Source organism: Catenuloplanes japonicus (assembly GCF_000717135.1).
GTDB classification, from domain to species: domain Bacteria; phylum Actinomycetota; class Actinomycetes; order Mycobacteriales; family Micromonosporaceae; genus Catenuloplanes; species Catenuloplanes japonicus.
Window position 1 is genome coordinate 1 of record NZ_JNXY01000035.1, and the last position, 56,740, is coordinate 56,740.

Consider the following 56,740-nt stretch of genomic DNA (forward strand, 5'->3'; position numbering starts at 1 on the left):
CGGCGTCGACTGCGCCGGCGTCTCCCCGCCCAGCCACGCCAGCGCGGGCACGACCGGCTCGCACTCCCCCAGCGCACCGGCCAGACTGATCAACGGCGCGGTCCGGTCCACCTCCATCGCGGCCCGGTACGCCACCGTCAGCCCGCCCCGCGCCCCGGCCCGCGCCGCCGCCCGCGCCAGATGCGACTTGCCGATGCCGGCCGGCCCGGTCAGCACCAGGCAGCCCCCCGTGCCGGCGGCCGTGGCCGTGACCGCGCGCCCCAGCACGGTCCACTCAGGCCCCCGGCCGATCAGGTCGTCGTCAGCATTCATCGTGCTCCGTCCCGGACCCCCAGCGCTCTCGGACCCCCAGCGCTTTCGCCAGCCGATTGTGGGTGATGGCCGCCACGGTGGAGAACACCCATTCGGGTGGCCCCGGTGGCACGACTATCGACCGCTCTCCCGCCGTCCGGAAGAAAAGCGCGGCGAACGGTTCCGCCACATTACACAATCGCGGTTGTCGCGTTTATCAGTCTGCGGAGGATTTGCGGCCCGTTCTCGGTGAGCAGTGACTCCACGTGGAACTGCACGGTGCGCAGACCGGGCTTGGCCAGCCCGTGGACGACGCCGCTGACCGGGTCACGGAGCACCCGGACCCGGTCGCCGGTGAGCGGGCAGCCGACGGTGTCCACACCGGACAGCGCGGCGAACGTGTGGTAGAAGCCGACCCGCTCCGGCCGTCCGAAGATCCGCACGACGCGCTGCACGCCCTGCGCGGGCCGGGGCAGCGCGCGGATCGGCAGGCCGAGCGTGGCCGCGACGGCCTGGTGGCCGAGGCAGACCGCGAGCGTGGGGGTACGGGACGCGATCAGCTCGCCGGCGAGCGCGCGCAGCCGGGCGATGCGCGGGTCGGTGAGGTCGCGCGGGTCGCCGGGCCCGGGGCCGAGCACGACGAGGTCCGCGCCGCCGGGGCGGTACGCGGCCGGCGGCACCACCCGGACCTGCACGCCGAGCGCGCGGGCCAGCACCGCGAGCATGGCGGTGAAGTCGTCCTCCGCGTCCACGATCACGGCGCGGCGACCGGCCAGCTCCGGCGCGGGCGGGACGGTCGCGCCGCGCCAGAACCGGGACAGCCCGGCGTTCCGGGCCGCCAGCAGCCCGGCGGGGACGTCCGGAAGACTGCTCACCACAGCCGGATCCGCCGTGGTGAACGCCGTGAGCAGGGCGGACGCCTTGACGCGCGTCTCCGCCGCCTCGGCCGCCGGGTCGCTGTGCCGGACCAGCGTGGCACCGGCGGAGACCTCGACCCGGCCGTCCTCGCGTACGTCCGCGGTGCGGATGAGCAGCGCCGAGTCGAGCGTGCGCCGCCCACGGTCGCGTCCGGCCAGCGCGATCACGCCGGCGTAGTAGCCGCGCCCGTCCGGCTCGTGCGCCGCGATCACCCGGCACGCGCTGGGCACCGGGCTGCCGGTCACCGTGGGCGCGGGCAACGTCTCCCGCAGCAGGTCACGGGCGCCGAGCCGGGACGGGCCGGCCACCACGTACTCGGTGTGGGCCAGCCGGGACATCGGGCGCAGGCGCGGCCCGGTCAGCCGCCCGCCGCCGGTGCAGGCGCGCGCCATGATCTTCAGCTCCTCGTCCGCGACCATCAGCAGCTCCTCCGACTCCTTGCGGTCGGTGAGGAACGCGCGCAGCCCGGCCGCGGTCGGCCCGCCCGGCGGGTAGCGGTAGGTGCCGCTGATCGGGTGCATGGCGGCCTGCCCGTCCCGCAGCCGCACGTGGCACTCCGGGGACGCGCCGATGAGCGTGCGGCCGCCGCCGTGGAACAGGAACGTCCAGTACGCGCCGGTCTCGGCGCGCAGCAGCCGGCCGAGGACCGCGAGCGCGGCCCGCGCCGACCAGTCCGGCGCCTGCGCCCGGTAGCAGCGGCGGAGCACCACGTTGGAGCCGGCGCCGCGGCCGATCGCGCCGGTGATCACACGCCGGACCCGGTCGGCGTAGGCGTCGTCGTCCAGGTCGAAGTGCCCGCCGGTCAGCGCGGTGGCGTCGTCCGGCAGCGCGTCCCGCGCATCGTCCCAGGTCAGGGCGCCATGGGCCCGGACCGGCATGGCCAGCAGCGGCGCGCCGTCGTCCGCGCAGGCCAGACCACGCTCGGTGATCTGCCGGTACGGCAGCACCGCCACCAGGTCCGGTCCGGCGCCGGGCGCGTCCGTCGGCGGCAGCGGCAGGTCCGCGATCAGCGCGTGCTCGCTCACGTCCCCGAGGAGCACCTCCACCGGCCCGTCGCCGCGTCGGAGCACCGCGAAGGACGGCGCTCCGTCGCGCAGCACGGCGCGGACCCGGGCCTCGGTGAGCAGCTCCGGGCCGGTACGCAATGGTGCGGTCACGATCTCTCCCTCAATTTTGTGTTTACTGCTGTCGATTGCGGGCCGCCCGGGAAAACGGTGTCACCGTGCCATTCCGGCGGACAACTACTCGTCCGCGCCACGGGCTGCTCGGAGAGGTAGTGGGAACCGCACAGGCAGACACCTAGCGTCACCGTCGAAAGGCTGAACGGACGCTTTGGAGACGCAATGTGGATGTGCAATTCCCGGGCCGGTGCAACATGCCGGTAAATGAGACCTTCGCGCGGCGGATGCGCCGGGAACGGCTGCACCGGCACGGCGACCAGGGCCTGCTGGTGGTGGCGCTGGACCACCCGATCGGGGCCGGTCCGATCGTGGCGGACGGCCGACTGGACCCGCTGCTGCGTGCCGCCGCGGACAACGGCGCGGACGCGGTGGTGCTCCACAAGGGCGCGCTGCCGCACGTGCGTACCCACTGGTTCAAAGGTCTGTCCTTGATCGTGCACTTGAGCGCCAGCACGGTCTCCGCGCCGGACCCGGACGCGAAGGTGCTGGTCACCCACGTCGAGGAGGCGCTGCGCCGGGGCGCGGACGGCGTGAGCGTGCACGTCAACACCGGGTCGCTGACCGAGGCCCGGCAGCTCGCGGACCTGGCCTCGGTCGCGGACGCCTGCGACCGGTGGGGACTGCCGCTGCTGGCGATGATCTACCCGCGCGGGCCGGGCGTGCGCGAGCGCGACCCGGACGCCGTCGCCCGCGCGGTCACGCTGGCGGCCGAGATCGGCGCGGACCTGGTCAAGACCGCGCTGCCGGCCGATCCCGCGCGGATCGCCCCGATCGTCGCGGCCTGCCCGATCCCGGTGCTGGCCGCGGGCGGCGCGACCGGCGGCGGCGCCCACGCGGTACTGGAGCACCTGGGCGCCGCACTGCGGTCCGGTGCCGCGGGCGCCGCCGTCGGCCGGCTGATCTTCGAGGCGGCGGACCCGGCCGCGATGACCCGCGCCGTCGCCACGCTCGTCCACCACCCCGCCCGGCAGCCGATGCCGGCGCTGCGATGAAGGAGATGACCATGACCCAGTGCTGGCTCGATGTGCGCCGGACCGGTGACCTGACCAAGGAGATCTGCGAGGAGGCGCTGCACCAGGGCCTGGACGCGATCCTCTCCGACGACCCGGACGTGCTGGCGGCGCTGCCGCCGACCGTGCTGCGGGTCCTGCTCCGCCCGGAGCCCGCCGCCGGCACGGACGCCGACGCCCCGCACACCGCCGGCTCCCCGCACGCCGGTCACCCGCATGCCGCCGACGAGACCGGTGCCGATGTCGTGCTCACCACCGGCGAGCCGCCGCGGATCGGCCCGCGCCACGGCCGCTACATCGAGGTCACCGGCCCGGAGACGCTGGCGATCGCGTGCGAGAGCGCGGCCCGGGACGCCTACACCGTGCTGTGCTTCGCCGACCCGACCTACATCCCGCTGGAGATCGTGCTGGCCTCCGCCGCGGGCGCCACCGGCACGATCGTGACCGTCGCGGCCGACCCGCAGGACGCGGCCGTGCAGGACGCGGTGCTGGAGCACGGCCCGCACGGCGTGCTGATGGCCCCGGCCCGGGTCGGCGACGCGACCGGGCTGCGGGCCGCGCTGCGGGCGGTCACGCCGGACCTGAGCCTGGTCCCGCTGCGGGTCACGGCCGTGCGGCACGCCGGGACCGGCGAGCGGGCGTGTGTGGACACCTGCACGATGCTGCTGCCGGACGAGGGGATCCTGATCGGCTCGCGGTCGCGCGGCCTGGTGCTGTGTGCCAGCGAGACGCACCCGTTGCCGTACATGCCGACCCGGCCGTTCCGGGTGAACGCGGGCGCGATCATGTCGTACACGCTGGTCTCCGGCGAGCGGACCGCCTACCTGAGCGAGCTGCGGGCCGGTGACCGGGTGCTCGCGGTCGGCGCGGACGGGCGGACCCGCTCGGTCACGGTCGGCCGCATCAAGATCGAGACGCGGCCGCTGCTCGCGATCGACGCGGTCGCGCCCGGCGGTGAGACCGTCAACCTGATCGTGCAGGACGACTGGCACGTGCGCGTGCTCGGCCCCGGCGGCACCGTGCTCAACTCGACCGCGCTGCGCCCCGGCGACGAGATCCTGGGCTGCCTGCCGGACGCGGACCGGCACGTGGGCTACCCGATCGACGAGACGTGTGTCGAGCAATGATCGTCGACTTCCACGCGCGCCTGTCCCCCGGCCCCGGCGAGCCGGCCGCGCTGCTGGCGGCCATGGACCGGGCCGGGATCACCGCGGCCGCGGTCAGCGCCGGGGGTGTGCTCGGCATCGACCGGCTGGCCCGCCAGCTCAGTGTGGGCGGCCGCAGCGCGGCCAGAGCGGACAACGAGGGGGTACGCCGTGCCTGCCTCGCCTCCGGCGGACGCCTGATCCCGTTCTTCTTCGCGGACCCGCGCCGCGGCCCGGAGGAGTACCGCAGCGCCGCCGCCGGGTTCCACGGCCTGGAGATCTCCCCGGCCGTGCACGGCTTCACGCTCGGCGAGCCGGGCGTCGCCGCGCTGGCCCGGATCGCCGCCGACCTCGGCCACCCGGTCTACGTGGTCTGCCTCGGCCGGCCCGGCGCCCGCGCGGAGGACCTGGCCGCGCTGGCCGCGTCCCGCCCGGCGACCACGTTCGTCTTCGGGCACTGCGGCGGCAACGGGCTGGACACGGACGGGCTGCACCGGCTCGCGCCGCTGCCGAACGTGCTGGCCGAGACGTCCGGCGCGTACACGCTGGCGGCCCGGCTCGCGGTCCGCCGGCTCGGCGCGTCCCGCGTGCTGTTCGGCACGGAGTATCCGCTGCAGGACCCGCGGGTCGAGATCGCGAAGCTGGACGCGCTCGGGCTCACCGCGGCCGAGCGCCGCGCGGTGTCCGGCGGGAACGCGCGCCGGGTGCTCGGACTGGCGGCGATGAGCCATGTCTGACCGCCCGGAGCTCGGCGACTGGACCGGCGCGGCCGGCCTGGCCGCGGTGCAGGACGCACGACTGCCGCAGACGCTGGCCGCGGCCGCGCGCTCGCCGTTCTACCGCGCGCGGGGCGGCGTGCCGTCGGACCGGGCCGGGCTCGCCGCGATGCCGCTGACCACCAAGGCGGACCTGCGGGACGCGTACCCGTTCGGGATGCTGGCCGTGGACCGCCGCCGGCTGGCCACCTACCACGAGTCGAGCGGCACGACCGGCACGCCGTCGTCGTCCTACTACACCGACGAGGACTGGCTGGACCTGGCGGAACGGTACGCGCGCAAGTGGGTCGGCATCCGGGACACGGACACGTTCCTGGTCCGCACGCCGTACGCGCTGATGATCACCGGGCACCTGGCGCAGGCCGCGGCCCGGATGTGCGGCGCGACCGTGGTCCCGGCCGACAACCGCTCGACCGCGATGCCGTACGCCCGCGTGGTCCGGCTCCTGCGCGACCTGCGCGTCACGCTCACCTGGTCGATGCCGACGGACACGCTGCTCTGGGCCGCGGCCGCGCGCGAGGCCGGGCTCGACCCCGGGCGTGACTTCCCGGCGCTGCGCGCGCTCTTCGTCGGCGGCGAGCCGCTCGGGCCGGCCAAGCGGGCCCGGATCGCCCGGATCTGGAACACCACGGTCGTCGAGGAGTACGGCGCGACCGAGTGCGGCAGCCTGGCCGGCGAGTGCCCGGCCGGACGGCTGCACCTGTGGGCGGACCGGGCGATCTTCGAGGTCCGCGACCCGGCGACCGGGGCGGTGACGCCCTGCGGGCGGGGACAGCTGGTGGTCACGCCGCTGTACCGGGAGGCGATGCCGCTGCTGCGCTACAACACCGAGGACGAGGCCGAGGTCTCGGACGCGCCGTGCCGGTGCGGCTGGGAGCTGCCGACCGTACGCGTGCTGGGCCGCAGCGCCGCCGGGCACCGGGTCGCGGGCGCGGACGTCACCCAGGGCGACCTGGAGGAGCTGGTCCTCGGCCTCCCCGGCGTCCTGTTCTGGCGGGCCCGCGCGCTGCCGGACCGGCTGGTCGTGGAGCTGGAGGGCGACCGGGGTGCCGCGGACGCGCTGATCACGGCGGTCCGCGCGCGCTACGACGTGCCGGCCGAGGTGACCGCGCTGCCGCCCGGCGGCCTGGTGCCGCGCCGGCTGCTGACCGAGGCGCCGGACGTGGTCAAGCCGCGCGGGCTGTTCGGCCCGGACGAGGACTGGGCGAAAGCGCTGTCGTACTACTAGGGGGGATCATGCAGAATCCACGCATCGCCGTGGTCGGTGCCGGGATCGGCGGGCTGGCCACGGCCGCCGCGCTGGCCCGCGCCGGACTGCGCTGCGACGTCTTCGACCGCCGGGACCGCCCGGGACGCCTGTCCGGGATGGGCCTCGGCATCCAGCTGTCACCGAACGGTGTCCGTGCGCTCCGCGACCTCGGCGCCGTGCCGCGCCGGGGCGCCGTGGTCCGGCCGGACGCGGTCGAGCTGCGCCGCTGGCGGGACAACGCGCTGCTCGGCCGCGCGCCGCTGGACGACGCCGAGACCCGCTACGGCGCTCCCTACTGGACGCTCACCCGCGCGGACCTGTCCGGCGCGCTGCTGGCCGCGGTCGACGGCGCCGGGCTGCACCTCGGCCGCCGCTGCATCGGCGCGTCGGTCGGGCGCGGCGGCGTCCGGCTGCGCTTCGCCGACGGCGGCGAGCACGTGGCGGACCTGGTCATCGGCGCGGACGGCGTGCACTCCGCGCTGCGCGCCGCGCTCGGCGAGGACGGCGGTCTGGGGCCGCGCTATTCCGGGCATGTCGCCTACCGCGCCGTGGTCCCGGCCGCGGAACTGCCGTCGCACCTGGTCCACCCGCACCGGGTCCGCGTCTGGCTCGGACCGGGCCGGCACTGCGTCAGCTACCCGGTCCGCGGCGGCGAGCAGGTCAACATCGTCGCCACCGCGCCCTCACCGTCTCCCGCACTCCACCCCGAAAACCTGATCATGGGGTACGCCGAGTGGTGCGGATCGGTCCGCGCGGTGCTCTCCGCGGCCGCCGGCCGGGGCCGGGTGTGGCCGCTCTGGTCCGGCGCGCCGGTGCCCCGCCGTCACCGGGGCGGGCTGGTGCTGCTCGGTGACGCCGCGCACCCGGCGCTGCCGTGGATGGCGCAGGGCGCGTCGCAGGCGCTGGAGGACGCGGTCACGCTGGGCCGGTGCCTGAGCGGCGACGACCGGGCACCGCTGGAACGCTACGAGACGCTGCGCGGCGCGCGGGCGGCCCGGCTGGCGGCGGCGATCCGTACCGCCACGGACGAGCACCACCTGCCGGACGGCCTGCGCCAGCGCCGCCGCGACCGCCGCCTGTCCACGCCACCGGACCGCGACTGGCTCTACGGCTACGACGCGACGGCCGGGGTGACGTCGTGACCGGGGCGCTGACCGGCGTTCCGGCCGAGCCACCGGCAGGACCTCCCGCCAGCCCCTCCGCCGGGCCTCTGTCCGGCCGGATCGCGCTGGTGACCGGCGCGGCCGGCGGTATCGGCGCGGCCGTGGTGACGGCGCTGGCCGCGGACGGTGCCACCGTGATCGGCACCGACCTGCACACGGCCCGGATCCTGGACGTGCGCGACCCGGACGCGGTGGAAGCCCTGGTCGCGGACGTGGAGGCGCAGCACGGGCCGATCGCGATCCTGGTCAACGTGGCCGGCGTGCTGCGCACCGGGCCGGTCCTGGACACCACGGACGCGGACTGGCACGCGGTCCTCTCGGTCAACGCGACCGGCGTGTTCACGGTCAGCCGCGCGGTCGCCCGGCGGATGGCGGCGCGGGGCCACGGCGTGATCGTCACGGTCGGCTCGAACGCGGCCGGGGTGCCCCGCGCGCGGATGGCCGCCTACGCGGCCGCGAAGGCCGCGGCCGCGCACTTCACCCGCTGCCTCGGCCTGGAGCTGGCCGGTCGCGGCGTGCGCTGCAACGTGGTCGCGCCCGGCACCACGGACACGGAGATGCTGCGCGGGATGCCGCCCGGCGACGCCGTGGCCGGGAACCCGGCGGTGTTCAAGGCCGGGATCCCGCTGGGCCGGATCGCGGCGCCGTCCGATGTGGCGGACGCGGTGGCGTTCCTGGTCTCGGACCGGGCCCGGCACGTGACCATGCACGACCTCTACGTGGACGGCGGCGCGACGCTGCGCGCCTGAGAGTCAGGAGTTCGCATGCCCATTCCGGCGATCCTTCCGTACCCGATGCCGCGTGATCTTGATCTTTGTCCGGACGGGCCGCGGTGGCGGCCGGATCCGCGCCGCGCGGCGCTGCTCATCCACGACATGCAGCGATTCTTCGTGCGGTCCTTCCCCGCGGGCGACTCACCGGCCGAGGATCTGCTGACCAACATCGCGCGGGTACGGGACGCGGCCGCCGCGTCCGGTGTGCCGGTGTTCTACAGCGCGCAGCCCGGCGGCGCGACGCGGGCGGAACGCGGGCTGCTGCACGACCTGTGGGGCACCGGCATGCGCGCGGCACCGGAGGACCGGGACATCGTGCCGGCGCTGGCGCCGCGGGCCGGGGACGTGGTGGTGCACAAGACCCGGTACAGCGCGTTCCACGGGACCGGCCTGGCGTCCCGGCTGGCCGCGGCCGGGCGGGACCAGCTGATCGTGTGCGGCGTGTACGCGCACCTGGGCTGCCTGTTCACGGCCGCGGACGCGTTCGCGCACGACATCGCGCCGTTCCTGGTGGCGGACGCGGTCGCGGACTTCACGCCGGAGGAGCATCGGGCCGCGCTGGCGTTCGCCGGCCGCCGCTTCGCCACCGTCACGACGACGGAGGAGCTGCTCAGGGCGTTGTAGGCGGGCTCGCCCGTCGACGCTCGCGCAAGCGGGAGGGAGCCCGGCGCGGCCTCGCGTGGAAGCGGAAGGGCGCCGCGACCCGGGGGCGGGGTCGCGGCGTCGTGCGCAGCCTCAGTGCGGGCCGTCGTCGCCGGAGATCAGCGTGGCCAGCTCGACGCGGGAGGCGATGCCGAGCTTCCGGAAGATCTGTCGCAGGTGGTAGTTGACGGTGTGCGGGGACAGGCCGATCTTCGTGGCGATCGCCTGGTTGGTCAGGCCGCACGCGACCAGCGCCGCGACCTCACGCTCCCGGTCGCTCAGCCGGGACCACGGTGTGCCGGACGGCCGGGCCGGCACGGTGTCCAGCGCGGCCCGGGTCCGCCCCGGGAGAGGGCGCGCGCGCCCGGGACGTGCGGTGTCGCGGTGCAGGTCCGCGAGCGCGGTGCGGGGCCCGCCGGCCGGGCGGTGCACGCGGAACCCGCCTGGCACGCCCCGGTCCGTGCACGCGTGGCCGTCGTGCAGCGCCACGCGTACCGGCTGCGGGATCGTGCGGGCCACCTCGCGCCGCACCAGCTCGTGCGGGAACGCGAGCAGGTCGCCGCGCGCGGCCAGCAGGCCGGCGGTGAGCGCCTCGTCGACGGCCGGCAGCAGCGCCGCGGCCGGCCCGCCGAGCAGCTCGGCCAGGTCGATCAGCTGGAACTCCGGGTCGAGCGTGGTGGCGACCTGCACCAGGTGCCGCGCGCCCGGCGAGAGCAGCCCGGCGCACCGGCGGATCCGGTCGCGGACCGCAGCCGGGAGCCTCGGGTCGCGCAGCGTCGCGCGTCCGTCCGCCACCACGGCCAGCTGTTCGTCGCGCAGGCCGCGGGCCAGCGTGATCAGCGCGCCGGGCAGGCCGCCCGCCACGTGCGCGAGCTCGCGCAGCGCCGGGTCGGGCTCCGCACCGAACAGCGCGGCCAGCACCGCGCCGGTCGCGGCCGGGTCCAGCGGCGCCAGCGGCACGTGCAGGATCCGGCCCAGGTCGAGCGGGTCCAGGCCGGGCAGGCGGGTGCCGGTCCGGCGGGCCAGGATCGGCACCACGCGCGCGGCCCGGGAGGCGGCCGCGAGCGTGCCGGCCACGGCCGGGTCGGTCCAGAACGGATCGTCGATCAGCAGCGGTGCCGGCCCGTCGCCGGCCGGACGGGCGGCCGCGGAGGTCAGCAGCCGGGCGAGCCCGGACACCTCGACCGGGCCGGGCGGCAGGCTGAGCACGGTACGGCCCGCGGCGCGCGCGCCGGCCCCGATCTCCTCCAGCAGCCTGCTCCGGCCACCGCCGGGCGGGCTCTCGACCACCACCTGCGCCGGGCCCTCCCCGCCCCGGCGCAGCAGTGCCGAGATCGCGCGGTACTCGCGTTCTCGGCCGAACATCCCTGTCTTCATCTCTGCGTCTCCCCCCTTGCTACCGGTCACACGTGAGGTTCGTGTGACTCGATCGTGAGGGCGGACGCGTGAGTGAACCGTGTATTAGTAGGGGTTCCGGCCAGAATGATGCTCAGGTGTCGCAGAGCTTGCGGAGCGCCGGCAGGTCACAGACGACCAGGCGGCGGTACCCGGTCTCGATCAGGCCGTGCGCGCGCAGCTCCTGCATGGCCTTCTGCACGGTGGCCTGCGCGATGCCGATCATGGTGGCCAGCTCCGGCTGGCTGAGCGTGACGCCGAGCTCGACGCCGCCGTCCGGCCGGGGCCGCCCGCAGCCCTCCGCGATCTCGACCAGCACACGGGCCAGCCGGATGTGCGCCGGGAACGCGCCGAAGTCGGTGCGCCGCCGGTTCGCGAACTGCAGCTGACTCACGACGGACGCGGTGACCAGCCGATTCGCCTCCGGCCGGCGGCGGAGGAAGCCCTCGAACGCGGGCCGGGCCAGCACCACCGAGATCACCCGCCCGCACGCGGTGACGGTCGCGTTGCGGGGCGCGCCGGTCAGCACCGCGGTCTCGCCGAGCAGCTCGCCCGGCATCCGGATGGCCAGCAGCGTGTCGATCGTGGTCACCTTGACGAACCCGATCAGCAGCAGCTCGACGTGGGTGCCGCGATCGCCCTCCCGCATCAGCACCTGGCCGGCCTCGAACCGGCGTCGGGCCCCCATGTCGATCATCTCGGCGACGAGGCCGGGCGGGAGCTGGGCCAGGAAAGTGCCGGGGCCCCATTCAGGGTACGGATAGTCGTGCTGCACGGGGATCCTCCGGCGGACGCGGGGGCTTCCTAGAGGAGCGTCACGGCCACGGCGCCGATGCTCATCGCCGACACTGTCAGACTTAGCGAGATCTGCAACAGTCGATGCTTGCGCCAGTTGATCCGGCTCAGTGTAACCAACTGGCGACTGACCATGGCGAGCTCGTCGTCCTCGCTCAGCTCCCCGAGCCGCTCCGCCAGCGACTGTGCCTGCCATTCCCGCAGGTGACCGAAGTAGATGAGGTCGCCGATCGCCACCATCCGCCCCTTCGGACGCAGCACCGGTGCCACGACCGCGATCGACGTGCCCATAGCGGCCACCACCAGCAGCATCGCCAGCACGACGGCCGGAGAGCCGCCCATCTGCCACGCGCTGATCCCGAGGACGAACGCGCCGCCCTGGTGTGCCAGCAGGATGCCGGCCTTCGCGTCCGCCCGAGCCGCCATGGCCTCGAGCCCGGCGTGCACCTGCCAGGTGAACGCCACCTCTCGTGGCTGATCCATCGTCCGTGTCATGCCCCGATCGTGTGCCGGGGCCGCGCCCCGGACCTGCTAAAAATCCGTGGTCCACACGATAAGTGACCGATTGGTGACGCATATCGCTCACGGTGGCACCACCGCCCCGCCGTCCTCGCGACATGAGTGACGCCACGATCACCGAGGGGCGGGACACCCGGCCGGTGGCGCTCTAGAGTGGACGCCGTGACCTCACTGGTCCTGCATGCCTTCGCGCCGCTCGACGGCCCCGCGGCGCCGCTCGCGCTGCACCAGCTCCGGGCGCTCTGGGCCGCGTGCGGCGAGGTGCTCGAGATGCACACGCCGCTCGCCGCCGGGCTGCCGGTCGAGCCGCGGGACTGGCGCGGGGAACGGCGCGTCGGCGCGCTCGCGGCCCGGCGGCGCGACGAGTTCCGGGCGGTCCTGCGGCGGGACCGGGACGTGCTGATCCTCTCCGCCGCGCTGCCCGGTGTGGGCGACGCCGGCTGGGTCGAGCTGGACCGATGGCTGGACACGGTCGCGGCCGGCGGCGTCGACGCGCTCATCGGCCTGTGCCGCATCTACCGGATGCCCGCGGCGGACCCGTCCTTCCCGCCTGACCGCGCCGCCCTGCCGGACTTCCTCACCCACGCCGGCTGGCAGGACGATCGGGTCCGGCTCGGCCGGCAGGCCTGCGCCTGGGAGATGTCGCCGCGCCAGGACACCCGCCGGGAACGCCGCCTGGTCGTGGCCGGCGCGGATCTGGACGCGCTCACCTGGGGCCCGACCGGCGACGACGCGCTGCCGCCGCTGGGCCGGTACCTGATGCACGCGGCCGTGCTCCGCTACCAGTACCGGCTCTGGACCGGCGATCAACGGCGGATCGGCGCATTACGCGCCGACCGGCCGGGGCGTGATCTGCTCCGCGCCGACCTCGCGCGGCTGCACTCCATGCACGCGACGTCGGACACGTCCACGCGGGCCCTGGCCGACGCCGCGCGTGCGGCCGGGATGCGTGGTGACGGCGGCCCCGACCCGGTGACGGACGACCGTGAGTTCGGCCGCTGGCTGACCCGGCAGCTGGAGGACGCGCGTTCCGGCGTGGAGAACCTGCTGCGCGCGGACGGCAAGCCCGACGACGACCTGTTCGGCCCGCTCCCGGACGCCGCCGTCCCGCCACGGGCCGGCGACCCGCCGTCCCGTGTCCCGCCGCGCTCCACCGCGCCCCGCTCCGCACCGGCGCGGGCTTCCCGGCCGCCCGGCGCCTCCGGACGGCCGCCCGGCAATGACCCGCCGCCGGGACGACCGTCCCCCGGAGACTCGCAGCCCGGACGGCGGCCGCACGAGTCCGCGCGGGAAGGCGCACGGCCGCACTCCTGGTGGCAGGCCGAAGGCACCGAGCCGGATACGCGCCCGCGCGCCACCCGGCATGCGCTGCGGATGAGCTTCACCGTCGACGCGGTCGGATACAGCGGCAACGACCTGGCCGGTCGCGACCTCGTCCAGCGCCGCATCTCCGACGTGGTCGTCCAGGCCCTGGACGATCTGCATCTGGACCTGACCGACACCGACCACCAGGGCACCGGCGACGGCATCAACGTGGTCCTGCCCGCGGACCTGGATCTGCCCCGCGCGCTCGCGGACCTGCTGCACGGCACCGCGGGCGCGCTCCGCGAGGACAGCCGCCGCTACACGGCCCCGCTGCGGCTGCGAATGGGCGCGTCGATCGGCAGATTCCGGATCGCGGCGCTGGGCTGGTCCGACTCCACCGTGATCGAGACGAACCGGCTGTGCGACAGCGCCCCGGTGCGGACCGCGATGAAGGACGACCCGGCACTGCTCCTCGCCGCGATGATCTCCGACCGGCTCTACCCCTTCACGGTCGAGGAGGGGCATCCGAAGCTTCCGCCCGCGGACTTCACACAGACCGACGTGACGGTCAAGGCTTACCAGGGGCGCGCCTGGCTCTGGTCCCCGCGCGTCTGACTCGGCGCGGGCCGGGGGCGCGCCGGCCGTACCATGTGATGGTCCTGATCTTGTGTTTTAGCAGTTCAACGGGCGGTAAGGTCGGTCCCGACCCCGGTTTGGACCGAAATGTCTGCACGGATGAACAGGGGATGACCATGTCCAAGAAGCTGCTGGGCGGCGCCTTCGTGTGCGCGATGCTGGCGACGGGAGCGCTCCACGCCACGCCGGCCTCGGCGGCGCCGGCCGATCGCGGCTGCGGCGCCGACCAGTCCGACTGGGTGGTCCAGAAGTACGGCTACACCGGCGATGTCGACGTCACGACCGCCTACGGCGAGGAGCCGGCCGGCTCGCACCAGCGGTTCCTCGATCTGCTGCCGCAGTGGGAGGTGGCGGTGCGGACCGCGGAGAACGACGCGTTCGAGGGTGACGCCACGTTCGCCGGCGACGAGGCCAAGATCTGGAAGCGCGGCTACACGTGGACCGTGCCGGCCACGACGTGGTCGCCGGGCGGCACCGCCAGTTTCCTGGGCCCGGAGTGCAAGGCCGGCACCACGATCGTGGAGTCCGCGATCTACCTCTTCGAGGCCTGGGACAGCTATGACGACGGCGCGAAGACCGCGTGGGGCGTTCTGACCCGCGACATCTGATCCGGGTTTCGTGAGCGGCCGCGGGCCTTTCCGGCCTGCGGCCGCTACGGTCGTGCACGTGGATCCGCGCGTGCGCCCGCTCGGCGAGGGCACCGACCACGTCGCCTACGAGATCAACGGCGACGTGGTGGTACGGGTGAGCCGGCGCCCCGCCCCGGCCGGCCCCGAGGCCCGGCTGCTGTCCCTGGTCGCGGACGTGTCACCGCTGCCGACGCCCCGGGTGATCTTCGCGGACGACCACCTCCTCGCCTACCGCCGTCTCCCCGGCGTCCCGCTGCTGGACCTCCCGCGCGGCGACGAACTCCCGGTCGCCCGCCGGCTCGGCACGCTGCTGCGCGCCCTCCACGCGATTCCCGCCGCACGCGTCTCCGCGCTGGTCCCGGCCGACGAGGACCCGCCGTCCACCTGGCTCGCCGGGCTGACCCCGGTCCCGGCCGCCGCCGCGTTCCTGGCCGCGCCGCCGCCCCCGCCGGCCGCGAACCTGGTGTTCTCGCACAACGATCTCGGCATCGAGCACGTGCTGGTGGACCCGGACAGCCACGAGATCACCGGCATCATCGACTGGTCCGACGCCGCACTGGTGGACCCGGCCTGCGATTTCGGCCGCATCCTCCGCGACCTGGGCCCGGCCGCACTGGACGCGGCCGCGGAGTCCTACGGCGGCGAGGTGTCCCGCCCGCGCGCGCTCTTCTACGCCCGCTGCGGCGCGCTGGAGGACCTGGCCTACGGCCTGGAGACCGGCAAGGCCACCTATGCGGACAAGGCGACCGCGTCGCTGGGCTGGCTGTTCCCGGGCTGATCCGGCGCCGCGGTATCGCACCGGATCGGTTACGGCCCCAATGGACATTTTCCTGAGCGGACGTCCGTCCGGCATCGGCCCGGAAAGCGTCCAGAAGGCCACTAACAGCCGCTGCATTCCGGAGCGCACCCGGCGAAGAATGGCGACAGGAACGGCGGGACGGAACACTGCGGACGTTCGTCCCGGAATCGCCGTAAGGATGCGAATCCTTCTCCTGAAGCCCAGGTGAGCAGGTGCGTACCTCATGACACACGAGCCTTTCGGCGCATTGATCCTCGCATTCGAGATCGAGCGTTTCGGACAGCTTTCCCACGACATCTCGCCGGATCAGCACGGATCCATGGTGGCGGTGATCACGACAGCGCTGCGCAATTCCGGAATCGATCCCGAGAGCACCCGGCGGCAGGATCACCACGCCGGAACGGTGCTCATCGCGCCGGGTGCGGGGCCGGTGACCGTGCTCGGCGCTCTCATGCGGGAGCTCGGCGGGCTGGTCCGGCAACGGGCGATGCGGCTGCGCGTGGCGGTCCACCACGGACTCGTCTCGCACGACGGGCGCGGGTGGGCCGGGACCGCGCTCACCACGGCGACGGAGCTGGCCGGCGCGGAGGCCGCGCGGAACACGCTGGCGGGCGATCCGGGCGCGTCCCTGGCCGTGATCGTCAGCGACGACCTCTACCGGAACGTGGTCGCCCACCACCTGGACGCCACGGCCTATCAGGAGGTCAGGGTGCAGGCCGGCGCCCCGGCGTGGGTGACCGTGCCGGAGGCCGCGCCCACGGTGGCCACGCCGGCTCCGGCGGAGGCCACGCCCGCCGGGGCGGACGTCAGGATCGGCACCCAGTTCACCGCGCCGGCGTCGTTCAGCAGTACCTACATCAGCCAGATCAACAACTGAGGCGACCGCGATGAGTACGCCTCCCCCTCAGCAGGGCGCGCCCGCGCCGGTGCGGCCGTCGGTGATCCCGCCGGTGGTGCCGCCGGTGAGCAAGCCGGACGCCGCGCAGAACTCGTTCCCGCCGCCGCAGCCGAACCGCATCCCGCCGCCGCCCGGTCCCGGAAGCCCGCCGCCGCCCGGCAGTCCCCCACCGGCCGAGCCCGCCGACCGGACGCCGGACGGGACGCCGGCCGCGGCCAACCCGTCGCTGGCCGGGTCCGGTGGCTCGGCCGAGGTCCGGAAGGCGCTGCACGACCACGGCAACGTCTCCGACCGGCAGAAGCTGACCAGCGCCGCGAACGAGGCGCTGCGGATCGGCACGCTGACCCAGGGGAACACCGACGTCGGGCGCGACTACGTCAGCCAGCTGAACAACATCTTCCTGCACGGCGCCGACACCGCGATCCGTCCGGGCGAGCTGCCGCGCAGTTTCGCCGAGGCCGCGGCGCACGCCTACGCGGGTGAGGAGGCGCTGCTGGCCGCGCTCGCGCCGTACGCGGAGCAACGCATCCTGATCATGCGCGCCGCGCCGGGGCACGGGCGGGTCGCCGCGGCGGTGCGCCTGCTCCAGCACCGCCGGGCCGCGCGGATCCTCATGCTGGCCTCCGACCAGAACCTCGAGCTGCTGAACACGGTCGAGGACGGCACCGGGTACATCATGGCCGCGTCGCACTCCTCCGGCGGCCTGACCTCGCACGCGGTCAACACGCTCACGCCGCTGCTGGAGAAGCACGGCTGCCACCTCGTGGTGACCATGTCCGACGAGATCCTCCTCGGTGACGAGGATCTGCTCGAACTGACCGTGACGCTGCCGTCCCGGCCGTCGCACCGGGCCGCGCTGCACCGGCACCTGCAGTGGCGGCTCCCGCAGCACGCGGCCCGGCTCGCGGCCGACACCGAGCTGGGCGCGCTGCTGAGCGCCCTGTTCCACGAGGACACGCCGCTGCGCCAGGTCGGCGAGCTGGCCCGGGTGATGGCCGAGGTGCACCGGGCCCGGGACGTGGTGGATCTCGCGGAGGTGCGCCACCGCCTCGGCCGGCACTCCGAACAGGCGTTCGCGATCTGGTTCGACCGGCTCGGCAGCGACGACCGGCTGCACGCCATCGCGCTCGCGGTCCTCAACGGGCTGCCCAGCGAGTTCGTCATGGAGGGCGCGCGGGCGCTGCGCCGCCGGCTGGAGCCACCGGCGCCGCTGGTGGCCGCGAACGGCGACCGCGCCGCGCTGCAGATCCAGCCGCCGGTCGACCACTTCCGGCTGCCTCGCCGGGAGCTGCTCGGCGTGCTGCGGGCCACGGTGGAGCGCACGACGGTCCGCGGCGAGCACGGTGTCTCGCGGGCGGAGGCGCTCCGGTACCGGGACAACCGGTACGCCACGCAGGTGATCCGGCGCGCCTGGTCCGAGTACACCGCCCAGCGCGTGATGCTCGACTGGCTCGGTGAGCTGGTCGTGCACGCGGCCGAGCCGGTACGCGTCTGGGCCGCCACCGCCATCGGCGTGCTCGCGACCGAGTCGTTCGAGTACGTCAGCGCCACCGTCCTCAACCGGTGGGCGTGCAGCGACTCGCCCCGGCGCCGCGCGGCGGCCGCCCACGCGCTGCACGTGCCGGCGGAGGATCCGGAGCTGGGCCCGGTCGTACGCCGGATGGTGCGCTCCTGGACGGAGGGCCCGACGTCCGTCGACGACGGCGACTTCGCGCTGGCCGACGCGGCACCGGACGCGCAGGCGCAGGCCGCCGCCGCCCGCGCCTACGGCTACAGCCTGGGCCGCCTGGAGCCGGACAACTCGCTGAAGGCGCTGCACGAGCTGGCCCGGGTGGACGACATCCGGGTCGCCGTGGCGATCGGGGAGAGCCTGGCCGAGCTGCTCCTGCACGACAGCGCGCTGCTCGCGGAGCCGATTCTGGCGACGGTCCTGCAGTGGCTGCAGGACACGGACCGGGAGGGCACCGCGCACCTGGCCTTCCTGGTCATGTCCACCAGCCTGCTCAGCGATCTGCCGCCCGTCGTGCCGGACGGCCCGATCCGCGTACGGCCGATGCTGCTGGTCCTCGCGGACGAGCGTCCCGGGCTGCGGTACGGGCTCGCGGCGATCTGGCACCACCTGCTCTCCCAGAGCAACTACTTCCCACGGCAGGCCGAGGAGGTGCTCGGTCTCTGGGCCCGCCTCGTGGAGTCCGACCCGGACGGCTGCACGACGCTGGCCGGCATGCTCGCCACCACGAGCGAGAACGACACGCTGCTGCGCGACCACCTGCTGCTGGAGGTCTCCGACCGCTGGTCCGGCGCGGACACGCTCACCCCGACACCCCTTGCCGCCGCCGCGGTCACGGCGGCCCTCACCGTTCAGGAGCCGAAGCGATGAACAGTCAGACGGTTCCGCTGATCCTCGCCAGCCAGGCCGTGCCGCGCTCGGGGCTGTCCGGCGGCGACCTGCCGCCGCACGTCGCGGTCGTCTACCAGGACAAGGACAACCGGTACGAACAGATCGGGCAGGGCCGCACCATGCGCCTTCCCGAGGCGCTGTGGACGCGCTACCGGCACCGCTTCGACGTGGACACGTCCGACCACGAGGCGGAGATCGTCATCCCGGAGCGGCAGCTGCCCTCGATCGAGCCGGCGTTCTCGTTCGTGGCCACGGTCGAGGTCGGCTTCCGCGTCTGCGACCCGGTGGTGGTCGCCCAGCGTGCGATCCAGGACGGCCTGGCGGTGGTACGCACCAGGCTGATCGAGATCATCCGCCCGATCTGCCGGCGCTTCACGATCGACCGGGTGCCCGAGGCGGAGGTGGCCGTGAACAGCAGGTTCGCGCAGCCGGTGCCGCTGCCGGAGGGGATCGAGATCTACCGGTGCCACACGCTGCTGTCGCTCGACCGGCCCTCCGAGGCGCACCAGCGGAAGCTGCGGGACCTGGCGAACAGCGGGGCTATCGGCCAGATCCAGCAGACGCAGACGCTGGCCAGGGTGCGGGGCGCGAACGACGCCAAGGCCGTCGAGGAGCAGGGCGAGCTGGCCCGCCAGCGGACCAGGCTGGCCGAGATCTCCGCGATGAACATCGACGAGAAGGGTCTGATCGAGCTGTACCTGGCGCAGAACCCGAACAACGCGGCAGAGGCGATCAACCTGCTCAACCAGAAGGAGGCGGCGCGCTTCGAACGCGAGGATCTGCAGAACGCCGCGCGGCTGAAGCTGTTCGAGTTCCTGGTGGCGAACAACCTGGTCCGCGGCCCGCAGGTCAGCGCGTTGGCCAATGTGCTCACCGACCGGGTCATTCCGCACCAGGGCGCGAGCGCGGTGGCCGCGACGCCGTACGCCGAGTGGGGCGGCGGGCAGGCCGCGCTCCCGGCGGGGACCGGCCCGTCCGCGGTGCCGCCCACGCCCCCGCCCCCGCCTCCCCCTCCACCGCCGCCTCCGGCTCAGCCCGCGCCGGGGCGACCGGCGATCCCCGTGTCGCTCCCGCCGGAGCAGGCCACGCAGGTCATCCAGCCTGTGCAGCCCGCACCTGCCGTCCCGCCGCCGCCCGTGCCCCGTCCGCCCGCCGCCCGGCCTCCCGCGGCGGCGCCGTCCACCCAGTCGCGGCTGCCGCAGTCGCCGACCTGGACCGCCACGCCCGCCCAGCCCCAGCCCCCGGCCCCGGCGACGCCCGTGCCCGGCGCCACCGTGCAGCCGATCTACCTGGTCGTGGACGAGTCCGCCGCCGCCGGCCGCTGGGCGGCCTCGCTGCGCACCGGCCTGACCCGGCTCGTCGATGATCTCGGCGCGCAGCCGGAGGTCACCGCCGGCCTGCGCATGGCCGTGCTGGGCCTGGGCGCGACGGTCCGCGAGGCGGCCGCGATGGGGACGATCCAGGCGGGCTGCGCCGCGGCGTCGCCGGCCTTCGACGGCACGATCGACTTCGCGGCCGCGTTCACCGACCTGCTGCAACGCATCCCCGCCGACGTGGCGCGCCTCAAGGGCGCGGGGCACCGCGTCAACCGGCCGGTGGTGTTCTTCCTCTGCACGTCGCAGCCGGACAGCACCGACTCGTGGGCCGCGCTGCGCACCGGCCTGACCGACCGGGCCACGCTGCCGGCCGCGCCGAACATCGTCGCGTTCGGGGTGGCCGCGGCGACGACCTGGGCTGTGCGCGCGATCGCCACCCGCCAGGAGTTCGGGTTCGTGGCCCCGCCGGGCACGGACACCGACGCCGCGATCACCGCGTTCTGGTGCTCCGTCACGAACAGCCTGATCTCGTCGGGAATGGCGTTGACCCGCGGGGAACCGGCGCTCGCGATCCAGCGTCCCGACGGATTCCAGGTCGCGAACGAGGAAGTGTGAGCCCGCACTGCGCGGTCTGCCGCTTCCCGCTGCCGGCCGCCACCGGATGCCTGGTGTGCACGTGGGACCGCGATCCGGCCTCCGTGCCCGCGGACGGGCGGGCGTGGGATCTGCGCGCCGCCCACCTGGCCGCGGGCGGGGACGAACAGTCCGTCGCGCGCCTGCGGGACGCCCTCCGCGGCACGCGGGCCTCGGACGACGAGGTCACCGCCGCGGGTCTGCGCGCCAGGCCGGCCGCGGACCCGGGGAACGCGCACGCGCTCGCCGTCACCGCGGACCTGCTCCGGGCGCTGCTCACCGGCGAACTGCGCACCGTGGCGTTCCTCTGCCTGCTGCCGGACGGTCTGGAGCTGCACCTGGCGGATGTCAACCGGTTCGGCATCGCCCGGCTCGGTCCGGCGGGCCGGCAGTGGCCGTGGCACGACCTCGACCCGGCGCTGCCGGCCGACCCGCTGTCCCGGCGGTTCCTGCTCGCGGGCGGCATCGGCACGGTGGACGGGCAGGACGATCCCGCGCGTACGGCCCGCACGATCACCGCGGCGCTGCCCGGCCTGGCACTGCCGCGCGGGTGCGCGCTGGTCCTGGTCGACGGCGTGCCCGGGTGGGCGGTGCTGCGCGGCGTCGTGGCCGAGGCGCACCGCCGGTACCGGGCCTCGGCGACGCTGGTGTACCCGCTGGCCGGGCCCGCGCGGGCGGTGGTGGAGGCGCTGGTCCGGCAGTCGCCGGTCGGGCGCGCGCACGAGCTCGTGCTGCTGGAGCCGGCGACCGACGGAACCGTGTTCCTGCATCCCGTGCCGGTGTTCCCGGAGGGCCATCGGGTCTGTGATCCGATCGAGTTCCAGATCTATCCACCGGTCGGCGCGGCCGTGCCGACCTCGCTGGCGCTCGTCGTGCGCGACGCGGGCAGCCGGCCCTCGGCGTGGGAACCGGTGGACATCGTCACCGCGGACCTGTCCCCCGGCCGTCCCGCCCGGATCGGCGTGACGCTGGGTGCGGACGCCAGGCCGGTCTACAACGGCGTCACCACCGCGCCCGCGGCACTGAGCTGGCCGGAGCTGATCCGGTCGGTGCCGCGGACGCTTCCGGCCAGGCCGGTCGACGTGCTGCTGGCGGTCGAGCTGTGCGACGGGCAGGAGGCCGGCCTGCGGCTCGCCCTGGTCCGGGACGCGATCACCGCGATCGCCAACGAAACCCGGGACACCGAGTGGGTACGCGTCGGCCTGCTCGCGTACGGCCAGCACAGCGATCTGCCGGACGGCGAGGTGCTGCAGGTCGTGGGCCCGGACCGGCCCGGTGCCGTGCGTGCTGCGGCGGACGGCCTGACGCTGCGTGCCAACCGGCACGACTATGCGGCCGCGGTGGAGGACGCGCTGGCCGCGGCGACCGGTGCGACCTGGCGTCCGGGCGCCGGACGGGTGCTGATCACGTTCGGCAGCCGCCCGCCCTATCCGAGGGTCGCCGGGCCGGAGCGGACCCGGCCGTGCCCGGCCGGGCGTGACTGGAGCACGGAGGCCGCCCGGCTCGGCCGTGCCGGGGTGCGCCGCATCGCCGTCTGGTCCGATCCGCTCTGGGGACCGCTGCACGGCGCCGACCGGCCCGCCGGTGAGCGGGTCGCGTTCGCCTGGAATCTGATCGGCGCCGACGGCCGGGTCCCGCTGGCGGACGCGACCGTCCCGTTGCTGCTCGGCCTCGCGGGCGTGACCTTCGTACCGCCGAACGCCCCCTTTCCCTATGCCGCGGCCGGTCCTGCCGTGCCGTCAACGACCTCGACCCTGCCGTCATCGACCTTCCGGAGGTCCGCGTGACCATTCCGCACCCGCTCAACGGGACTGCCACCCGCCCGTCCGTACCGGATGACGCGGCCTCGCCGCCGTCGCCGTTCGTGCCGCCGCAGCCGGCACCGCCGGTCGCGGCGCCGCCCTGGTCCGGGCCGCCGCCGATCACGTTCGGCCTGTGCGGTGCGGCGGGCGGTGGCAAGACCACGTTCCTCGCATCGCTGAGCATCGCGGTGGGCGCGGCCGACGGCCCGATGGGGCGGTGGCGGATCACCCCGGCGGACGAGGCCTCGCTGCAGTTCCTGGTGGACCGGGAGCAGGAGCTGGTCGCCGGCCGGCGGTTCCCCGGCGCCACCCAGGCCAACACGTCGTACCGCTGGCAGATCGACGGCGATCCACCGGCGGAACGCCGCCGCGGCCTGTTCCCGCGCGCCAGGGCGCGGGAGGGAACCAGCTTCACGGTCGACGTCGAGGACCGGCCGGGCGGCGACTTCCTTTTGGACGCGGCGAACGCGATCCCGATCAGCGAGGAGGGCCTGAACCGGCTGGCCGACGCGGATGCGCTCGTCTTCCTGTTCGACCCGCTGCGGGAGATCGGCCGGACCGAGGACACCAACTCGAACTGGCTCTACCTCAGCAAGCTCATCCAGACGTTGAAGATGCGACGGCTGCGGTCGTCGAGCCTGCCGGGCGGCCGGCTGCCGCACCACGTCGCGGTCTGCGTCACGAAATTCGACGACCCGGCCGTGTTCCTGCCCGCGTGGGACGCCCGGCTGATCGACATCGGCGAGGACGGCGTGCCGCGGGTGCCACCGGGCCGGGCGCAGGAGTACTTCACCTGGATCTGCGCGTGGATCTCCCGCCAGTCCGTCGACTTCAGCACCGAGCAGTTCCGCAACCTGCTGCGCGGCTCGTTCGCGGACGACCGCGTGCACTACTTCGGCACCTCGTCCGTCGGGTTCTGGACCGGGCCGGACGGCCGGTTCCGCCTCGACGACTTCCAGAACTTCGAACGGGTCAACAACGAGTGGCGGCTGCGCGGGCAGGTCCGGCCGGTCAACGTGCTGGAGCCGCTGGTCGGGATCGAGCGCGCGATCCGGCTCGGGGGACGGCGATGACCGGCGAGGCCGTGCGCTGGGCCGTCATCGGCAAGCGGCAGGGCCAGGCGGACGAGTACACGGTGCTCTCCGACGACAGCGGCGGGCCGCGCCGGGCCGAGTATGCCCGCACGGTCCGGTCCATGGTCCGCAGCAATCCGAGCGAGGCCGGGGCCGGGCGGCCCGACGCGTTGCCCTGGCTCCTGCTGGGCCCGGAGACGTCGCCCGGCGCCGGGCCGCGGATGGCGCTCGCCTGCGTGGAGTGGCCGGACGAGGACGTCCGTGACGCGACCGGCCGCCGCGCCTCCCGGACCCGGTACTTCGACGTGGGCCTGGAGACGGTGGTCCGGGACGGGCTCGGCTACGCCTCCCTGCACGAGGCGCTGGCCGGCCTGTACCCGGCCGACGGCATCGTGCCCGGCCTGGTGGCCACCGCGCCGGACCTGGCCGCGCTCGCCCGCTTCATCGACGGCTACGGCGCCGACTCACTGATCGCCACCGCGGCGCTGATGATCGACGGCCCGGTGACGATCCTGGCGGACCCGGAGTTCAACGACCCGCTGCATCGGCTGTGGATCCTCGACGCCGTTCTCGCGCTGCTGCCGTACGGCCTGCGCCGCTGCGCCCAGGTGGGCACCTGGACCCCGAACGACACCGCGCACGAGCTGCGCCTGGCGTTCAGCAACCGCGTCGCCGCCGGGCAGATCGGCGTGCGTCGTGGGGCGCCGGTGACGTTCCGCAGCCGCGCCGCCGCCGACTACGCGGACCGGATCACCCGGATCGTCCGGCACGGCGGCGTCGAACGGCTGGTGCGCGCTCTCTGGACCGACCACGGCCCGCACACGTTCGAGGCACCCGAGGCCATCCTCGCCGGGCTCGCGGGCCTGGACCGGTTGTACGCGCTCTACCAGGACCTGGAACGCGGCGTGGCGGGAGTGCAGCACGTCCTCGCCGTGCTCCGCGACCCCGCGGCCGACCTCGGGCACACGGATCCGCCGACCGCCGCACGGCTGATCCGGGAGGTGCTGTCCCACGCGGACGACCATGACCTGACCGTGCTGGCCCGGCACTGGCACGCGGGCCCGGTGCTCCGGCTCGCCGTGGAGATCGGCGCGGCCGCGGCCGGTGGCCGTCTCCTGGCCTTCCACCGGGTCGCGCACGACGCGGGGGACGCGGAGGCGTTCCTCGTCGCGCTGATCGAGAGCGCGGACTCCGATGACCAGCGGGCACAGGCCGCCCGGATGCTCGCGTCGGTCGTCCCACCGGTGTCCGCGCGGATGCGGCAGGCGCTGCTGGCGAACGAGCAGCTCACGAGCCGGCTGCTGACCGACCTGTTCATCACGCGCGACCGTCGCGCCCTGACGGTGTGGGCGGATCTGCTGTTCGCCGATCGCAGCCTGCCGCGCTGGGCCGTACCGCTCCAGACCGCCTGGTCAGGACGTCTCGACCTCACCAGAGAGCACCTCAACGAGCCCCCGTGGCAGGGCAGATACCCGGTGCTGGCCCTGTACGCGCTGGTCACCACCGCCACCGGCGGGCCCGGCGCGTTCCTGGAGCACGCCAACGCCTGGGCCACGCTGCACAACACAATCTCCCTCGGGTCCGCGGAGCCGGTCGAGCTGTTCCGGCGGGTGACCGAGGTCGTCGCGGCGGACGACAGCCGTGACCGGGCCATGCTCGATCTGCTCCGGGTCGCGGCCGGCGTGCCGATCGCCCCTCCCCCGACGCACGACGTGCGCGCCGTCGGGGCATACAGCGCCGCGCTGCGGGACCGGTGCGAGGTGCTCGGCGCGGAGCTTCGTGAGGACTATCTGACCGTCATCGCCCGGCAGGCGATCGCGGACGCGTCCGGCCCGAACGAGGTGCTGCTGTGCCGGCACCTGGCCGACATCGCGGTCTCGGAGCCGGCCCAGGAGAACATCTTCCGCCTGATCGCGGACCGGGCCGCCACCCACCCCCGGCTGCTACGAGGCCAGACCGAGGAGCTGGTGACATACCTCATCGCGCTGTCACCGGGGCTCGGCATCCGGCTGGCGCGGAACCGGCTCGCCGACGCGGTCTCGGAGAACGCGCACGTGAACGAGATGACCGCGCAGTGCCTGACAGCGCTGCACGCGGGCATGGACGTCACCGAACTCCTGACCGACCTCCAGGGCTGGAACGGCCTGGACGACCCGGGCGCCACCGCGCGGTTCGTCCGGACGCTGGCGGAGGAGTGCACGACCCCGGAGATCACGGACCCGGGCACCGAGGTCTACGAGCGGGGTCTCACCCACATCCTGTCCGGCGCCTACGGGCCGGAGCGGGCCGGATTCCTCTCCGCCTTCCTCACCGAGGAGGCCGCGGTCCTGCGGAAACGCGCCGATCGCCTGACCCGGCTGATCAAGCAGAACCGGCCGCCCAAGGAACTGCCCATCCCCTGGCTGCGCAAGCACCAGGCTCCCGCGCCCAGTGAAGGACCGCGATGACGACCCGACCTACGATGTCCGCCCGGCTCGCCGCCGCGGCGGCCGCGACCTTCACCCTGCTGGCCACGGTGCCCGCCACCACAGCGCACGCCGACCCGGCCACGCTCGCCGAGATCGAGGCCGCGGCCGGTGTGGACGACATCCCGTCGCACTACGTCATCGTGGCGGACACGTCGCGGTCGATGGCGGGCGAGCGCTACGACGGCCTCAAGTCGTCGCTGCGGACGTTCTTCGCGGCGCTGGCACCGGCCGACACGGTCACCGTGATCACGTTCGACGAGAACGCGCGGACCGCCGAGCCCCGGCAGGTCGGCCGCACGCCGGAGGCGCTGCTCGACGCGCTGCCGGACGCGGCGGAGGGCGGCGCCACGGACATCGGCGCCGCGCTGGAGGCCGCCACCGGCGCGGTCACCGCGGCCGGCCGCCCGCCGATCGCCACGGTCGTGCTGGTCACGGACGGCACGCACGAGCCGCCATCGAACAGCCCGTACCCGCTGACCTCAGGATACAACTGGGACGAGCTGCGCAAACGGGTGTCCCAGCTGCGGATGGAGAGCCTGCGCGCCTACGCGCTGCCGCTCGGCGACGCGACCGGCGCACCGCTGCTCAGCAGCGTCTTCACCGGCGCCCAGACGCTGGACTCGGCCTCGGCCGGCGAGATCGCCAGGGTGCTGGAGACGCCGAAGCGCGAGGCGGTGGCCGCGAAGGTCCGCACCGCGCTGGCCGGCGAGTCCGGCCGGGGCGTCGAGGTGGTGTGGCCGGCCGGGCTGAGCCGGCTGAAACCCGGCGAGAACCGGCTGACGCTGACGCTGCGCGCGACCACGCAGCGGATCCCCTGGCGGCTCGACCGGATGACGGTCACCAGCGACGATCCGGCGATCCGGGTACGACTCGAGACCGTCGCCACGGACGTCGTGCCCGGCCGGGACGTGACCGTGCCGCTCGTGGTCGACTGGGATCCGGGCCCGCGCGGCTACGTCTACCGCGACCGGGTGACCGGCGGGACGACGCTGCGGATGACGATGACCGCGGCGTCACCGTGGGCGGAGACGCTCTCCACGGAGCTCGGCCTCACCGCGTCACCCGCGCTCACCGGCCTGGAGCAGCGCGGCACCGGCACCGCGGAACGGGGCCGGCCGGAGCTGTACCACCTGGGCGTCGGGCTGCTGCTGCTCGTCACCGCGCTGCTCGCGATCGCGCTGTACCGCCGGCCGCGGATGACCGGTGTGCTGACCGTGACCGCGCCCGGCGCCGCCGCGTCCCGCACGGTGCAGCTCCGGGAGCTCGGCCGCGCTGCGGAGCTGCGAAAGAACCGGACCGGAGAGGACGAGCCGGTACGGGTCCGGATGAGCCGCAGCGGCCGCGCCACGCGGCTGCGGTTGAGCGCCGGCGGTCAGCGGCGGCTGCTGGAGTTCGGCACCGATGTGACGCTCCGCAGCGTCCGTTACGAGTGGTCGTCCGGGCACACGCCGGCGCCACCGGCCCCGGGCCGCGGCATGGCGTCGATGTCCGCACCTGCGCCGGCGCCACCGGTCGTGGTCACCCCTGCCACCCCGCCCCCGGTCGTGGTCCCGCCGGTCGCCCCCGCGGCACGGCCACCGCAGGCCGCGCCCCCGGCGCCACCACAGCCCCCGCAGTCCGACGACGAACTGCCCGTCATCAACCAGCGTGCCGCCCGCATCGACTGACCGGCACCCCCTGATACCCGAGGAGACACCCATGAGCCAGCAGATCCTCCCCTTCTACCTGGTGTGCGACGAGTCCGGCTCGATGTCGGGCGAGCCCATCGAGGCGATTAACAAGGCGCTTCCGGAGCTGCACAGCGAGATCGGCAGCAACCCGGTGGTCACCGACAAGACCCGCTTCTGCCTGATCGGCTTCTCGTCACGGGCCGAGATCCTGCTTCCGCTGTCGGACCTGAGCACGGTCACCGAGATCCCGGCCCTGCAGGCGTCCGGCGGCACCGACTACGCCAAGGCGTTCGACGTGCTGCGGGAGACCATCAACGACGACGTGAACACGCTGAAGGCGCAGGGCCACCAGGTCTTCCGGCCGGCCGTCTTCTTCCTCTCCGACGGCCTTCCGGCGAACAACGGCTGGGAGGGCGCCTACCGGGCACTGACCGACCCGGGCTGGCGCCCGCGGCCGAACATCCTGGCGTTCGGCTTCGGCCAGGCCGACCAGCAGACGATCCAGCAGGTCGCCACCACGAAGGCGTTCATGGCGAACGGCCAGCTGGGACCGGCGCAGGCGTTGCAGGAGTTCGCGAAGTCCCTGATCCGGTCGATCGTCAACTCCGGCACGCAGTCCGCCTCGGACCAGACCGAGGGCGCGACGCTGGTGATGCCGGCCGAGGTGCCCGGCTTCACCACCATCACCGCAGAAGCGCTGTGACCTGGTTCCGATTCCGTTTCCGGAGAGCGAGGACGTTCATGACCCAGAGCAGCAGGCCCGAGACGACGGGCCCGGTGCCGCCGCCGGCCGAACTGCGCCCGCTGCCGCCGAAGCCGGTGCCGGCGCCGGTCGCCGAGTCCCGGCCGGTGATCACGGTGCGCGCGTCGGTGGCCCCGCCCCCGGCCGCGCGCGCCGAGCCGCTGGGCGAGCCGTTGGTGCTGGTCGGCAGCCCGCGCCTGCGGTCGGTGCCGCGGGCCTTCCCGTCCGCCCCCGGCGCGCCGCCGGACACGGTGATCGACGGCGGCGAGATCGGCGGGCTGACCGTGCGGGCCGCGTCGTTGCGCGGCGACGACCATCGGCACCTGTGCGAGCCCCGGCAGGACTCGTTCGCGCTGCACCGGTTCCCGCTCACCGGCCGGACCGGCGAGCCGGTGCTGCTGGCGTGCGTCGCGGACGGGGTGGGCAGCCAGCCGCTGTCCCACCTCGGTTCCGCGGCGGCCTGCCGTTTCCTGGGCGAGGAGATCGGCCGGTACGCGGATCGCCTGCTCGACCCGGCCGGTGAGGGCGACCTCAACGCGCTGTGCCGGGAGCTGGTGACGGTGGTGGCGGCCCGGATGGAGCGGGAGGCGGCCGTGCACGAGGCCGCACCGAAGGCGCTCTCCACCACGCTCGTGGCCGGCCTGTTCGGGCCCGCCCAGGCGAACGGCGGGCGGCGGGTGGTGCTGTTCGCGGTCGGTGACAGCCCCGCGTACCTGCTGCGTGATGGCGATTTCGAGCCGACGTTCCGCGCGGCCGGCACGGACGAGATGGCGGGCGCGCCCACGTTCGCGCTGCCCCGGGTCGGCGACGTCGAGGTCATGATCTACGAATGCGTGCGGCCCGGCGGGATGATCCTGCTCTGCACGGACGGACTCGGGAATCCGATGCACGCCGCACCCGTCCGGAGCCAGTTGGCGCAGTGGTGGCGGACGGGCCCGCCCGGTCTTCCGGCGTTCTTCTGGCAGCTGAGCTTCCGGGCCCAGTCGTTCGGCGACGACCGGACCGCCGTCTGTGTCTGGGTGGACTGAGGTGAACGCCATGGTCCCGACGGTCCGGCTGGCCGACCTGCACCTGGACGAGGTGCTGGACAAGGGCGGCCAGGGCGCGGTGCACTCGCTCGCCGACCGGCCGGATCAGGTCTTCAAGCAGTACTTCCTGCCGACGGCGGACGGCGCCGCGCTGTCCGCGCTGGTCGGCTTCCCCGCGACGCTCTCCCCGGGCGACCGGCGTACGCTGCTGGAGTCCGCGGCCTGGCCGACGGAGATCGTCGTCGAGGGTCACCGGACGGCCGGCTTCCTGATGCAGCGGGTGCCCGCACGCTTCGCGGGCCGGAAGGCGAACGGCCGGCACCAGCTCCGCGAGCTGCAGTACCTGCTGTTCCCGCCGAAGCCGCTGTGGGGCGACATCGAGCCGCTCGACGTGTTCGAGCGGCTGTTCCTGGCGCGGCGGTTCATCGAGGTGATGGGCGTGCTGCATCGCCGGTCCGTCGTACTCGGGGACATCTCCATGCGGAACATCCTGTGGGCGCCGGGGGAGCCGCCGGAGCTGTTCATCCTGGACTGCGACTCCGCCTGCGTCGCCGGCACGGTGCTCCCCCAGGCGGACACGCCGGACTGGAACGATCCGGAGAGCCGGACGTCCACGTCGGACCTCGACTCGGACCGGTACAAGATCGCGCTGACCGTGGGCCGGATCCTGTCGTGCGATGCGTACGTGCGCCCCGGCACCGGCCTGGACCTGCTGGACGGGCTTCCGGACGAGGTGGCTGCCGCGGTGGGCACGACGTTCGCGCGGGCCGCGGGCGGGCACGGGACCCGCCCGACCGTGGACGAGTGGGCCCGCGCGCTCAGCGGACGGGCGAGCATCCCGCTGACGCCGCCCGCGCCCCGGCCGCCGATGCCGGTGCTGCCGCTCACCGACACCGATCGGCGTGGCCCGCGGGGTGTGATCCAGCTCCGGCCGTATCAGCGGTAGTTCTTCTCGCCCGCCTCGATCGGGACGGTGAGGCGGTTCTCCGGCGGGGCGAGCGGGCAGGCCCACCGGTCGTTGTAGACGCACGACGGGTTGTACGCGTAGTTGAAGTCGAGCCGGACGCGGTCGGTGCCGAGCAGCGTCAGCCCCCGGCCGAACGTGCCCTTCACCGTGTCGGCCAGGTAGCGGCCGGCGCCGTAGGTCTCCTTCGGCGCGGTCGTGTCCCGGAACGGCAGGAACACGCCGCCGCCGTAGGCCGCGATCCAGAACAGCGTCAGGTCGCCCCAGGGCGTGGCCGCGATGCCCAGCCGGCGGTAGCTGATCACGCCGTCCTCGCCGCCGGTGTCGATCTCCAGCGGCTCGCCCTCGGGCGCGGGCCGCACGTCGCACTCGGCGACGTACGACGGCGCGGGAGGGTAGTAGCGCAGCCCGGTGAACGCGGCACGGTCGAGGATCGGCGACTGGGGGTGGGTCGCGAAGAGCTCGTCCCGGGCCGCGCGGTAGCCGGTCAGGTCGAGGTCGGAGAGGTACATCGTGGCGACCCGCTCGCGCCAGTCGGCCAGGTCCAGCAGCTCCATGATCACCACGGTAGCGCGCCGCGCTGGTCGTTCAGATTTTAAGGAAGTAGGCTGGGCGGCGTGAGCAACACGCTTCCGCTGAACGAGGCCGAGATGCGCGCGTGGCGCGCGGTCATCGACGGCAGCTGGCACCTGCAGACGCGCCTCGACGACGAGCTGCGGGCCGCCACCGGGCTGAGCATCTCCGACTACCACGTGCTGGTGCTGCTCAGCGAGGCACCGGATCGACGACTGCGGATGGGCGGCATCGCCGGCCGCCTGGTCTTCTCACCGAGCCGGCTGACCTACCAGATCTCCGCCATGGAGAAACGCGGCCTGGTCCGCCGGCAGCCGTGCCCGGACGACCGCCGCGGCAGCGAGGCCGTGCTGACCGACGCCGGGCTCGACGCGCTGCGTCAGGCCGCGCCCGGTCACCTGACCGCGGTGCGCCGATACCTCGTCGACGACCTCGACGAGGCCGAGGCCGAGGTGCTGACCCGCGTCTTCACCCGCCTCCAGGCCAAACTGCGCGAAACCCAATAAAAGACCATTTAGTGGTACGCCGGAAAGAAGCTCCCATGCCCGCCGTCACCCCGCCCGACATCCTGGTCCTCCCCCGCCTGCCCACGCCGATCCCGTCCGCCGAGGTCCGCAAGGTCCGCCGGCTGACCACCGCGCCCCGCGGCTACGAGGGCGAGGGCTTCCCGGTCCGCCGCGCCTTCGCCGGCGTCTCGCACAGCGAGCTGGACCCGTTCCTGCACCTGGACCAGATGGGCGAGGTCGACTACGCGCCCGGTGAGCCGCGCGGCACCGCCTGGCACCCGCACCGGGGCTTCGAGACGGTCACGTACATGATCGACGGCACCATGGACCACCGCGACTCGCACGGCGGTGGCGGGCGGATCTCCGACGGTGACACGCAGTGGATGACCGCGGGCGGCGGCATCCTGCACATCGAGACGCCGCCGGAGAAACTGGTGATGAGCGGCGGCCTGTTCCACGGCATGCAGCTGTGGGTGAACCTGCCGCGCACGAAGAAGATGTCCGCGCCGCGCTACCAGGACATCCGCGGAAAGGCCTCGAAGCTGCTGGCCACGCCGGACGGCGGCGGGCTGCTGCGCGTGATCGCGGGCGAGATAGCCGGGCACCGCGGGCCCGGGAGCACGCAGACGCCGATCACGCTGGCACACGTGACGCTGCAGCCGGGCGCGAGGCTGGACCTGCCGTGGCGGCGCGACCACAACGCGCTGATCTACGCGATGTCCGGGAAAGGCTCGACCGGCGCGGACCGGCGGCCGTTGCGCTCCGGTCAGCTGGCCACGTTCTGGACCGGCGACACGCTGCGTGCGGAGGCCTCAGGGCCCAGGCCGCTGGAGCTGTTCGTGATGGGCGGCCGCCCGATCGGCGAGCCGGTGGCGATGCACGGGCCGTTCGTGATGACGACCCGTGCCGAGCTCGCCACAGCCTGGGAGGACTGGAAAAAGGGGCGGCTCGGCGTCGTACCCGCGAAGAGGATCTCGGGTGGTGCGCCGCGCCGGAAGCGCTAGCAGCGGATCTCAGCCGATGAGGAACATCGCGGCGGTGCCGAACGACACCATGAGCAGGACGGCGATGAGCAGGCCGCGCTCGGAGGCGATCTCGGGGGTGGTGGTCTCGGTGGTGATGGTCTCGGTCGTCATCGGTCTCTCCTTCAGGACCCGGCTGCGTCACCAACGGTAGGGCGCGGCCGGCGGGGGCGGATCCTGGTTTCGTGCCAGGTGGAACGGGGGGATAAGCAGGGGGTGCGTGTCGATCTCGGAGGTGCCGCGTGGACGTCGAGGAGTGGTTTCTCACCGGGCCGGAACGGGGCAACCCGTCAAGCCGTATACCCACCTGGTCCCGGGGCAACCTCGCAGAACCACTTGTTCACGGAGATTCCTACTTCGATCACCTCGTAACGGAGACAGAGGCGCTCGAGGCCGGTGATCACCTTTTCTTCACCGACTGGCGCGGTGACCCGGACGAGCTGCTGCGCCCGGACGGGCCCACGGTCGCGGAGCTGTTCTCCGCCGCCGCCCGCCGTGGCGTGATCGTCAAGGGCCTGATGTGGCGCTCCCACCTGGACAAACTCCAGTACTCCGAGGAGGAGAACCGGCACCTTGGCGAGGCGGTCGCGGCCGCGGGCGGCGAGGTGCTGCTGGACCAGCGGGTCCGCCGCGGCGGCTCCCACCACCAGAAGCTGGTCGTGCTCCGCCACCCGCACGCGCCGGAGAGGGATGTGGCGTTCGCCGGCGGCATCGACCTGTGCCACAGTCGCCGGGACACGGCCGCGCACGACGGAGACCCGCAGGCGGTACGGATGTCGCCGCACTACGGCGACCATCCGCCCTGGCACGACGTGCAGCTGGAACTGCGCGGCCCGGTCGTCGGCGCGCTGGACCTGACGTTCCGCGAGCGCTGGACCGACCCGCACCCGCTGGACTCACGCAGCCCGCTGGCCTGGATCCGCGACCTGGCGTCCGGCGCCGACCTGCACGCGGACACGCTGCCCGACCCGCTCCCGGACCCGCCGGAGTGCGGCCCGCACGCGGTCCAGGTTCTCCGGACATATCCGGATTTATCGTTGGATAGGGGTTATCCGTTCGCGCCGGACGGGGAACGCTCGGTGGCCCGCGGCTACACGAAGGCGATCCGGCGCGCCCGGCGGCTGATCTACCTGGAGGACCAGTATCTGTGGTCCACCGAGGTCGCGGCACTGTTCGCGGACGCGCTGCGCGACAACCCGGACCTGCACCTGGTCGCGGTCGTCCCGCGCCACCCGGACGTGGACGGCGCGCTCTCGCTCCCGCCGAACCTGGTCGGCCGCGCGCAGGCACTGTCCGTCTGCCAGCGCGCCGGCGGCGAGCGCGTGCACGTCTTCGACGTGGAGAACCACGCCGGCGACCCGGTCTACGTGCACGCGAAGGTGTGCGTCACGGACGACGTGTGGGCCAGCATCGGCAGCGACAACCTCAACCGGCGGTCCTGGACCCACGACAGCGAGCTCTCCTGCGCGGTGCTGGACGAGACCGGCGCGTTCGCCCGGGACCTGCGGCTGCGGCTGTGGCGCGAGCACCTGGACCGCGCGGACGGCGACGACGCCGACCTGGTGGACGCGGACTCCGCGATCGCGGCGATCACCGCCTCGGCGCAGCGGCTGGACGACTGGCACGCCGACGGCCGCGTCGGGCCACGGCCTCCGGGGCGGCTGCGCCCGCACAAGCCGGAACAGCTGGGCCTGCTCACCAAGGCGTGGGCACTGCCCGCGTACCGCCTGGTCTACGACCCGGACGGCCGCCCGCTGCGCGCCCGCCGCGCCAACACCTGGTGACCGGCGTGATCACCGGGTGACCGGAACGACGTGGCGGGTGAAGTCCTCCGCGGTCATCGGCGGCGCGAAGTGGTAGCCCTGCGCGGAGACGTAGCCCATCTCGCGCAGCGCCGCGGCCTGCCCGGCCGTCTCCACGCCCGCGGCGGACGCGGTCAGCCCGAGCCCGCCCGCGATCATCGTCATCGCGGCCGAGATCACGAACTCCTGCGAGGCCGCACCGCCCTCGATGCCGTGCACGAACGCCTTGTCGATCTTCAACCCCTCGACCGGCGCGGTACGCAGCAGGTCCAGCGACGACGCGCCCGCGCCGAAGTCGTCCAGGATCACCCGGACGCCGTGCCGCCGCAGCTCCCCCACCATCGCGATCGCGGAACCGCCGCTCAGCGCCGTCGCCTCGGTGATCTCCACGGCCAGCGCGGTCGACGGCAGGTCCGCCGCGTGCAGCAGCTCCGCGATCCGGGACGCGAACCCGGCCTCGCGCAGCTGCCGGTCCGACACGTTGATCCCGATCGAGGGCGCGTCGCCACCGAGCGCGGCCCGCCAGCGCACCGCCTGCTTGCACGCGGCCCGCAGCACCCAGTCGCCGAGCGGCACGATCAGGCCGGTGCGCTCCGCGGTGGACAGGAACTCCTCCGGGCTGATCAGTCCGCGCGCCGGGTGCCGCCACCGGACCAGCGCCTCCGCGCCGATCCACCGGCCGTCCGCCAGCCGCACGATCGGCTGGTAGAGCAGGTCGAACTGAGCGGAGTCGATCGCCTGCTGCAGGTCCGCCGCCAGTTGCGCGTCCGCGGCCTGGTGCGCGTCCAGGTCCGGGCTGTAGTGCGCGTACCGGCCCTTGCCGGCGGCCTTCGCGGCGTACATCGCCACGTCCGCGCGCCGCAGCAGTTCGTCCGGCGTGTCCCCGACGCCGGCCTGCGCCAGCCCGACGCTGGCGCGGACCAGCAGGTCGTGGCCGTGCGCGCTGACCGGCTCGCCCAGCGCCTCCGCCACCCGGGTCATCACCTTGGTCGCGGTCTCCGGCGTGGCGTGCTCCAGCACCATCGCGAACTCGTCGCCGCCCAGCCGCGCCACCGTGTCACCGGCCCGCACGCAGCCCTGCAGCCGCTCCGCGACCACGGTCAGCAGCGCGTCGCCGACCGCGTGACCGAGCCGGTCGTTGACGCCCTTGAAGTCGTCCAGGTCGATCAGCGCCACGTGCAGCACCAGGTCGCCGGTCAGCACGTCCATCGCCTCGCGGGAGCGCCGCTCGAACAGCGATCGGTTCGCCAGCCCGGTCAGCGCGTCGTGCGTGGCCGCGGTGGTCAGCTCCTCCTGCACCCGGCGCAGCTCCTGGAGGCTGGCGTCGACGCGGCGCAGCAGCCGGCCGTTCTCCACCAGCGCCAGCAGCTGCCGGGCCAGCACGATGCCGGTCAGCACCATCGCCACCAGCGCGACCACGCCGGTCACGCCGTGCCCCCAGCTGACCGAGACCAGCAGCACGCCGGTCGCGCCGACGGCCACGAACGGCACCAGGCCGAACGGCTCCCGCCGGGACCGCACGCCGCCGTCCACGCCGGCGGCACGACGCTGACGGTCCGCCGCGAGGACCGCCAGCGTGTACGTCACCGGCAGCGCCAGCTGCGCCGGGTCCAGGCCGGGCCGGCCCTCCAGCAGCGGATACAGGCCGCCGCAGGCCAAGCCGGTCACGAACGCGGCGACCAGCACGCGCATCGCCGGGCGGTCCACGCCGTCCACGCCGCCGACCGTCAGCTTGGCGAACGCGATCAGGCCAGCCACGCCCAGCACGGCCAGCACCAGCACGAACGCGAGCCCGCCGATCGCCGGCGGCTCGTCGTCCGTGTGACGCAGCACGGCGTACCAGAGGAAGAGACCGGTCGCGAGCAGCACGATCGTCATGTCCATCGCGAACCGCAGGCCGGCCCGCCGGGCGCGCTCGACCGGCAGCCCGAGCAGTCCCCACAGCGTCACCACCACGCCGACCAGGTAGAGCGAGACCGTCAGCGGTCCGGGCCTGTCCCCGATCGTCAGCCGGTCCGAGGCGTTGCTGGCCGCGGCCACGCCGGACAGCACGGACGCCAGCCCGAACCGCTGCCAGAACCGCTGCGCGGGCACGCTCTGCCCGTCCGCGGTCGCGGCCTGCCAGCAGGCGGCCGCGGCCAGCATCGGCAGCACGACCGGCGCGATCCAGCCGGCGAAACCGGGCGTCCACGGGTGCCACAGCGCGGTCGCGCCGAACCAGACGAGCGCCCAGAGCACGAGCAGCACGACGCCGGCCAGGAGCGGCGTAGGCCGCAGCCCCGGCACGACGGCCGCCCGTCCCCCGCCCATCGCGGCCCTCCCGGTTCCCTCAGCCTCGTCATCGGCCGGGGAAAACCCCAGATGAGCTGTTCGGGTACACACCCGCGGCAACGCTGTGTCCCGAGACGATCACACATGGCCTGAGCTGAGGTTTTGTCCGTACGGTCCTACTTTTCCGGTGGGGCCGAAACTGTCGGACGGTTCGTGCAAAATGACCGCGTGATTCGCCTCTACGGACTCGTCGCGCTCCTCAATCTGGTGCTGCTGGTCGTCGCGCTCATCGACTGCATCGCCACCGAGGAGTTCGCGGTGCGCAACCTGCCGAAAATCGTGTGGGTCCTCCTCATCCTGCTCTTCTCCCCCATCGGCGCGATCATCTGGTTCGTGGCCGGCCGCCCGCAGCACGCGGCGACCGGTTCCGGGGCCGCGTGGCGTCCGGGCAGCGGCTTCCCGGAGGCCGAGCGACCGCGGCCGGCCCGCACGCTCGCGCCGGACGACGATCCGGCCTTCCTCCGGAGCCTGGCCAGGTCCCGCCGCGAGGACGAGGATCTGCTCCGCAGGTGGGAGGAGGACCTGAAGCGTCGCGAGGAGGAGCTGAAGAAGAAGTCGCCACCCTCGGAATGACGGTCACCGGTCCTGCCTGCCGGGCAGTGCAGGACCGGTCGCCCATGGCTTCCTAGGAGGCTAGTGTGAAGCGGCGGGCCGGCTCAGAGCAGCGCGCGGGCCGCGTCGAGCCAGAAGGGCACGTCCGCGGCGTGGAACGGGTGCTCGGTCTCCTCGATGCGGTCCAGGAACCCGGCGTAGACGGCCGCGTTCCGCAGCGCGGCCACCGGCCCGAGCAGCGCCACCGCGTGCTCGGGATCGCAGCCGGGCACGCTCGCCCGCCACCGCGCGGCCCACGACTCGATGAGCGACGCGTCACCGTCGGCCAATCTCAGCACGTCGAACGCGGGATGCCCGACGAACGAGTCACCCCAGTCGATGATCACACGGGCGTCCCGGCCGCCGATCGCGTTGCCGGGGTGCAGGTCGCCGTGGACCAGCGTGTCCGGCAGCGCGCACTCCGCGGCCGCGGCCAGCCGCGCGTCCAGCCCGTCCGCGAGCGCGGTCAGCGCCGGGTCGTCCGGCGCGTGCGCCGCCACCACCGCGCGGACCCGCGCGGCCAGCCGGGGGGCGCGCAGGTCCGGCACGCCGGAGGCGATCAGCCGTTCCACGTCCGGCACGGCCCGCAGCTGCACGCGGTGCAGGTCCGCGGCCAGCGCGTCGCGTTCGGCCGCGCCGGCCGCGTACCGCTCGTCGCCCGGCACGTGCGCCAGCAGCATCCGCCCGTCCGGCCCGTCCGCCAGCAGCGCGGGCCCGGTGCCGGGCAGCGCGTCGCCGAGCCAGCGCAGCACCGCGGCCTCGTGCGCGAAGAACGCGGGCACCTGCTTCACCCAGACCGGCTCACGCGCGATGTCGACCGGCTCCGGCGTCGCGACCGGCGCGGGCGAGGCCGCGGAGACCGTCTCCAGCCGCCAGACCGCGGAGAGGTTCCAGGCGCGCTGCTGCACGGACCGGACCACCAGCCGCCCGCGCCCGGCCAGCCTTCCGGCGGCCCAGTCGAGCGTCGCGGCCGGGCCGCCCGCGTCGGCCCAGGGCGCGCGGAGGGCACCGTCGCCGGGCAGCGGCGCCGGCGCGTCCACCATGGACGGTGTGCCGGGGCCGCGCAGCTCCGCCGCGTAGACCACGTCGCCGCCGTGCGGGGCGGACCGCGAGGCCCGGAGCAGCCGCAGCACGGTCACGTCGACGCCGTAGTGCTGGCGCGCGCCGTCGACCACGTCGGCCACCTCCTGCCACCAGGGCATCGGGACCTCGAACGGCGGGAGCGCGCCGAGGACCGCGCCGGACCGGTCGACCAGCACGAGTGTGACGTGGCGGGACATGACCGGTGAACTTATCCGACGCTCCGATACGGTGAGCGCCGTGGACACCCCTGACGGCGGCCGCGTCGCCTGCACGCTCGAATACACAGTGGATACTCCCTCCGAGTTCGTGTTCCAGATCGCCGTGACCACCGGCCGGGCCGTCCACGCGGACGAGGAGCTGTCCGTCACGCGCGACGGCGCGGAGATCGGTGCCGAGGTCGTCCCGGCGTCGCACCACGGCGGCCGCCAGCACCTGGTCCGCGCGGAGCCGGGCGCGCTGCGGGTGCACTACGCCGCGGCCGTGCGGCGGGAGTCCGCGCCGCCGCGCCGGGTGTCCGCGCCCGCGCGCGTGCAGGCGCTGCGCCCGAGCCGCTACTGCCCGTCGGACCGGATGGGCGGTTTCGCCGCGCGGATGTTCGGCGGCACGGACGCGGAGATCCTCCGCGACGTGACCGACTTCGTGCGCGGCCACCTGCGCTACGAGCCGGTGAGCAACGCGACCACGGACGCGACGGACACGCTGCTGGCCGGCGCCGGCGTCTGCCGCGACTACGCGCATTTGGTGACCGCGCTGACCCGGGCGTCCGGCCTGCCGGCCCGCGTCGCCGCCGTCTACGCGCCGGGCCTGTCGCCGATGGACTTCCACCTGGTCAGCGAGGTCGCGGTGGACGGCGTGTGGCGGATCGTGGACGCGACCGGCCTGGCACCCCGCGCCTCGATGATCCGGATCGCGACCGGCCGGGACGCGGCCGACGTCGCGTTCTCCACGCTGCTGTCCGGCGGCGGCCTGACCATGACGCACATGGAGATCCTGGCCGTGGCCGACGGCGACCTCCCGGGCGACGATCCGCAGGCGCAGGCCTCGCTGCGCTGAACAATCGAAGATCACATGCCGCCGGGGGTACGCCGCGCGGGTGGCACGGCAGCGAAGCAGGCCCCGCGTCCGGCAGGATGTCCCTCGCGAGTCGAACCACCTTGCGAAAGACACACGTGCTCCGTCATTCGACGGAGGGAACGTGGACGTGCCACACCGATTCACCCGATGGGCCGCGCTTCCGGAGGCGGCCCGATGACCGGCAACCCCAGACCCCGGCTGCGACCGGGCGACGAGCTCGCGCTGAAGGACACTGATTACAAGTTCGGCGTGGGTCCGCTGTCGATCGTCATCGAGCAGATCCTGGAACGGGTGATGCTCGACGGCGAGCCCTGGGTCCGGGTGCGCGGGCTGTGCCGCCGCGCCTCCACGGACGCGGGAGCGGTTCGCGAGATCTACCTTCGCGAACGGGCGCTGCCGGTGCGCAGATGAGATGGCCCGCCCCGGGGCAGCTCGGCCCGGGGGCGGGCGCTCACCCCCGTACCCCCTGATGATCTTCTGGTTGTGGTGTGAGCCGCGTCTCGGCGTGAGCGTGCCGGCCAGGAATACTCCGCCACCCGCCCTGGTTACTTGCCGACGTAATAGTTAAGATTTGAAAGAACCAGCAGGGACGACGGAGGCGGGACCAATGCCGATGCAGTTCGGGATCTTTTCCGTGGGTGACGTGACCACCGACCCGACGAACGGGCGGACCCCCACGGAGAACGAGCGGATCAAGGCGATGATGCAGATCGCGCTCAAGGCGGAGGAGGTCGGGCTCGACGTCTTCGCCACCGGCGAGCACCACAACGAGCCGTTCGTCCCGTCGTCGCCCACCACCATGCTCGGCTGGCTCGCCGCGAGGACCGAGCGGATCATCCTCTCCACCGCGACCACGCTGATCACCACGAACGACCCGGTGAAGATCGCCGAGGACTACGCGATGCTGCAGCACCTGGCGGACGGCCGGGTGGACCTGCTGATGGGCCGCGGCAACACCGGCCCGGTCTACCCGTGGTTCGGCAAGGACATCCGGGCCGGCATCCCGCTCGCCATCGAGAACTACGGGCTGCTGCGCCGGCTGTGGCGCGAGGACGTCGTGGACTGGGAGGGCAAGTTCCGCACGCCGCTGCAGGGCTTCACGTCCACGCCGCGGCCGCTGGACGGTGTCCCGCCCTTCGTCTGGCACGGCTCGATCCGCAGCCCGGAGATCGCGGAGCAGGCCGCCTACTACGGTGACGGCTTCCTGCACAACGGCATCTTCTGGCCGTTCGACCACTCCAAGCGCATGATCGAGTTCTACCGGAAGCGGTTCGCGCACTACGGTCACGGCGCGGAGGACCAGGCGATCGTCGGCGTCGGCGGCCAGATCTTCATGCGGAAGAACTCGCAGGAGGCGGTCAAGGAGTTCCGGCCGTACTTCGACAACGCGCCGGTCTACGGCCACGGCCCGACGCTGGAGGACTTCAGCCGGGAGACGCCGCTGACCGTGGGCAGCCCGGAGCAGATCATCGAGCGGCTGCTCAGCTACCGCACGCACTTCGGCGACTTCCAGCGGATGATGCTGCTGGTCGACCACGCCGGCCTGCCGTTGAAGACCGTGCTGGAGCAGCTGGACCTGCTCGGCGAGGAGGTGCTGCCGGTGCTGCGCAAGGAGTACGCGATCGGCCGCCCCGCGCACGTGCCGGACGCGCCCACGCACGCCTCCATGGTCGCGGCCGCCGCGGCCTCGAAGACCGATGTCCTGGAAGAGGTGCAGTCATGACCGCCCGCAAGCTGGTCGTCGTCTCCGCGGGACTGAGCCAGCCCTCGTCGAGCCGGCTGCTCGCCGACCACCTCGCCACCGCCACCGCCCGCGCGCTGCGGGCCCGGAGCGAGGACGTGGAGGTGCGCACGGTCGAGCTGCGCGACCACGCGCACGACGTCGTGAACAACACGCTGACCGGCTTCGCCCCGACCGCGCTCCGCGAGGTGCTGGACGCGATCGCGGCCGCGGACGGGCTGATCGTGGTCACGCCCACCTTCCGCGCGTCGTACAGCGGCCTGTTCAAGTCGTTCTTCGACGTGGTCGAGGAGGAGGCGCTGGCGGACAAGCCGGTGCTGATCGGCGCGACCGGTGGCACGCCCCGGCACTCGCTGGTGCTGGAGCACGCGGTCCGGCCGCTCTTCGCCTACCTGCGGTCCGTGGTGGTGCCGACCGGCGTCTACGCGGCCTCGGAGGACTGGGGCACCGGTGGCGGCAAGGCACACCAGGGCCTGGCCACCCGCGTCGACCGCGCGGCCGGCGAGATGGCCGCGCTGATCGCGGCGCGGGAGCCGGTCACGGTGGCCGACCCGTTCGCCTCGGCGCCGTCGTTCGACCAGCTGCTGGGGTAGGGCTGTCCCTACCCTGAGCTGGGACATCGGGGGACACCTCAGGTCGTTCCCCGATGTCACAGCGCTTCGCCGGGAGGAGTCTTGGAGAAGACCGGAGCGTGATGCCCGGTTCTGGCATCGCGTTCCGGTCGTCCGGGTTATGCGAGTAGATGAGACGGAGTGATCCGAGATGGCAAGCGTGCACACCACTCTTCGCAGTCAGGGCCTGGTCCGGCCCCGCCAGGGCCGTCTGCTCGCCGGCGTCTGCGCCGGGCTGGGACGGCGCTTCGGACTCGACGCCAACGTCGCACGACTGCTCTTCGTGCTGGTCCTGCTGGTCATCCCCGGCAGCCAGCTCCTGATCTACCCGGTGCTGTGGCTGCTGATGCCCAGCGAGGACGACGCCTACCCGGGCCTGTGACCTGACCCCGGCCGGCCACGTCTCCCCTGGCCCGGCCGGCGGAACGCCGCCCGCCCGCACCCCGCGCGCCGCACGATGGACGGGTGCCGGGACGGGCGGCGTCTCCGTCTGCTCAGAGCGTCGGCTTCGCCATCAGCTCGTGCAGCACGTCGACCAGCGCGGTGTCGCCGCCGAACGTCAGCCCGTCCGGGCCGCCGCGCCGCCACAGCCACAGCAGCACGGTCTCCGGGTCGCCGGTCACCGTGGCCGCGGCCTCGCCCGCGTCGTCCGTGGTCACGGTCACACCGTCCGGCGTCAGTAGCACCAGCCAGGACCCGCCCGCGGTGGTCGTCACCCGGACCGCGCGCCCGTCCAGCGGCGTCAGCGCGTCGCCGAAGTCGTCCGGCCAGTGCCGGGAGCCGTGCTCCAGGAACCGGACCAGCACCTCGTCCACGCCGTCCACGGCCAGGTCCGCCGGGATCGGCGCGCGGGGCAGCCCGGCGGCCAGCTCGCCGTCCACCCGGTGGATCACGGTCTCGTGCGCCATCCGCCGTGCCCAGAAGCCGACGGTCTGATCGGCCGGGTACCAGGACGGGACGGACTCCTCCGGGTCGCGCGCGGCCAGCTCCCCCGCCAGCTCCGCGTACGCCCGGTCGAAGCCGGCGAGCGGGTCACCGGTTTCCGGCGTCGGCGACCAGTCCTCCGGGAACGCGCCGGAGCGCATGATCTCGGTCTTGTGCCGGTAGACATTGGTCACATGCTCGGCCAGATCGGTCACGGTCCAGCCGGGGCAGGTGGGCACCGGCGCGGCCGGGTTCCCGGCGACGGCCTCCCGCAGGCGCGCCGCGTCCGCGGCCAGACACTCTTCGAATCGTTCGGTTCGCATAGACCGGAGACGCTATCGGGTACGGCCGGGAACGCACCGCCTTTTCCTGGTCACGGTGCGTGGAGGTGCCGCCCTGACCTTCGCCGTCGTCCGCTCGGTGACGTACTCTTCTTTGCCGTGACGCTCTTCTCGTGGGCCCGGCGGAATCGAACCGCCCCGCCCCCGACTCCGTAAGACCAGGGAAAGGCGGTCCCCACCGCCGCGAGGGCTTCCCAGCACGACGAGAGGAATTCGTTCTGATGACCCCACTCGGTCGTCGATGTGCCGCTGCGGCCGCAGCGATCGCCACCGCGGTCGCGTTGCTGACCGCGCCGCTGTCCCCCGCGAGCGCGGAGCCGAGCCCGGACGACGGCGGTGACCAGACCCTGGGCGCCGTGCTGGAGTCGAGCGGTAAGCGGTACCTCGAGGCCAAGGCCGTGCTGGACAACTCGAAGAAGAAGCAGGCCGAGCTGCAGAAGGAGCTCGACACCGCGCAGGGCGCGCTGGACGGGCTGTCCCAGCAGGTCGGCAACATGGCCGCGGAGCAGTACCGGCAGGGCCGCCTCACCGGCCCCAGCCTGATGCTGGCCAGCTCGGACCCGTCCGGTTTCTTCGGCCGGATGACCTCGCTCAACGAGTTGTCCGCGCACAACGACGCGCAGCTGCACGACTACCTCGAGGCCAAGGACACGATCGCGCGCGCCAAGAGCGAGCTCGACGCGGAGGTGGACGAGGAGCAGAAGGCGCTCACCGTCATCGACAAGCAGAAGAAGGAGGCGGAGAAGGCGCTCGCGCTGGTCGGCGGCAACGTCACCACCAAGGGCCTGGTCACCGCGTCCTCCCCGAAGGCGGCGGCGGCACCGCGCACCAGCAGCGGCGGCTGGCCGTCGGAGACCTGCAGCCAGCAGGACCCGACCACCAGCGGTTGCCTGACGCCGCGCACGCTGCACGCGTACAACGAGGTGAAGAAGGCGGGCTTCAACCGGTTCGTCGGCTGCTTCCGCACCGGTGACATCTGGGAGCACCCGAAGGGCCGCGCCTGCGACTGGTCGCTGCAGACCAAGGGCTTCTCGGTGTGGGACACCGACGACGAGCTGAAGTACGGCAACGACCTGATGGCGTTCCTGGTACGCAACGCGGACGCGCTCGGCATCCTCTACGTGATCTGGAACAGGCAGGTGTGGTTCCCGGCCACCGGCTGGAGTGCGTACGTGGGCGACAGCACGCACGAGGACCACGTACACATGTCGATCGTCTAGGTTTGCGTCCAGGGACGATCATGAGTGCGTGAATGTGCTCGAGCAACGTCTCTGGGACGCGTTCCCCACCGGCGCGCTGGTCACGGCGGATCCGGACGGGGAGCGGGAGGTTCGCGGCGAGGTCCTGACCCGGCTGCTGCTCGGCGCACAAGCGCCGGCGCCCGGGGCCAGGGCCTCGCTCCGTCTGTCCGGCGCGCGGATCACCGGCGAGTTCGCGCTGTGGTTCGCGCAGGTGGACGCGCCGATCCAGCTCGAGGACTGCGAGTTCGCGCGGATGCCGGTGCTCTACTGGGCGCGGCTCGGCTTCACCAGCTTCGCCCGGTCCTCGATGCCCGGCCTGCACGCGTCGAACGTGACCGTGGACGGGCACCTGAAGCTGAAGGGCGCCCGGATCGACGGCGTGCTGCGCCTGGCCGGCGCGCGGATCAGCGGCGGCCTGGTGCTCGCCGAGGCCCGGCTGCGGTCGTCCGGGACCGCGCTGCACGCGGAGCGGATCACGCTCGGCGGCGACCTGGCGGCCGGGCGCGCGGACATCGAGGGCCTGGTGGTCGTCTCCCAGGGCCGGATAGCCGGCGACCTGGAACTGGACCGGGCCCGGATCGCGCCACCGTCCGCGCCGGAGTCGATCCCGGAGCCGCACCACCTGATCGCGCGCGACCACGGCGTGCTGGCCGCGGACAGCGTGGTGGTCGAGGGCGGGTTCTTCGCGCGCGGCGCCGAGTTCGGCGGCGAGGTGCGGATGTGGCACAGCCGGATCAGCGGCATCGTCAGCTTCACCGACACCACGATCACCAATCCGGGCCGGGTCGCGCTGCGGGTCGACTCCGCCACGCTCGACGGCGGCCTCTTCCTCGCCAGGACCACGATCAGTGGCCAGGTGCGGTGCCGGCACGCGCAGATCAACCGCACGTTCGCGCTCTGGGAGGCCCGGCTGTCGCATCCGGGCGAGCTGGCGGTGCTGGGCGAGTCACTGACGCTCAACGGCACGCTCGACGCCCGGGAGACGGTCGTCGAGGGCAGCGTCTGGCTGGAGAACGCGCAGCTCAACGGCGCGGTCGGGTTCCGCGGCGCCACGCTGTCCCGGCCGGGCGAGATCGCGCTGTGCCTCAACGGCGTCACCGCGGCCAGCGTGGTGCACCTCTGCGACGGGTTCACCGCGCACGGGCAGGTGGCGTTCGCGCACGGGCAGGTCGGCAGCCTGCTCTGCCTCAACGCGGCCGCGCTCGACGCGCCACCGGCGGACAGCTCCGCGCTGCGGCTGTGGCGGTTGCGGGCGCCGGAGCTGCGGATCCGGATGACGTCCGTGACCGGGCCGGTGGATCTGCGGCACGTGCACGCCGGGCTGCTGCGCGACGATCCGGGCAACTGGCCCGCGGTGCTGCGCCTGACCGGGCTCACCTACGACACGCTGGAGCCGGCCGCGACCGAGACGGACCGGCGCGCGTGGCTGGCGCGGGATCCGGAGCAGGCGGCGCGGCAGCCGTACGAGCAGCTCGCGGCCGCGCTGCGGGCCTCCGGGGACGACGACGCGGCGCGGTCGGTGCTGCTCACCCGGCAGCGGGCGCGTACCCGGGCCTCGGGCTGGCCGGCGCGGGTCTGGGGTGTGCTGCAGGACGTGACGGTCGGGTACGGCTACCGGCCGTTGCTGGCCGCGGTCTGGCTGGTGGTGCTGCTCGGGCTGGGCACGGCCGCGTACGCGTCGCACCCGCCGCGGGCGGCCGAGCCGGAGAAGGCGCCGGAGTTCCAGGCGGTCGTCTACACGCTCGACGTGCTGCTGCCGCTGGTCGACTTCGGGCAGCAGACCGCGTTCGTACCCGCGGGACGGTTCCTGTGGTTGTCGTTCCTCCTGGTCGCGGCCGGCTGGATCCTGGCCACCACGATCGCGGCCGCGCTGACCAGGTCACTGCGGCGAAGCTGACCGCTACCCGTTCTGAAACCGACGGCTCACAGGAGGGCAACCGGTCGATTCGTCAGCCGTCCGGGCGGGCGGCCGAATGAACAGGTGTAAGCGACACACGCCGCACCGACAGAGACGAGATCCTCTTGCGCAAGCTCGTTCGCCAGGCCGCCCTCGCCGTTCTCGCCCCCGCCGCCGCCATCGGCATGACGCTCGTCGCCCCGGCGACCGCCGCGTCCGCCGCCACGCCGACGACGACGCTCGAGTCCCAGGTCGTGTCGCTGACGAACGAGGCCCGCGTCAAGTCCGGCTGCAAGAAGCTGGCCGTGAACGCGCACCTGACGACGTCGGCGCAGGCGTTCAGCAAGGAGATGGCGGACAAGAAGTTCTTCAGCCACACCAGCCCGGACGGCAGCAACTTCGTCAAGCGGGGCAAGCGGGCCGGCTTCACCGGTACCGCGATGGGCGAGAACATCGCGTGGGGCCAGAAGGACGCCAAGGCGGTCGTGCAGGCCTGGCTGAACAGCCCCGGCCACCGCAAGAACATCATGAACTGCAAGTCGACGCTGATCGGTGTCGGCGCGGCCCGCAACGCCAAGGGTGTCCTGTACTGGACCCAGGAGTTCGGCAAGTAGTAGACGTGAAAGGCCCCGGGGCGATGAGAGCCGCCCCGGGGCCTTTCGCCCATCAGGTGTGTGAAACGTGCCCCGGACGGGACTGCAAGCCCGCGGGAGCATGCGGACCGCAACCACCCACAAAGCGGGAATATCCGCTTTTAGTGGTTTTTAGACCTCAAGAGGCCCCGGCTCCGGGAAGCCGTAGCGGGCCGCGTGCTCCGGGTTGGCCGGGTCGACGATGCGGAGGCCCTCGGTCGCGAGACGCTCGTTGATCTTGTCGAGGTTGTCGCGCACCAGCTCCGCCTCCTCGTCCGTGGTCTTGCCCCGGTGCGGCTTGCCCGCGTGCTCCATCGTCGCGTAGTCGAGCTTGTCGGCCGGCGCCTTCCGGGCCTGCTTCGGCGGCTTCACCCGCTCCGCCGTCTTCAGGACCTCGCCCATCGGCGTGCCGGTGGCGAGCGCGTCGAACTCGCTGGCGTTGAGCGTGACCCGCCGGGCCTCGCCGTCGCCGTGCGCGTCGAAGATGTCCACCACCACCACGTCCAGCGCGGCGTCATCGATGCTCTCCACCTCGGCGGCGAGCGCCTCGAGCTGGACCGGCCCGGTCATCAGGTCGGGGTGCTCGAGCACGACGATGCGAACCACGTCAGCGTCGTCGCCGATCACGGCGCCGCTGAAGTCGGACACGTGGACGGTCTTCTTACCCATAGGGTGAGCTGCTCCTTCAAAAAGGCCGCATGGAACGCGGACCCTGAGAACCTACCCGACAGGCGTACGAACCTCAGCAGTGCCGCTCCGCCAGCCGGCGCCGTTGCTTCTCCGACATGCTGCCCCACAGACGCAACCGTGCCACGCCCCCGTCCGGGTACACATCGAGTCGCACATGCGTCACCTTGGGCGCGTCGCTGACCGGGAAACGGTGCCGGGTGTCCGGCTGCGCGCGGGTCAGCGGCAGCAGCTCCACCCAGTCCGCGGGCGAGTCCAAGCGTCCGTCGGGAATCCCGCGCAGCCGGAACTCGCCGGGCGCGTTGCCCTTGAAGTGCGACGTGTCGATCTCGGCGAGCTGGATGCGGCCGGGCACGCCGAGCCGGACCAGCACCCAGTCGTTGCCGTCGTCGCGGCGCCGGGACGTCTCCCAGCCCTCGCCCATCGACCGGGCCAGGCCGGGGAGCAGCATCTTCGGCGCGGAGCCGTAGAACATGTTGCTGCACGCGGTGACCGTGCCGCCGTTCTCGGCCGCGGCCAGGTCGAAGACCTCGGGCAGCAGCACCGGGTCCGGCACCGCCTCGCCGTGCACGCGCAGCCGGGCCACGCCGCCGTCCGGGTAGATGCGCAGCCGCACGTGCGTCCAGACGCGGTCGTCGCCGCCGGTCTCGAACACGTTGCGGGTGTCGCCCTTGAGCGCGGACCGGGTCAGAATCGGCGTCCAGTCCGCGTCGATCAGCTCCGCCGGCGACGGGTGCCCGGCCATCCGGGTCGCCTCGACGGACGCGGCCGGCGGGTAGTTGCCGGTGAAGAACGCGGTGTCGATCACCAGGCCGCGGATCACGCCTGGCGCGCCCAGCCGCACGATCGCGAGGTCGTGGTCGTCGCCGATGCCGCGCGGGCGCCGCCGGCGCGTCTCCCAGCCGTCGTAGACCTGGCCGCGCGCGCCGAAGCTCTGCGGCGTGAACGCGGGCGCGTGGTCGTTGATCAGGTCGGCCGCGAACGCGAAGAACTCGTCACTGGCGTGGACGACGCCGCCCCCGAACGCGCGGGCGGCGAGGTCGGGCAGGTCGTTCATGCCGTTCCCTCCCTTGTCAGCAGGCGTCCGGCCGGCTCGCCGACCGTGGGCACACCGCGCAGCCAGCTGCCCAGCACCACGCCGGTCAGCGTCTTGTCGTGGTACGGCGAGACCGGGTTGCGGTGCTGCAGCCGGGACTTGTCGACGCGCTGCACGGCCTCCGGGTCGAACACGACCAGGTCCGCGTCCGCACCGGCGCTCAGGCGTCCCTTCGTGCCCAGCCCGGCCAGCGCGGCCGGGTTGGCCGACATCCACCGCACCACGTCGGCGAGCGAGTGGCCGCGCGCGCGGGCCTGGGTCCAGACGATCGGCAGGCCGAGCTGCAGCGACGCGATCCCGCCCCAGGCGGCCGCGAAGTCGCCGGTCTCCGCGTGCTTGAGCTCGGGCGTGCACGGCGAGTGGTCGGAGACGACCATGTCGATGACGCCGTCCGCGAGCGCGGCCCAGAGCGCGTCCCGGTTCGCCGCGTCCCGGATCGGCGGGCAGCACTTGAACTGGGTGGCGCCGTCCGGCACCTCCTCCGCGCTCAGCGCCAGGTAGTGCGGGCAGGTCTCGGCCGTGATCCGCACGCCCTCGGCCTTCGCGGCCGCGATCAGCGGCACCGCCTCGGACGACGACAGGTGCAGGATGTGGGCGCGTGCGCCGGTCTGCCGCGCGGCCGCGACGACCCGGGCGATCGCGGTGTTCTCCGCCGTCCGGGGCCGGGACGCCACGAAGTCGGCGTAGCTGGCCGAGGAGCCGTGGTCGAGGATCGACTCCGGGTCCTCCGCGTGCACCAGGAACAGCGCATTCACGGCTGAGAAGGCCGCCTTGAGTTGCGCGGGGCTCAGCGGCGGGAATTCCGGCACGCCGGAGTCGATCAGGAACGCCTTGAAGCCGAACACGCCGGCCTCGTGCAGCGACGGCAGGTCGGCCAGGTTGTCCGGCACCGCGCCGCCCCAGAAGCCGACGTCCACCCGGGCCTGCCCGGCCGCGGCCTTCCGCTTGATCTCCAGCGCGTCGGCCGTGGTGGTCGGCGGCAACGAGTTCAGCGGCATGTCGATGATCGTGGTGACGCCGCCCGCGGCCGCGGCCCGGGTGGCGCTGCCGAAGCCCTCCCACTCGGTGCGGCCCGGCTCGTTCACGTGCACGTGCGTGTCCACCAGGCCGGGCAGCAGCACGAGCCGGCCCAGATCCTCCTCGCGCGCCGCGGTCAGCGGCGCGTCGTAGGCGGCGACCTCCACGATCCTGCCGTCCCGCACCGCGACCGCGGCGGGGCGCTCTCCGTCCGGGGTGATCGTCCGCCGTGAACGGACGACCAGGTCGAAATCCGTCAACTCCGCCTCCAGGTCGGTCTCGGACCGAGATCGGCGCTGATCACAGGTCGTCACATCTTCTCAAGCCCGCCGCCGGTCACAGCCTGGTGAGCCGGTCCTCGGTGAAATCTCCCACGTCGGCCGCGTCGAGCGCGCCGCACCGCAGCCCGCGCAGCAGGAACCCGGCGAGCGCGCGGGCGGTGGCCGGTTCGTCCAGGATGCCGGTGTCGCGGCGGTCCAGGTAGGCGGCGAGCCGGTCGTGCGCGGCCGCGGCGCCGTCCCGGAAGAACGCGTAGGTGGCCGCGTACCGGGTCGGCAGCTGCGCCGCGTGCAGGTCCCAGCCCTGGTAGAAGCCGCGTTCCAGCGAGCGGCGGACCAGGCGCGCGTGCAGCGCCCACGCGGCCGCGACCTGCGCGTCCGTGCCGACCGGCAGGATGTTGGTGGAGCCGTCGGAGAGCCGCACGCCGGTGCCGGCGGCCGCGACCTGCATGACCGCCTTCGCGTGGTCCGCGGCCGGATGGTCCATGCTCTGGTAGGCCGCGCCGATGCCGGCCGCGGCGCTGTAGTCGTAGGTGCCGTAGTGCAGGCCGGTGCACCGCCCGTCCGCCGCCGTGATCATCCGGGCGACCGTGGCCGTGCCGTCCGTGGCCAGGATCGCGGGCGGCGTCTCGATCTGGATCTCGAACCGCAGGCCACCGGCGGGAATCCCGTAGGCCACCTCCAGCCGCCCGCACACCATCGCGAACGCGGCCACCTGCGCCGGGTCGCTCACCTTCGGCAGCGTGACCACGAAGTTGTCCGGCAGCCTCACCCGGTCCTCGGAGAACCAGACATCCAGAAAACCGTCGAGGGTACGGAGTGAGCGCCGGCGGGTGTGCGACTCCATCGACTTCACCCGGACGCCGACGAACGGCGGCACGGCCTCGGCCACGCTCAGCGCCTTCGCGGCGGCCTCCGCGGCCGCGTCCTCCTCGTCGTCCGCGCGGATGCCGTAGCCGTCCTCGAAGTCGATCCGCAGATCCTCGATCGGCTCCCGGGCCAGCTTCGCGGTGACGCGCGCGTGCAGCGCCTCGTCGTAGGGCAGCGCGGGCGCGGCCTTCAACGCGTCCAGCGCGGCCGCGCCCCACGCCGGGAGCAGGCCGGCGTGCCAGCGGTCGGCGGGCACGTAGACCGTGTGGACCGGCTGCCGGCCGCCCGGGTCGCCGGGGTAGCGGTGCCGCAGGTGCAGATCCACCGCGGCCAGCCGTGCGTCGAGTTCGTCGTCGAGGTCTGCGTCGAGCCGGCCCACACGTACCCCCCTGTGCTTCAGGTGAAAGACCAAAGGGCACGCTGCCGGCGATGCAAGAAGCGCATCACCAGGCAGCGTCAGTCAATCAACTCATATGCGGGGACCGTAAGGAAGTCCGCGAAATCGTCGGCCAGCGCGACCCGCTCGAAGAGCGCGCGGGCGTCGTCGAAGCGGCTGTCCTTGTAGCCGGCGTCGCCGAGCTGTTCCGCGATCTCCGCCAGCACCTCGTCCTCCAGCCGGTGCACCAGTTCGGCCGTGATCGGGGTGCCCTCCGCCGTGCGTACCCCCTGGTGGATCCACTGCCAGATCTGGGAACGGGAGATCTCCGCGGTGGCCGCGTCCTCCATCAGGTGGTGGATGCCGACCGCGCCGTTGCCGCGCAGCCACGCCTCGATGTAGCGCAGCGCGACCTCGACGTTGCCGCGCACGCCCGCGTCCGTCACGTCGCCCGGCGTCGCCGCCACGTCGAGCAGCTGGCCCGCGGTCACGGAGACCTCGGGGCGCTGCCTGTCCAGCTGGTTCGGCTTACCGGCGAGCGCGGCGTCGAAGATCTCCCGGCAGATCGCGACCAGGTCCGGATGCGCCACCCAGGAGCCGTCGAAACCGTCGCCGGCCTCGCGCTCCTTGTCCTCGCGGACCTTGGCGAACGCGACCGCGTTGATCTCCGGGTCCCGGCGGGACGGGATGAACGCGGCCATCCCGCCCATCGCGAACGCGCCCCGCTTGTGGCAGGTCGCGACCAGCAGCTCCGTGTAGGCGCGCATGAACGGCGCGGTCATCGTCACGGCCGCGCGGTCGGGCAGCGTCACCCGCAGGTACTTGATGATGCTGAACAGGTAGTCCCACCGGCCCGCGTTCAGCCCGGAGGCGTGGTCGCGCAGCTCGTGCAGGATCTCGTCCATCTCGAACGCGGCCGGGATCGTCTCGATCAGCACGGTCGCCCGGATCGTGCCGCGCGGCACGCCGAGGTGGTCCTGCGCGTGGTTGAACACGTCGTTCCAGAGGCGGGCCTCCAGGTGCGACTCCATCTTGGGCAGGTAGAAGTACGGCCCGGAGCCGCGCTCGATCAGCTCCTGCGCGTTGTGGAAGAAGTACAGCCCGAAGTCGGTCAGCGCGCCCACGCCCGGCCTGCCGTCCTCGCGGGGCAGGTGGCGCTCGTCCAGGTGCCAGCCGCGCGGGCGGACCACGATCGTCGGGTACGGCCCCTCGCCCAGCGCGTAGTGCTTGCCCTCCGGGGAGTCGTAGGAGATCGTCCGGCGCACCGCCTCGTACAGGTTGACCTGCCCGCCGATCACATTGTCCCAGTGCGGCGTGTTCGCGTCCTCCAGGTCGGCCAGCCACACCTTCGCGCCGGAGTTGAGCGCGTTGATGGTCATCTTCCGCTCGGTCGGCCCGGTGATCTCCACGCGGCGGTCCGCCAGGTCCGGCGGCGCGGCCGGCACGGTCCACGCGCCCTCGCGCACGTCCACGGTCTCCGGCAGGAAGTCCAGCCTGCCGGTGCGCGCGGCCTCGGCCCGGCGCAACGCCCGCAGCGACAGCAGCTCGTCCCGGCGGTCCGCGAACTGCCGGTGCAGGTCGGCGACGAACTCCCTGGCCTCAGGGGTGAGGATCTCGGTCATGATCTCTCCACTAGGGGCGTGTGGCGGTGGGTCCTAACGGTATATCGAAACGATCACCGCGAGGAGTGAGACGACTACGGCAGCGACCACGAACGCGATCACCAGATGCCGGCTCTCGTTGCCGGACGTCGTCTCCGCCGGCAGGTCCGCGACGACGTTCCCCAGGTCACCGTGGGTGCGCGCGGCGAGCGCGGCGTCGACCCGCGAGGTGAACTCGTCCAGCGTGAGGCGCCCGGCCGCGGTGTGCCGTTCGAGATCGGCGACCACGCGCCGGCGGTCCGTGTCCGAGGCGCGCAGGAGTGGATCGGTCACGGCCACATCATGCCCCCTACGGCTTGCCCCGTCGATGTAGCCTCAGCCGATGTCGAACCCTCCTGGCGGTTTGCTCATCATTGAGCGCCTGCTGCGCGACCGCGAGAGCGTGTGGCGTCAGATCATCGACGAGCGCGGGCTCGGCGGGATCAGTCTCCAGATGCTGGCCAGCTCGTCGCTCAGCTTCGCGCTCTACGGCGTCGTGCTCGGCGCCTCGAACAGCTGGATGCAGGCGCTCACGTCGTTCGTGAAGCTCCCGCTGCTGTTCCTGGCCACGCTGGCCATCTGCCTGCCGACGCTGTACCTGTTCAACCTGGTCTTCGGCGCGCGGCTGTCCGTCATGCAGACGGTCACGCTGATCATGGTGCCGATCACGGTCACCGCCGTGCTGACGCTCGCGTTCGCGCCGATCAGCCTGTTCTTCCTCACCACGTCGAACAGCTACGCGTTCTTCAAGCTGCTCAACGTGGGCATCCTGGTGCTGACCGCGGTGGTCGGGCTGCGGTTCCTGACCGCGGGCATGACCGCGTTCAACGCGCACCAGGTCGAGGTGGCCCGCGCGGCCGACGCGCTCGTCGCCTCGGACGCGCTCGTCGCGTCGGAGGCCAAGGAGCCGGCGCTGGTCGCGGCCGCCCCGGAGCCGGCACCGCCCGTCTGGGACCCCCACGGACGCCCGTACCCCGCGCCGGCACCCCAGCTCCCGGCCGGGCAGCGGCCCGCCAGCATGACGCTGCTCTACATCTGGATCGCGCTGTTCGGCTTCGTCGGCACCCAGCTGGCCTGGACGCTGCGACCGTTCTTCGGCAGCCCCGACGAGCCGTACGCGCTCTTCCGCGACGTCAACGGCACGTTCTACGCCGATATCTTCACCACGATCGGCCGCCTGATCACGGGCTGAACAATCTTTCCTACCCAACGGTGAGCCGTATCGCCTCCGTCCACGTATCTACCCCCGACGGGGTGGACGAACCGTGGAGGCGTAAATGGCATCGTTGGGGCGAGACGACGAGTACGGGACTCGCTCCAGAGACTGGCAGCGCCCCTCCTACGACTCCGACCCCTACAGCGCCCCGCCCCGTGCGGGGCGCCGCCGGGCCCCGGAGACCGACTACGACGATTACGAGCCGCCGGCGTCGGCCAGCGGCTCGTTCACCGCGTACGGTGCGACCGGCTCGTTCGCCCGCGTCAACGCGCCGCAGTCCGACCCGTGGGCCGCGGCGGCCCCCTCCGCCCCGGCCTGGGAGGCCCCGCCGGACCCGTGGGCCTCGGTCGGCACCTCCACCTACCAGCCGTCCCCCGCGTACCAGCCGCCCGCCCCGCGCGCCTCCCGGAACCGGGACGACGAGCCCCGCCGCAGCTCCCGCTTCGTGCTGGCCGGCGCGCTGATCGTGGCCGTCGCGGCCGGCGCCGGCACCGCCGGGGCCTGGTACGGCGCGAACCGCGCCGGCGCCACCAACCGGACCGGCGACTCCGCCGCCACGCAGCTGGTCGGCACGGACGGCGCGCAGCTGACCACCACGGCCGAGCAGGTGCTGGCCGGCGTGGTGCTGATCGAGGTGAACACGGACGACGGCTCGTCCTCCGGCTCCGGGTTCATCATCGACGACAAGCAGCACATCATCACGAACAACCACGTGGTCGAGGGCGCGGTCACGGTCACCGTCTCCGGCCAGGACGGCGAGTCGATCGAGGCGGACGTGATCGGCGCGGACCCGAAGACCGACATCGCGGTGCTGCGGATCGCGCCGTCCGACGCGCTCGAACCGCTCCCGATCGGCAAGTCCAGCACGCTGCGCGTCGGCGAGACCGTGCTGGCCGTGGGCGCGCCGCTCGGTCTCTCCGGCAGCGTCACCTCCGGCATCGTCAGCGCGGTCGACCGCCGGGTCCGGCTCGGCGGCGAGGGCGCCACCCGCCAGACCGCGGTCCAGACCGACGCGCCGATCAACCCGGGCAACTCCGGCGGCCCGCTGGTCAACTCGACCGGCGAGGTCATCGGCGTGAACACCGCGATCGCCACGCTCGAGGGCGGCGGCTCGATCGGCATCGGTTTCGCCATCCCGATCGAGCGCGCCTCCGAGGTCGCGCAGACGCTCATCGCGGCCGAGGGCTGAACTCCTCCGCCGTGGTGGTGACCGGCGCGCCGGTGCGCGCCGACTCCTCGATCGCGAGCCCGATCAGGTGGTCCTGCGCGGCCTCCGCCAGCGGATAGGGCGGCGGTCCCTCGCCCCGCGTCCAGGCGGCCGTCGCCTCCAGCAGCGCGGCCGTGGCGATCTCGTCGTCGTTCCAGCGGCGGCCGGGATACGGGTTGGACCACACCACCTCCGTGCCGAGCGTGATCGCCTCGGTGTCGAAACCGTTCAGGTCCAGATCGTGCCCGCTCTGCCGGCGGCTCAACGACGTCCGGGCGATCCCGCGCGGCCCGGTCAGGTGCACGACCTCGTCGTCACGCAGCTCACCGTGCGTGCCGCGGACCAGCAACCGCCGGAACCGCAGCAGATTGCGCGTCTGCCCGGTCGTGAAGTCGTAGAGCCCGGACCCGGCCGCGCCGAAGTCCAGCGTGGCGATCGTGGTGACGGCCGTGCGCGGCGCGGTCTCACCGGTCCAGCCCGCCCGGTCCAGCGGGTGCAGCAGCGGCGCCTCCGTGCGGCTCGCGCGCACCACCGCCGGCGCGCCGCCCGCACCCAGCAGCCCACGGATCAGCGCGACCGCGTGGTAGAGCTGCGTGGACGAGACCTGCACCTGCGTGGGAGTCCCGATGATCCCGGACCGGACCGCGGCCGCGCGAGCCGCGTGCGCCGGCATCAGCGGGTACTGCTCCGCGACCTGCACGCGGCCGGTTCTCACGTCGGCCCAGAGGGCGCGCAGCGTGGCGAGGTCCGGCGCGGGCGGCGTCTCGGCCAGCACCGGGACGTCGCGGGCCGCGCACGCCCGGATCAGCGCCGGGTTCTGCGACGGCGGGACCGCGGTGACCACGAAGTCCGGCCGGGCCTCGCGCAGGCAGGCGTCGAGCGAGTCGTAGGCCGGCACGGGCAGCTCCCGGGGTGACCTGACGACCGCTCCCACGCAGCGCACCCCCTCCAGGCCGGTCGCGACCCGGTGCAGCGTGGCGGCCCGGAACCCGAAGCCGACGAGCGCGAACGTCGTATCCGCGCGGAAAGACAGAGTCATGCCCCCTACCGTTTCGCATACCGCCGAGTTCAGCGAGCCCGGCCCTCACCACGTCGCCCGCTCCCGGACCCGCCACACCTTTAAGATCCACAACCTTTTCTTCCCACTTCGCGGGTGGTTGCGGTCCGCATGCTCCCGCGGGCACCGGTCGTCGCTGGCGCTCCTCCCTTCCGCTTCCGCCGTGGTCCGGAAAACCCCGCTGCCGCACCACGCCGGAAGCGAGCACATGAATCAGATCTTGATCTTGGGGAACGATCCGGCAGGACAGCGGGGCAAGATCTTTCCGGGATACTCGGGGGATGGGCGATTCGTCGGTGGCGTTCGCGCGGCGTGAGCTGAGGCGCGGGGCGGACGTGCGGGACGTGTTCGCCTGGCTGGCCGGCAACGGGCGCAGCGCGCGGCAGGCGGCGCGGGCGGTGTGCCTGGCGCTGGGCGTCGACCGCGCGGAGGCGGAACGGCGGCTGGCCGCGGCCGGGCTGCGCGACGAGGGCGCGGTCGAGGCGGACCTGGTCGAGGATCTGGCAGACCTGCTCGCCGCCTCCGGCCTCTTCGCCCCGCCACCCTAGGCCCGCGGCTCCTCGCACCTCGCGCCCGCATGGCTCGCCGCATCTGCCTCGCCCGTCGCTTGCCGCCCCGAGCCCGTCGCGTCACCCGTCGAGTCCGGAAAGTGCCGCGAGCAGCCCTGGATCCGATCTCGGGGGATTTGGGGGGCTTTAGGGTTTCC

Annotated in this window: 52 protein-coding genes; 35 read left to right on the top strand and 17 right to left on the bottom strand. The window is 73.5% G+C overall.

Annotated features, from left to right (window positions below; translation table 11 throughout):
* Nucleotides 1-312 (bottom strand): ATP-binding protein (locus OP04_RS54020; RefSeq protein WP_033345070.1); only part of this gene is annotated, 312 nt, incomplete at its 3' end.
* Nucleotides 313-482: 170 nt separating this feature from the next.
* On the bottom strand, nt 483-2,309 hold the full coding sequence (locus OP04_RS39245) for a chorismate-binding protein (protein ID WP_408606843.1): 1,827 nt from the start codon (nt 2,307-2,309) through the stop codon (nt 483-485).
* Between the two features lie 245 nt (nt 2,310-2,554).
* Here OP04_RS39245 and OP04_RS39250 point away from each other — a divergent pair, with 245 nt between their 5' ends.
* Genes OP04_RS39250 through OP04_RS39280 form a run of 7 tightly spaced genes read left to right on the top strand, consistent with a single transcriptional unit; the run spans nt 2,555 to nt 9,130 of the window.
* Nucleotides 2,555-3,382 carry a 2-amino-3,7-dideoxy-D-threo-hept-6-ulosonate synthase gene (locus OP04_RS39250; RefSeq protein WP_232323907.1) on the top strand — a complete coding sequence of 276 codons (828 nt, stop codon included), beginning with the start codon at nt 2,555-2,557 and terminating at the stop codon, nt 3,380-3,382.
* 11 nt (nt 3,383-3,393) lie between these two features.
* The gene (locus OP04_RS39255) at nt 3,394-4,527 is read left to right on the top strand and encodes a 3-dehydroquinate synthase II family protein (RefSeq protein ID WP_232323908.1); all 1,134 of its coding nucleotides are present in this window, start codon (nt 3,394-3,396) and stop codon (nt 4,525-4,527) included.
* Entirely contained in the window at nt 4,524-5,282 is a 759-nt protein-coding gene (locus OP04_RS39260) for an amidohydrolase family protein (RefSeq protein WP_033345072.1), read from the top strand. Before OP04_RS39255 ends, OP04_RS39260 begins: the two co-directional genes overlap by 4 nt.
* Nucleotides 5,275-6,549 (top strand): phenylacetate--CoA ligase family protein, encoded by a 1,275-nt coding sequence (locus OP04_RS39265; protein WP_033345073.1) that lies wholly within the window; start codon nt 5,275-5,277, stop codon nt 6,547-6,549. The genes OP04_RS39260 and OP04_RS39265 overlap by 8 nt, the downstream gene beginning before the upstream one ends.
* 8 nt (nt 6,550-6,557) lie before the next feature.
* Entirely contained in the window at nt 6,558-7,712 is a 1,155-nt protein-coding gene (locus OP04_RS39270; RefSeq protein WP_033345074.1) for an FAD-dependent monooxygenase, read from the top strand.
* Nucleotides 7,709-8,482 (top strand): SDR family oxidoreductase, encoded by a 774-nt coding sequence (locus OP04_RS39275; protein WP_232323909.1) that lies wholly within the window; start codon nt 7,709-7,711, stop codon nt 8,480-8,482. The genes OP04_RS39270 and OP04_RS39275 overlap by 4 nt, the downstream gene beginning before the upstream one ends.
* A 15-nt stretch (nt 8,483-8,497) precedes the next feature.
* Entirely contained in the window at nt 8,498-9,130 is a 633-nt protein-coding gene (locus OP04_RS39280; RefSeq protein WP_033345075.1) for an isochorismatase family protein, read from the top strand.
* Between the two features lie 111 nt (nt 9,131-9,241).
* On the opposite strand, the gene OP04_RS54025 is transcribed toward OP04_RS39280, so the two are convergent.
* The 3 genes from OP04_RS54025 to OP04_RS39295 form a co-directional block, all read right to left on the bottom strand.
* Entirely contained in the window at nt 9,242-10,525 is a 1,284-nt protein-coding gene (locus OP04_RS54025) for a helix-turn-helix transcriptional regulator (protein WP_198154142.1), read from the bottom strand.
* A gap of 112 nt (nt 10,526-10,637) precedes the next feature.
* Nucleotides 10,638-11,318, bottom strand: a complete 681-nt coding sequence (locus OP04_RS39290; RefSeq protein WP_033345077.1) for a Crp/Fnr family transcriptional regulator — start codon at nt 11,316-11,318, stop codon at nt 10,638-10,640.
* 29 nt (nt 11,319-11,347) lie between these two features.
* Nucleotides 11,348-11,833 carry a Pycsar system effector family protein gene (locus OP04_RS39295; RefSeq protein WP_085067132.1) on the bottom strand — a complete coding sequence of 162 codons (486 nt, stop codon included), beginning with the start codon at nt 11,831-11,833 and terminating at the stop codon, nt 11,348-11,350.
* A 186-nt stretch (nt 11,834-12,019) separates the two neighbouring features.
* On the opposite strand from OP04_RS39295, the gene OP04_RS50590 reads away from it, so the two are divergent.
* From OP04_RS50590 to OP04_RS39365, 13 genes are all read left to right on the top strand, one after another.
* Nucleotides 12,020-13,777: a CATRA conflict system CASPASE/TPR repeat-associated protein gene (locus OP04_RS50590; protein WP_157240972.1), complete on the top strand. Its 1,758-nt coding sequence runs from the start codon at nt 12,020-12,022 to the stop codon at nt 13,775-13,777.
* 137 nt (nt 13,778-13,914) lie between these two features.
* On the top strand, nt 13,915-14,406 hold the full coding sequence (locus tag OP04_RS39305) for a hypothetical protein (RefSeq protein WP_157240974.1): 492 nt from the start codon (nt 13,915-13,917) through the stop codon (nt 14,404-14,406).
* A 58-nt stretch (nt 14,407-14,464) separates the two neighbouring features.
* Entirely contained in the window at nt 14,465-15,205 is a 741-nt protein-coding gene (locus tag OP04_RS39310) for a phosphotransferase family protein (RefSeq protein WP_232323910.1), read from the top strand.
* Between the two features lie 244 nt (nt 15,206-15,449).
* Nucleotides 15,450-16,103, top strand: a complete 654-nt coding sequence (locus tag OP04_RS50595; RefSeq protein WP_157240976.1) for a hypothetical protein — start codon at nt 15,450-15,452, stop codon at nt 16,101-16,103.
* A 10-nt stretch (nt 16,104-16,113) separates the two neighbouring features.
* Nucleotides 16,114-18,504 carry a hypothetical protein gene (locus tag OP04_RS39320; protein ID WP_157240978.1) on the top strand — a complete coding sequence of 797 codons (2,391 nt, stop codon included), beginning with the start codon at nt 16,114-16,116 and terminating at the stop codon, nt 18,502-18,504.
* Complete coding sequence (locus OP04_RS52495; protein WP_051799772.1) at nt 18,501-20,456, top strand: hypothetical protein; 1,956 nt, start codon at nt 18,501-18,503, stop codon at nt 20,454-20,456. Before OP04_RS39320 ends, OP04_RS52495 begins: the two co-directional genes overlap by 4 nt.
* A complete protein-coding gene (locus OP04_RS39330; RefSeq protein ID WP_033345081.1) occupies nt 20,453-22,261 on the top strand; it encodes a hypothetical protein in 1,809 nt (602 codons plus the stop codon). The genes OP04_RS52495 and OP04_RS39330 overlap by 4 nt, the downstream gene beginning before the upstream one ends.
* Complete coding sequence (locus tag OP04_RS54030; RefSeq protein WP_033345082.1) at nt 22,258-23,349, top strand: hypothetical protein; 1,092 nt, start codon at nt 22,258-22,260, stop codon at nt 23,347-23,349. The genes OP04_RS39330 and OP04_RS54030 overlap by 4 nt, the downstream gene beginning before the upstream one ends.
* Nucleotides 23,346-25,796 carry a hypothetical protein gene (locus OP04_RS39340; protein WP_033345083.1) on the top strand — a complete coding sequence of 817 codons (2,451 nt, stop codon included), beginning with the start codon at nt 23,346-23,348 and terminating at the stop codon, nt 25,794-25,796. The genes OP04_RS54030 and OP04_RS39340 overlap by 4 nt, the downstream gene beginning before the upstream one ends.
* Nucleotides 25,793-27,484 carry a VWA domain-containing protein gene (locus OP04_RS39345; RefSeq protein WP_085067135.1) on the top strand — a complete coding sequence of 564 codons (1,692 nt, stop codon included), beginning with the start codon at nt 25,793-25,795 and terminating at the stop codon, nt 27,482-27,484. Before OP04_RS39340 ends, OP04_RS39345 begins: the two co-directional genes overlap by 4 nt.
* A 31-nt stretch (nt 27,485-27,515) precedes the next feature.
* On the top strand, nt 27,516-28,190 hold the full coding sequence (locus tag OP04_RS39350; protein ID WP_033345085.1) for a vWA domain-containing protein: 675 nt from the start codon (nt 27,516-27,518) through the stop codon (nt 28,188-28,190).
* Nucleotides 28,191-28,228: 38 nt separating this feature from the next.
* Nucleotides 28,229-29,257: a protein phosphatase 2C domain-containing protein gene (locus OP04_RS39360; protein WP_085067136.1), complete on the top strand. Its 1,029-nt coding sequence runs from the start codon at nt 28,229-28,231 to the stop codon at nt 29,255-29,257.
* A gap of 10 nt (nt 29,258-29,267) precedes the next feature.
* Nucleotides 29,268-30,203: a hypothetical protein gene (locus tag OP04_RS39365; RefSeq protein WP_033345166.1), complete on the top strand. Its 936-nt coding sequence runs from the start codon at nt 29,268-29,270 to the stop codon at nt 30,201-30,203.
* On the opposite strand, the gene OP04_RS39370 is transcribed toward OP04_RS39365, so the two are convergent.
* The gene (locus tag OP04_RS39370) at nt 30,194-30,778 is read right to left on the bottom strand and encodes a DUF1684 domain-containing protein (protein WP_033345167.1); all 585 of its coding nucleotides are present in this window, start codon (nt 30,776-30,778) and stop codon (nt 30,194-30,196) included. The genes OP04_RS39365 and OP04_RS39370 overlap by 10 nt on opposite strands.
* 93 nt (nt 30,779-30,871) lie before the next feature.
* Here OP04_RS39370 and OP04_RS39375 point away from each other — a divergent pair, with 93 nt between their 5' ends.
* On the top strand, nt 30,872-31,300 hold the full coding sequence (locus OP04_RS39375; protein ID WP_033345168.1) for a MarR family winged helix-turn-helix transcriptional regulator: 429 nt from the start codon (nt 30,872-30,874) through the stop codon (nt 31,298-31,300).
* A gap of 35 nt (nt 31,301-31,335) precedes the next feature.
* Complete coding sequence (locus OP04_RS39380) at nt 31,336-32,304, top strand: pirin family protein (protein WP_033345088.1); 969 nt, start codon at nt 31,336-31,338, stop codon at nt 32,302-32,304.
* 9 nt (nt 32,305-32,313) lie between these two features.
* On the opposite strand, the gene OP04_RS56605 is transcribed toward OP04_RS39380, so the two are convergent.
* The gene (locus OP04_RS56605) at nt 32,314-32,436 is read right to left on the bottom strand and encodes a hypothetical protein (RefSeq protein WP_269746733.1); all 123 of its coding nucleotides are present in this window, start codon (nt 32,434-32,436) and stop codon (nt 32,314-32,316) included.
* Between the two features lie 128 nt (nt 32,437-32,564).
* Between OP04_RS56605 and OP04_RS39385 the strand changes: the two genes are divergently transcribed.
* Nucleotides 32,565-34,106 (top strand): phospholipase D family protein, encoded by a 1,542-nt coding sequence (locus tag OP04_RS39385; RefSeq protein ID WP_033345089.1) that lies wholly within the window; start codon nt 32,565-32,567, stop codon nt 34,104-34,106.
* Nucleotides 34,107-34,115: 9 nt separating this feature from the next.
* Here the strand turns inward: OP04_RS39385 and OP04_RS39390 are convergent, their stop codons facing one another.
* Nucleotides 34,116-36,434, bottom strand: coding sequence for a putative bifunctional diguanylate cyclase/phosphodiesterase (locus OP04_RS39390; RefSeq protein WP_051799774.1), 2,319 nt, complete (start codon nt 36,432-36,434; stop codon nt 34,116-34,118).
* Nucleotides 36,435-36,623: 189 nt separating this feature from the next.
* Between OP04_RS39390 and OP04_RS39395 the strand changes: the two genes are divergently transcribed.
* Entirely contained in the window at nt 36,624-37,028 is a 405-nt protein-coding gene (locus OP04_RS39395; RefSeq protein ID WP_033345090.1) for a PLD nuclease N-terminal domain-containing protein, read from the top strand.
* A gap of 83 nt (nt 37,029-37,111) precedes the next feature.
* Here OP04_RS39395 and OP04_RS39400 read toward each other — a convergent pair whose 3' ends face one another.
* Entirely contained in the window at nt 37,112-38,326 is a 1,215-nt protein-coding gene (locus tag OP04_RS39400) for a phosphotransferase family protein (protein ID WP_033345091.1), read from the bottom strand.
* Nucleotides 38,327-38,366: 40 nt separating this feature from the next.
* Between OP04_RS39400 and OP04_RS39405 the strand changes: the two genes are divergently transcribed.
* From OP04_RS39405 to OP04_RS39425, 5 genes are all read left to right on the top strand, one after another.
* The gene (locus OP04_RS39405) at nt 38,367-39,182 is read left to right on the top strand and encodes a transglutaminase-like domain-containing protein (RefSeq protein ID WP_033345092.1); all 816 of its coding nucleotides are present in this window, start codon (nt 38,367-38,369) and stop codon (nt 39,180-39,182) included.
* A gap of 195 nt (nt 39,183-39,377) precedes the next feature.
* Nucleotides 39,378-39,614 (top strand): hypothetical protein, encoded by a 237-nt coding sequence (locus OP04_RS39410; protein WP_033345093.1) that lies wholly within the window; start codon nt 39,378-39,380, stop codon nt 39,612-39,614.
* Between the two features lie 202 nt (nt 39,615-39,816).
* The gene (locus OP04_RS39415; RefSeq protein WP_033345170.1) at nt 39,817-40,926 is read left to right on the top strand and encodes an LLM class flavin-dependent oxidoreductase; all 1,110 of its coding nucleotides are present in this window, start codon (nt 39,817-39,819) and stop codon (nt 40,924-40,926) included.
* The gene (locus OP04_RS39420) at nt 40,923-41,537 is read left to right on the top strand and encodes an FMN reductase (RefSeq protein ID WP_033345094.1); all 615 of its coding nucleotides are present in this window, start codon (nt 40,923-40,925) and stop codon (nt 41,535-41,537) included. Before OP04_RS39415 ends, OP04_RS39420 begins: the two co-directional genes overlap by 4 nt.
* A 169-nt stretch (nt 41,538-41,706) precedes the next feature.
* Entirely contained in the window at nt 41,707-41,937 is a 231-nt protein-coding gene (locus OP04_RS39425) for a PspC domain-containing protein (protein WP_033345095.1), read from the top strand.
* Nucleotides 41,938-42,049: 112 nt separating this feature from the next.
* Here the strand turns inward: OP04_RS39425 and OP04_RS39430 are convergent, their stop codons facing one another.
* Nucleotides 42,050-42,802, bottom strand: coding sequence for a maleylpyruvate isomerase family mycothiol-dependent enzyme (locus OP04_RS39430; protein ID WP_051799775.1), 753 nt, complete (start codon nt 42,800-42,802; stop codon nt 42,050-42,052).
* Nucleotides 42,803-43,041: 239 nt separating this feature from the next.
* On the opposite strand from OP04_RS39430, the gene OP04_RS39435 reads away from it, so the two are divergent.
* From OP04_RS39435 to OP04_RS39450, 3 genes are all read left to right on the top strand, one after another.
* Entirely contained in the window at nt 43,042-44,040 is a 999-nt protein-coding gene (locus OP04_RS39435) for a coiled-coil domain-containing protein (protein ID WP_033345096.1), read from the top strand.
* A 28-nt stretch (nt 44,041-44,068) separates the two neighbouring features.
* Complete coding sequence (locus OP04_RS50605) at nt 44,069-45,958, top strand: bactofilin family protein (RefSeq protein ID WP_157240980.1); 1,890 nt, start codon at nt 44,069-44,071, stop codon at nt 45,956-45,958.
* A gap of 125 nt (nt 45,959-46,083) precedes the next feature.
* On the top strand, nt 46,084-46,572 hold the full coding sequence (locus tag OP04_RS39450) for a CAP domain-containing protein (RefSeq protein WP_033345097.1): 489 nt from the start codon (nt 46,084-46,086) through the stop codon (nt 46,570-46,572).
* Nucleotides 46,573-46,722: 150 nt separating this feature from the next.
* Here OP04_RS39450 and OP04_RS39455 read toward each other — a convergent pair whose 3' ends face one another.
* From OP04_RS39455 to OP04_RS39480, 6 genes are all read right to left on the bottom strand, one after another.
* Nucleotides 46,723-47,259: a hypothetical protein gene (locus OP04_RS39455; protein WP_033345098.1), complete on the bottom strand. Its 537-nt coding sequence runs from the start codon at nt 47,257-47,259 to the stop codon at nt 46,723-46,725.
* Between the two features lie 73 nt (nt 47,260-47,332).
* Nucleotides 47,333-48,334, bottom strand: a complete 1,002-nt coding sequence (alc, locus tag OP04_RS39460; RefSeq protein WP_033345099.1) for an allantoicase — start codon at nt 48,332-48,334, stop codon at nt 47,333-47,335.
* Nucleotides 48,331-49,650, bottom strand: coding sequence for an allantoinase AllB (gene allB / locus OP04_RS39465; protein WP_033345174.1), 1,320 nt, complete (start codon nt 49,648-49,650; stop codon nt 48,331-48,333). The genes alc and allB overlap by 4 nt, the downstream gene beginning before the upstream one ends.
* A 76-nt stretch (nt 49,651-49,726) precedes the next feature.
* Nucleotides 49,727-50,917, bottom strand: a complete 1,191-nt coding sequence (locus OP04_RS39470) for a DUF6986 family protein (protein ID WP_198154143.1) — start codon at nt 50,915-50,917, stop codon at nt 49,727-49,729.
* A 77-nt stretch (nt 50,918-50,994) separates the two neighbouring features.
* Nucleotides 50,995-52,539, bottom strand: coding sequence for a malate synthase A (gene aceB / locus OP04_RS39475; RefSeq protein WP_332309705.1), 1,545 nt, complete (start codon nt 52,537-52,539; stop codon nt 50,995-50,997).
* A gap of 30 nt (nt 52,540-52,569) precedes the next feature.
* Entirely contained in the window at nt 52,570-52,848 is a 279-nt protein-coding gene (locus OP04_RS39480) for a DUF1707 SHOCT-like domain-containing protein (protein WP_198154144.1), read from the bottom strand.
* Nucleotides 52,849-52,897: 49 nt separating this feature from the next.
* Between OP04_RS39480 and OP04_RS39485 the strand changes: the two genes are divergently transcribed.
* Nucleotides 52,898-53,746, top strand: a complete 849-nt coding sequence (locus tag OP04_RS39485; protein WP_033345101.1) for a hypothetical protein — start codon at nt 52,898-52,900, stop codon at nt 53,744-53,746.
* Nucleotides 53,747-53,831: 85 nt separating this feature from the next.
* Nucleotides 53,832-54,959 carry a S1C family serine protease gene (locus OP04_RS39490; RefSeq protein WP_085067139.1) on the top strand — a complete coding sequence of 376 codons (1,128 nt, stop codon included), beginning with the start codon at nt 53,832-53,834 and terminating at the stop codon, nt 54,957-54,959.
* On the opposite strand, the gene OP04_RS39495 is transcribed toward OP04_RS39490, so the two are convergent.
* Nucleotides 54,940-56,016 carry a Gfo/Idh/MocA family oxidoreductase gene (locus OP04_RS39495; RefSeq protein WP_033345102.1) on the bottom strand — a complete coding sequence of 359 codons (1,077 nt, stop codon included), beginning with the start codon at nt 56,014-56,016 and terminating at the stop codon, nt 54,940-54,942. The two genes, OP04_RS39490 and OP04_RS39495, sit on opposite strands and share 20 nt — an antisense overlap.
* 299 nt (nt 56,017-56,315) lie before the next feature.
* Here OP04_RS39495 and OP04_RS39500 point away from each other — a divergent pair, with 299 nt between their 5' ends.
* Nucleotides 56,316-56,582, top strand: a complete 267-nt coding sequence (locus OP04_RS39500) for a hypothetical protein (protein ID WP_033345103.1) — start codon at nt 56,316-56,318, stop codon at nt 56,580-56,582.
* The last annotated feature ends 158 nt before the right edge of the window (nt 56,583-56,740 follow it).

Bases quoted from the DNA above. Each gene is read 5' to 3' on its own strand.
- OP04_RS39255 (WP_232323908.1), top strand. From the start codon at position 3,394: ATGACCCAGTGCTGGCTCGATGTGCGCCGGACCGGTGACCTGACCAAG.
- OP04_RS39260 (WP_033345072.1), top strand. From the start codon at position 4,524: ATGATCGTCGACTTCCACGCGCGCCTGTCCCCCGGCCCCGGCGAGCCG.
- OP04_RS39265 (WP_033345073.1), top strand. From the start codon at position 5,275: ATGTCTGACCGCCCGGAGCTCGGCGACTGGACCGGCGCGGCCGGCCTG.
- OP04_RS39270 (WP_033345074.1), top strand. From the start codon at position 6,558: ATGCAGAATCCACGCATCGCCGTGGTCGGTGCCGGGATCGGCGGGCTG.
- OP04_RS39280 (WP_033345075.1), top strand. From the start codon at position 8,498: ATGCCCATTCCGGCGATCCTTCCGTACCCGATGCCGCGTGATCTTGAT.
- OP04_RS54025 (WP_198154142.1), bottom strand. From the start codon at position 10,525: ATGAAGACAGGGATGTTCGGCCGAGAACGCGAGTACCGCGCGATCTCG.
- OP04_RS39295 (WP_085067132.1), bottom strand. From the start codon at position 11,833: ATGACACGGACGATGGATCAGCCACGAGAGGTGGCGTTCACCTGGCAG.
- OP04_RS39305 (WP_157240974.1), top strand. From the start codon at position 13,915: ATGTCCAAGAAGCTGCTGGGCGGCGCCTTCGTGTGCGCGATGCTGGCG.
- OP04_RS50595 (WP_157240976.1), top strand. From the start codon at position 15,450: ATGACACACGAGCCTTTCGGCGCATTGATCCTCGCATTCGAGATCGAG.
- OP04_RS39320 (WP_157240978.1), top strand. From the start codon at position 16,114: ATGAGTACGCCTCCCCCTCAGCAGGGCGCGCCCGCGCCGGTGCGGCCG.
- OP04_RS52495 (WP_051799772.1), top strand. From the start codon at position 18,501: ATGAACAGTCAGACGGTTCCGCTGATCCTCGCCAGCCAGGCCGTGCCG.
- OP04_RS39340 (WP_033345083.1), top strand. From the start codon at position 23,346: ATGACCGGCGAGGCCGTGCGCTGGGCCGTCATCGGCAAGCGGCAGGGC.
- OP04_RS39345 (WP_085067135.1), top strand. From the start codon at position 25,793: ATGACGACCCGACCTACGATGTCCGCCCGGCTCGCCGCCGCGGCGGCC.
- OP04_RS39350 (WP_033345085.1), top strand. From the start codon at position 27,516: ATGAGCCAGCAGATCCTCCCCTTCTACCTGGTGTGCGACGAGTCCGGC.
- OP04_RS39360 (WP_085067136.1), top strand. From the start codon at position 28,229: ATGACCCAGAGCAGCAGGCCCGAGACGACGGGCCCGGTGCCGCCGCCG.
- OP04_RS39365 (WP_033345166.1), top strand. From the start codon at position 29,268: ATGGTCCCGACGGTCCGGCTGGCCGACCTGCACCTGGACGAGGTGCTG.
- OP04_RS39370 (WP_033345167.1), bottom strand. From the start codon at position 30,778: ATGGAGCTGCTGGACCTGGCCGACTGGCGCGAGCGGGTCGCCACGATG.
- OP04_RS39375 (WP_033345168.1), top strand. From the start codon at position 30,872: ATGCGCGCGTGGCGCGCGGTCATCGACGGCAGCTGGCACCTGCAGACG.
- OP04_RS39380 (WP_033345088.1), top strand. From the start codon at position 31,336: ATGCCCGCCGTCACCCCGCCCGACATCCTGGTCCTCCCCCGCCTGCCC.
- OP04_RS56605 (WP_269746733.1), bottom strand. From the start codon at position 32,436: ATGACGACCGAGACCATCACCACCGAGACCACCACCCCCGAGATCGCC.
- OP04_RS39390 (WP_051799774.1), bottom strand. From the start codon at position 36,434: ATGGGCGGGGGACGGGCGGCCGTCGTGCCGGGGCTGCGGCCTACGCCG.
- OP04_RS39400 (WP_033345091.1), bottom strand. From the start codon at position 38,326: ATGTCCCGCCACGTCACACTCGTGCTGGTCGACCGGTCCGGCGCGGTC.
- OP04_RS39410 (WP_033345093.1), top strand. From the start codon at position 39,378: ATGACCGGCAACCCCAGACCCCGGCTGCGACCGGGCGACGAGCTCGCG.
- OP04_RS39415 (WP_033345170.1), top strand. From the start codon at position 39,817: ATGCAGTTCGGGATCTTTTCCGTGGGTGACGTGACCACCGACCCGACG.
- OP04_RS39420 (WP_033345094.1), top strand. From the start codon at position 40,923: ATGACCGCCCGCAAGCTGGTCGTCGTCTCCGCGGGACTGAGCCAGCCC.
- OP04_RS39425 (WP_033345095.1), top strand. From the start codon at position 41,707: ATGGCAAGCGTGCACACCACTCTTCGCAGTCAGGGCCTGGTCCGGCCC.
- OP04_RS39430 (WP_051799775.1), bottom strand. From the start codon at position 42,802: ATGCGAACCGAACGATTCGAAGAGTGTCTGGCCGCGGACGCGGCGCGC.
- OP04_RS39435 (WP_033345096.1), top strand. From the start codon at position 43,042: ATGACCCCACTCGGTCGTCGATGTGCCGCTGCGGCCGCAGCGATCGCC.
- OP04_RS39455 (WP_033345098.1), bottom strand. From the start codon at position 47,259: ATGGGTAAGAAGACCGTCCACGTGTCCGACTTCAGCGGCGCCGTGATC.
- alc (WP_033345099.1), bottom strand. From the start codon at position 48,334: ATGAACGACCTGCCCGACCTCGCCGCCCGCGCGTTCGGGGGCGGCGTC.
- OP04_RS39485 (WP_033345101.1), top strand. From the start codon at position 52,898: ATGTCGAACCCTCCTGGCGGTTTGCTCATCATTGAGCGCCTGCTGCGC.
- OP04_RS39490 (WP_085067139.1), top strand. From the start codon at position 53,832: ATGGCATCGTTGGGGCGAGACGACGAGTACGGGACTCGCTCCAGAGAC.
- OP04_RS39495 (WP_033345102.1), bottom strand. From the start codon at position 56,016: ATGACTCTGTCTTTCCGCGCGGATACGACGTTCGCGCTCGTCGGCTTC.
- OP04_RS39500 (WP_033345103.1), top strand. From the start codon at position 56,316: ATGGGCGATTCGTCGGTGGCGTTCGCGCGGCGTGAGCTGAGGCGCGGG.